The sequence below is a fragment of the Saprospira sp. CCB-QB6 genome (assembly GCF_028464065.1).
GTDB lineage: Bacteria > Bacteroidota > Bacteroidia > Chitinophagales > Saprospiraceae > Saprospira.
This window is the reverse complement of record NZ_CP116808.1, coordinates 1152942-1210612: the sequence shown is the minus strand read 5'-3', so window position 1 is coordinate 1210612 and position 57671 is coordinate 1152942. Positions and strand designations below refer to the sequence as shown.

At 45.7% G+C, this 57671-nt stretch carries 46 protein-coding genes and 3 tRNA genes (1 of these 49 only partly in view); 22 read left to right on the top strand and 27 right to left on the bottom strand.

Translation table 11 applies throughout. The features are described 5' to 3' along the window. From PPO43_RS04650 to PPO43_RS04625, 6 genes are all read left to right on the top strand, one after another. On the top strand, nt 1-941 hold the 3' portion of the coding sequence (locus tag PPO43_RS04650) for a DUF6976 family protein (RefSeq protein WP_272620645.1). It extends 43 nt beyond the left edge of the window; the window shows 941 of its 984 coding nt (coding positions 44-984); the start codon falls outside the window, past its left edge; it ends in the stop codon at nt 939-941. Between the two features lie 110 nt (nt 942-1051). After that, the gene (locus PPO43_RS04645) at nt 1052-2035 is read left to right on the top strand and encodes a DUF6976 family protein (RefSeq protein WP_272620644.1); all 984 of its coding nucleotides are present in this window, start codon (nt 1052-1054) and stop codon (nt 2033-2035) included. Between the two features lie 6 nt (nt 2036-2041). Continuing rightward, a complete protein-coding gene (locus PPO43_RS04640) occupies nt 2042-2914 on the top strand; it encodes a protoglobin domain-containing protein (RefSeq protein WP_272620643.1) in 873 nt (290 codons plus the stop codon). A gap of 207 nt (nt 2915-3121) precedes the next feature. Further along, nucleotides 3122-3595 carry a hypothetical protein gene (locus PPO43_RS04635; protein WP_272620642.1) on the top strand — a complete coding sequence of 158 codons (474 nt, stop codon included), beginning with the start codon at nt 3122-3124 and terminating at the stop codon, nt 3593-3595. Between the two features lie 575 nt (nt 3596-4170). Continuing rightward, on the top strand, nt 4171-5769 hold the full coding sequence (locus PPO43_RS04630) for a SulP family inorganic anion transporter (RefSeq protein ID WP_272620641.1): 1599 nt from the start codon (nt 4171-4173) through the stop codon (nt 5767-5769). Nucleotides 5770-5887: 118 nt separating this feature from the next. After that, nucleotides 5888-6574 (top strand): TetR/AcrR family transcriptional regulator, encoded by a 687-nt coding sequence (locus PPO43_RS04625; protein ID WP_272620640.1) that lies wholly within the window; start codon nt 5888-5890, stop codon nt 6572-6574. Nucleotides 6575-7112: 538 nt separating this feature from the next. On the opposite strand, the gene PPO43_RS04620 is transcribed toward PPO43_RS04625, so the two are convergent. After that, nucleotides 7113-7955 carry a hypothetical protein gene (locus PPO43_RS04620; RefSeq protein ID WP_272620639.1) on the bottom strand — a complete coding sequence of 281 codons (843 nt, stop codon included), beginning with the start codon at nt 7953-7955 and terminating at the stop codon, nt 7113-7115. A gap of 1 nt (nt 7956) precedes the next feature. On the opposite strand from PPO43_RS04620, the gene tsaE reads away from it, so the two are divergent. From tsaE to PPO43_RS04595, 5 genes are all read left to right on the top strand, one after another. Continuing rightward, nucleotides 7957-8388, top strand: a complete 432-nt coding sequence (gene tsaE / locus PPO43_RS04615; RefSeq protein ID WP_272620638.1) for a tRNA (adenosine(37)-N6)-threonylcarbamoyltransferase complex ATPase subunit type 1 TsaE — start codon at nt 7957-7959, stop codon at nt 8386-8388. A 50-nt stretch (nt 8389-8438) separates the two neighbouring features. After that, nucleotides 8439-8510 (top strand) — tRNA-Gln (locus PPO43_RS04610). 47 nt (nt 8511-8557) lie between these two features. Then, a tRNA-Gln gene (locus PPO43_RS04605) sits at nt 8558-8629 on the top strand. Nucleotides 8630-9068: 439 nt separating this feature from the next. Then, nucleotides 9069-9392: an HU family DNA-binding protein gene (locus tag PPO43_RS04600; protein ID WP_272620637.1), complete on the top strand. Its 324-nt coding sequence runs from the start codon at nt 9069-9071 to the stop codon at nt 9390-9392. Between the two features lie 83 nt (nt 9393-9475). After that, nucleotides 9476-11311: a putative porin gene (locus tag PPO43_RS04595; protein ID WP_272620636.1), complete on the top strand. Its 1836-nt coding sequence runs from the start codon at nt 9476-9478 to the stop codon at nt 11309-11311. Between the two features lie 241 nt (nt 11312-11552). Here PPO43_RS04595 and PPO43_RS04590 read toward each other — a convergent pair whose 3' ends face one another. After that, entirely contained in the window at nt 11553-11867 is a 315-nt protein-coding gene (locus PPO43_RS04590; RefSeq protein ID WP_272620635.1) for a DUF3467 domain-containing protein, read from the bottom strand. Between the two features lie 122 nt (nt 11868-11989). On the opposite strand from PPO43_RS04590, the gene PPO43_RS04585 reads away from it, so the two are divergent. The 6 genes from PPO43_RS04585 to PPO43_RS04560 all read left to right on the top strand — a co-directional run bounded on the left by PPO43_RS04585 (nt 11990) and on the right by PPO43_RS04560 (nt 18141). Beyond that, the gene (locus PPO43_RS04585; RefSeq protein WP_272620634.1) at nt 11990-12532 is read left to right on the top strand and encodes a hypothetical protein; all 543 of its coding nucleotides are present in this window, start codon (nt 11990-11992) and stop codon (nt 12530-12532) included. A 210-nt stretch (nt 12533-12742) separates the two neighbouring features. Continuing rightward, nucleotides 12743-13285, top strand: a complete 543-nt coding sequence (locus PPO43_RS04580) for a hypothetical protein (RefSeq protein ID WP_272620633.1) — start codon at nt 12743-12745, stop codon at nt 13283-13285. A 166-nt stretch (nt 13286-13451) separates the two neighbouring features. Further along, complete coding sequence (locus tag PPO43_RS04575; RefSeq protein WP_272620632.1) at nt 13452-13994, top strand: hypothetical protein; 543 nt, start codon at nt 13452-13454, stop codon at nt 13992-13994. A 120-nt stretch (nt 13995-14114) separates the two neighbouring features. Beyond that, complete coding sequence (locus PPO43_RS04570) at nt 14115-14729, top strand: hypothetical protein (protein ID WP_272620631.1); 615 nt, start codon at nt 14115-14117, stop codon at nt 14727-14729. A 430-nt stretch (nt 14730-15159) separates the two neighbouring features. After that, entirely contained in the window at nt 15160-17292 is a 2133-nt protein-coding gene (locus tag PPO43_RS04565; RefSeq protein WP_272620630.1) for a carboxy terminal-processing peptidase, read from the top strand. A 402-nt stretch (nt 17293-17694) separates the two neighbouring features. Next, a complete protein-coding gene (locus PPO43_RS04560; RefSeq protein WP_272620629.1) occupies nt 17695-18141 on the top strand; it encodes an Hsp20/alpha crystallin family protein in 447 nt (148 codons plus the stop codon). A 260-nt stretch (nt 18142-18401) separates the two neighbouring features. Here the strand turns inward: PPO43_RS04560 and PPO43_RS04555 are convergent, their stop codons facing one another. Next, nucleotides 18402-19868, bottom strand: a complete 1467-nt coding sequence (locus tag PPO43_RS04555; RefSeq protein WP_272620628.1) for an OmpA family protein — start codon at nt 19866-19868, stop codon at nt 18402-18404. A 25-nt stretch (nt 19869-19893) separates the two neighbouring features. Between PPO43_RS04555 and PPO43_RS04550 the strand changes: the two genes are divergently transcribed. Further along, nucleotides 19894-20424 carry a CAP domain-containing protein gene (locus tag PPO43_RS04550; RefSeq protein ID WP_272620627.1) on the top strand — a complete coding sequence of 177 codons (531 nt, stop codon included), beginning with the start codon at nt 19894-19896 and terminating at the stop codon, nt 20422-20424. A 58-nt stretch (nt 20425-20482) separates the two neighbouring features. Here PPO43_RS04550 and PPO43_RS04545 read toward each other — a convergent pair whose 3' ends face one another. Next, nucleotides 20483-21196 carry a hypothetical protein gene (locus tag PPO43_RS04545; RefSeq protein ID WP_272620626.1) on the bottom strand — a complete coding sequence of 238 codons (714 nt, stop codon included), beginning with the start codon at nt 21194-21196 and terminating at the stop codon, nt 20483-20485. Nucleotides 21197-21233: 37 nt separating this feature from the next. Then, the gene (locus PPO43_RS04540) at nt 21234-21752 is read right to left on the bottom strand and encodes a DUF1573 domain-containing protein (protein ID WP_272620625.1); all 519 of its coding nucleotides are present in this window, start codon (nt 21750-21752) and stop codon (nt 21234-21236) included. Between the two features lie 238 nt (nt 21753-21990). Between PPO43_RS04540 and PPO43_RS04535 the strand changes: the two genes are divergently transcribed. Beyond that, the gene (locus tag PPO43_RS04535) at nt 21991-23769 is read left to right on the top strand and encodes a DNA polymerase III subunit gamma/tau (RefSeq protein ID WP_272620624.1); all 1779 of its coding nucleotides are present in this window, start codon (nt 21991-21993) and stop codon (nt 23767-23769) included. 186 nt (nt 23770-23955) lie between these two features. Here PPO43_RS04535 and PPO43_RS04530 read toward each other — a convergent pair whose 3' ends face one another. From PPO43_RS04530 to PPO43_RS04515, 4 genes are all read right to left on the bottom strand, one after another. Then, the gene (locus PPO43_RS04530; protein WP_272620623.1) at nt 23956-26004 is read right to left on the bottom strand and encodes an ATP-binding protein; all 2049 of its coding nucleotides are present in this window, start codon (nt 26002-26004) and stop codon (nt 23956-23958) included. A gap of 149 nt (nt 26005-26153) precedes the next feature. After that, entirely contained in the window at nt 26154-27329 is a 1176-nt protein-coding gene (locus PPO43_RS04525; RefSeq protein WP_272620622.1) for a THUMP-like domain-containing protein, read from the bottom strand. Nucleotides 27330-28141: 812 nt separating this feature from the next. Further along, nucleotides 28142-28798 carry a fructose-6-phosphate aldolase gene (gene fsa, locus PPO43_RS04520; protein ID WP_272620621.1) on the bottom strand — a complete coding sequence of 219 codons (657 nt, stop codon included), beginning with the start codon at nt 28796-28798 and terminating at the stop codon, nt 28142-28144. Between the two features lie 95 nt (nt 28799-28893). Next, nucleotides 28894-30090 carry a M20 metallopeptidase family protein gene (locus PPO43_RS04515; RefSeq protein WP_272620620.1) on the bottom strand — a complete coding sequence of 399 codons (1197 nt, stop codon included), beginning with the start codon at nt 30088-30090 and terminating at the stop codon, nt 28894-28896. Between the two features lie 33 nt (nt 30091-30123). Here PPO43_RS04515 and PPO43_RS04510 point away from each other — a divergent pair, with 33 nt between their 5' ends. Together PPO43_RS04510 and PPO43_RS04505 are read left to right on the top strand one after the other, a co-directional pair. Further along, on the top strand, nt 30124-30663 hold the full coding sequence (locus PPO43_RS04510) for a GNAT family N-acetyltransferase (RefSeq protein WP_272620619.1): 540 nt from the start codon (nt 30124-30126) through the stop codon (nt 30661-30663). A gap of 119 nt (nt 30664-30782) precedes the next feature. Further along, nucleotides 30783-31835, top strand: a complete 1053-nt coding sequence (locus tag PPO43_RS04505) for an NAD(P)-dependent alcohol dehydrogenase (protein WP_272620617.1) — start codon at nt 30783-30785, stop codon at nt 31833-31835. 113 nt (nt 31836-31948) lie between these two features. On the opposite strand, the gene PPO43_RS04500 is transcribed toward PPO43_RS04505, so the two are convergent. The 5 genes from PPO43_RS04500 to PPO43_RS04480 all read right to left on the bottom strand — a co-directional run bounded on the left by PPO43_RS04500 (nt 31949) and on the right by PPO43_RS04480 (nt 38962). Further along, nucleotides 31949-32034, bottom strand: a tRNA-Leu gene (locus PPO43_RS04500). 97 nt (nt 32035-32131) lie between these two features. Further along, nucleotides 32132-32845 (bottom strand): YebC/PmpR family DNA-binding transcriptional regulator, encoded by a 714-nt coding sequence (locus PPO43_RS04495; protein WP_272620616.1) that lies wholly within the window; start codon nt 32843-32845, stop codon nt 32132-32134. Between the two features lie 327 nt (nt 32846-33172). After that, complete coding sequence (locus PPO43_RS04490) at nt 33173-33682, bottom strand: hypothetical protein (RefSeq protein ID WP_272620615.1); 510 nt, start codon at nt 33680-33682, stop codon at nt 33173-33175. 761 nt (nt 33683-34443) lie between these two features. Further along, a complete protein-coding gene (locus tag PPO43_RS04485) occupies nt 34444-35385 on the bottom strand; it encodes a prolyl oligopeptidase family serine peptidase (RefSeq protein ID WP_272620613.1) in 942 nt (313 codons plus the stop codon). 148 nt (nt 35386-35533) lie between these two features. Further along, complete coding sequence (locus tag PPO43_RS04480; RefSeq protein WP_272620612.1) at nt 35534-38962, bottom strand: caspase family protein; 3429 nt, start codon at nt 38960-38962, stop codon at nt 35534-35536. Nucleotides 38963-39313: 351 nt separating this feature from the next. Between PPO43_RS04480 and PPO43_RS04475 the strand changes: the two genes are divergently transcribed. Further along, nucleotides 39314-41215 (top strand): S9 family peptidase, encoded by a 1902-nt coding sequence (locus PPO43_RS04475; protein ID WP_272620611.1) that lies wholly within the window; start codon nt 39314-39316, stop codon nt 41213-41215. 246 nt (nt 41216-41461) lie between these two features. Here PPO43_RS04475 and PPO43_RS04470 read toward each other — a convergent pair whose 3' ends face one another. The 13 genes from PPO43_RS04470 to PPO43_RS04410 form a co-directional block, all read right to left on the bottom strand. Further along, nucleotides 41462-43993, bottom strand: coding sequence for a hypothetical protein (locus tag PPO43_RS04470; protein ID WP_272620610.1), 2532 nt, complete (start codon nt 43991-43993; stop codon nt 41462-41464). 162 nt (nt 43994-44155) lie between these two features. Further along, the gene (gene bshB1 / locus PPO43_RS04465) at nt 44156-44872 is read right to left on the bottom strand and encodes a bacillithiol biosynthesis deacetylase BshB1 (protein ID WP_272620609.1); all 717 of its coding nucleotides are present in this window, start codon (nt 44870-44872) and stop codon (nt 44156-44158) included. A 202-nt stretch (nt 44873-45074) separates the two neighbouring features. After that, nucleotides 45075-46976 (bottom strand): T9SS type A sorting domain-containing protein, encoded by a 1902-nt coding sequence (locus tag PPO43_RS04460; protein WP_272620608.1) that lies wholly within the window; start codon nt 46974-46976, stop codon nt 45075-45077. A gap of 124 nt (nt 46977-47100) precedes the next feature. After that, entirely contained in the window at nt 47101-47829 is a 729-nt protein-coding gene (locus tag PPO43_RS04455) for a DUF4197 domain-containing protein (protein WP_272620607.1), read from the bottom strand. 187 nt (nt 47830-48016) lie between these two features. Beyond that, on the bottom strand, nt 48017-48781 hold the full coding sequence (locus PPO43_RS04450; protein ID WP_272620606.1) for an aerotolerance regulator BatD: 765 nt from the start codon (nt 48779-48781) through the stop codon (nt 48017-48019). Further along, nucleotides 48781-50532, bottom strand: a complete 1752-nt coding sequence (locus tag PPO43_RS04445) for a BatD family protein (RefSeq protein ID WP_272620605.1) — start codon at nt 50530-50532, stop codon at nt 48781-48783. The genes PPO43_RS04450 and PPO43_RS04445 overlap by 1 nt, the downstream gene beginning before the upstream one ends. A gap of 188 nt (nt 50533-50720) precedes the next feature. Beyond that, nucleotides 50721-51485 carry a BatD family protein gene (locus PPO43_RS04440; RefSeq protein WP_272620604.1) on the bottom strand — a complete coding sequence of 255 codons (765 nt, stop codon included), beginning with the start codon at nt 51483-51485 and terminating at the stop codon, nt 50721-50723. An 81-nt stretch (nt 51486-51566) separates the two neighbouring features. After that, nucleotides 51567-52184 (bottom strand): tetratricopeptide repeat protein, encoded by a 618-nt coding sequence (locus PPO43_RS04435; protein WP_272620603.1) that lies wholly within the window; start codon nt 52182-52184, stop codon nt 51567-51569. Between the two features lie 3 nt (nt 52185-52187). Then, a complete protein-coding gene (locus PPO43_RS04430) occupies nt 52188-53198 on the bottom strand; it encodes a vWA domain-containing protein (protein WP_272620602.1) in 1011 nt (336 codons plus the stop codon). A 7-nt stretch (nt 53199-53205) separates the two neighbouring features. Beyond that, nucleotides 53206-54207: a vWA domain-containing protein gene (locus tag PPO43_RS04425; protein ID WP_272620601.1), complete on the bottom strand. Its 1002-nt coding sequence runs from the start codon at nt 54205-54207 to the stop codon at nt 53206-53208. 8 nt (nt 54208-54215) lie between these two features. Further along, nucleotides 54216-55136 carry a hypothetical protein gene (locus PPO43_RS04420; protein ID WP_272620600.1) on the bottom strand — a complete coding sequence of 307 codons (921 nt, stop codon included), beginning with the start codon at nt 55134-55136 and terminating at the stop codon, nt 54216-54218. Between the two features lie 418 nt (nt 55137-55554). Then, a complete protein-coding gene (locus PPO43_RS04415) occupies nt 55555-56433 on the bottom strand; it encodes a DUF58 domain-containing protein (RefSeq protein WP_272620599.1) in 879 nt (292 codons plus the stop codon). 2 nt (nt 56434-56435) lie between these two features. Continuing rightward, nucleotides 56436-57431, bottom strand: coding sequence for an AAA family ATPase (locus PPO43_RS04410; protein WP_272620598.1), 996 nt, complete (start codon nt 57429-57431; stop codon nt 56436-56438). Nucleotides 57432-57671: the final 240 nt, after the last annotated feature.

Sequence of the window (57671 nt, the reverse complement as noted above, 5' to 3'; positions counted from 1 at the left end):
TGATTGAGCAAGGGGATTTACTTTTAATTGCTGGCAACCAAGATTTATTGGACCAATTACCCGCAGGCCAATGGTTGGGCGGAACCATTCCCTACTTTATGAGTGGAGAAGGGGCCAAAAAAGATCTTAACCGCCTTTTTGTTAGTAACCTCACTCAAGTGGCAGCCTCTGCCAGCATTAAAAGTTATTCCACTCAAGAGTTTGAAGAACTCTTAGCCGACCGCCCCAAAAATGGCTTTAGCTATATCGCACTACCCGTTTTTTCTGAGGTTCATAAAGCCTATGCCGTAGAAATAAATCAATACGAAACCCTCTACGATTCACCTATCCTCGGATGGATAACTGGAAAAGATTTGGACGCTAGTGAACAGGATGACCAGTTCCCCGCAGTCTATCATGGACCAACAGCAACTTGCCTCGCTAATAAGGCAGTACTCATGCATATCGAATTGCCCGAAACCCAATATGCCGAAATCGAAATCTATAATCCCTACGAACAAGCCAATGGCGATAGCATCCAGTTTCTAGAAGATGATTTCTCCGCCGGCGAGGTCCTAATCAATAACGAAAAACAAAACTTTGCCCACTACTGCCGAGCAAAGAAGATTAAAGGCCAACTACCCGTTGTCGCCAATTACTCTGGTGCCCTAATTAATATTGATATTGAACGCATTGACGAAGATAGAGTCCATTTCTATGGCCCAGTATCTCGCGACCAAGTTTATCATTGGGCCAAAGATATTCACTACAGCCCCCAAGCTTTTCTAAAGGCTATGCCCAAAGAAGAAGCAATTACGGCCTTTAACTGTATTTCTATTTATTCTAATTTTCAATTAGAAGGAGAACAAATCGGAAACTACGGCGGCCCCTTTACCTTCGGAGAAATTGCTTATATTTTACTCAACCAAACCCTCGTCCTCTTGCACATTCAGAATAAGTAAATGAGTTTTAAACTAACCTCCTGATTTTGAAGAATTTTAGCGTTTTGTAAAACTCATTTTAGACCTCCTTTTTTGTGAGTTCATTTTATAACCCTATAATTTCTAACGATATGGCTAAGCTTCAAAACGAATTACTTACTCTAGAAGAGACGCAAGCGCTAATTAAAGCTGGCGAACTACTGCTAATCGCCGCTAGCCAAAAATTACTCGACCAACTGCCCGCAGGCCAATGGCTGGGCGGGAGTACCCCCTACTTTATGAGTAAAGAAGGGGCCAAAAAAGAACTGAATCGACTATTTGTTACTAAACTAACACAGCTAGCCGTTTCTGCCCAAATTAAAAGCTATTCGGCCCAAGAACTCGAACAGTTACTAGCCGACCGCCCCCAAAATGGCTTTAGCTATATCGCATTGCCCGCTTTCTCTGAAGTCCATAAAGCTTATGCCCTAGAAATTGGCCAATATGAAACACTCTATGATCAACCCATTCTAGGCTGGATCACAGGCCGACAACTAGAGGCTCCTGAAACTCATTTGCCAGCAACTTATTATGGCCCAACAGCCCAAAAGTTAACGAATAAAGCAGTCTTAATGCATGTCGAACTGGCCGATACCCAATATGCCGAAATCGAAATTTATAACCCCTACGAAGAAGGCCAAGGCGATAAAATCCAGTTTCTAAAAACTGACTTTTCCGCCTCCGAAGCCCTGATCAATGGCGAAAAACAAGATTTTCCTAGCTACTGCAAAGCCAATGGCATAGATGGTAGCCTTCCCCTAATCGCCGATTACTCTGGCGCACTAATCAATACCACTATCCAACGCATAGAGGAGGAGGCTGTCTATTTTTATGCCCCCGTTTCGGCCGATCAACTGTATTATCTAGCCAAAAAAGTTGATTATAGCCCAGAAGCCTTTCTTAACGAAATGCCTATTACTAATGCCGTTACTGCCTGTAACTGTATCGTAAATTACCTAAACTTTAAGCTAGATGGCCAGAAAGTAGGCGATTATGAAGGCCCCTTTACCTTTGGCGAAGTGGGCTACATGCTACTCAACCAAACCCTCGTCCTCCTGCATATCCAAAACTATTAAGTACAGATGATTGATCCTAACACTAAAAATTGGCCCTATTACCAAGCCCTCTTTTTTCTCACCGATGAAGACCTAGCAGAACTTGCCCAAGCCGGCCAAAAAATTTATGATCAAAAAGATGAACTCTACTCGCGCTTCTACAGCTGGCTAGAAAATCACCCCTTCTTCCAACAGTATTATACAGAGGATGTCCTGCAAGCCATCCGAGATAGCGAAGATATTTTCTGGGACGATCTGCTCGCTGGCCAAGCCGATGACGAATATATCGAACGCCAACGGTTTTTTGGCCAAGTCTTCGCCAGTGTAGGCATCCCCTTCGATGCCTATTTAGCTTTCCAAAATTATTACCACCAAGAGGTCCAAGACCTATTCGAAAGAGAAGGCCTGCTTACGCTTAGTCTGCTCAAAACTTATCGAAAACTGACCGGAATCGCTATCTCCACCCTGACCGATGGCTACAGTAAAGCCCAAGAAGAACTCCTCCAAGAAAAAGAGGAAACCCTCTCGGCTATGTCTACCCCCATTACCCCCCTCTGGGAAGGTATCCTGCTCCTGCCTCTGGTCGGTTTCCTCGATAGCGAACGAGCCCGACAAGTCCTTAACGCTATGCTGGAAGCTATCGCCGAGAAAAATGCTAAGGTCTTTATTCTCGATATCCGAGGCATCGCCGTGATGGATAGCGAGGTGGCCAATGCCCTGATCAAAATGAGCAAAGCCGCCAAACTCATGGGCTGCCAAGCTATGCTCTCTGGCATTTCCGGAAATGTAGCCCAAACTATTGTCGATATTGGTCTCGATATCCAAGAAATTCAAACTCACGGAAATATGCTCAATGCCCTCCGTGCTGCTCTCCGCCTAACTAATCAAAGTATTTTTTAGGAGCCCGCGGCCGCCCTTTTATGAGGGGCGGCCGCCGCTATGCTGCGGGGCTCACAGGGCTGTTCGGCCCTGCAGCCGCCTGCGGCGGCTTTGGTCTGGCCCTTCGGGCCACCCCTCCGCAGCGCTGGGCCAACTGGCCTGCGGCCAAGGCGGCTGCGCCGCCTCCAATCCTCCCAAAAAAAGCTTATTTTTGGCCCAAAATCAATTATGCGAATTCTTAGCCTCCTCTGCCTGCTCCTTAGCCTCTACGCCTGCCAACAAAAAACAATGGCCCATTCCGAATTTGGCCAGTATAGCCTCCAATTTCCCGCCCCCTTCGATAGCCTAGAACAAAATGGAGTAGAAGCCTATTTCTACAAAAGTCCAGACTCTATCTGGGAGTATCAAGCCGCCTGCATGAAGTTAGGCGAAACTCAACTCGCCCTAGCCCCCGATAGCCTTTTCGAAATTCTCTTGCTGGGCGCCGCTATGCGCCTCCAACCCATGAGTGTCCAAAGAGAAGAAGGCCCCTGGGGCAAAAATTCTAAACGATATACCCTTATGGGCTTCGATGCCGCCGCTGTCTATGACCTCTACCGCAAAGAAAATAAGGTCTATCAGCTCCTTATCGTTAACCGCCAACCTCAAGCCGTTAAAGCTGAAGAAATCCAAGATTTTATGGGCAGCTTTAACCTCAAATAAAATATGCCCCGCAAAAGGCCCAAAACCTAGGTTTTGGGCCTTTTTTTATGTCTATATATTATCGATCTGTTAAAAATGGAAATAATGTAACAAAATCAAAAAGGGCAAAAGTTATGTCTGGGAGCTAACTAGCTATGTAAAAAACATAACTGGCTATGTAAAAAGCAGGATTCAGCCAATAATCGCCTAGGGGCTTGTCCCTAGGCACAGAAAAGGGCACAAAAAATTTCAAACAGTCTCAAAATGGCCGAAGGCCAAACGGCTGAGGGATGGAAAAGGGTGGCCCAAAGGGCCAGACCCAGCAAAAATGCAAAGCATTTTTTGCGCAGGGCCGAGCGAGCAGCGAGCCCTGACACAGCCCGACCCGACCAATAACTCATGAGGGTTTCCACCCTCATTTTGTATCGCTTCGCAAAGCGATACCGCTTTGCGATCGGTTTCAACTCGGCGGGAGGGGCAGCCCCAAAAAAGAAGAGAAAAAGATAAAATAAAGTGAAACTAACTAGAATAAGTTAATTACCTTTGTACTTGATAGCTTTACTATCATCTAATTGTCTAAACATACAATTATAGCTATGAAGTCTCCTCTGTCATTTAAGTATTTAAGCAACGATTTGCCTGCGGCTATCGTCGTTTTTTTGGTTGCGGTACCGCTTTGTTTGGGTATTGCTTTAGCTTCGGGCACCTCTCTTTTGTCGGGCATTATTGCGGGCATAGTGGGGGGCACGGTGGTCACGCTTTTTTCAAATTCCTCTTTGGGGGTCAGTGGTCCAGCGGCTGGATTGGTGGCCATTGTCATTGCGGCTATTGAGCAATTGGGTAGTTTTGAAACCTTTTTGTTGGCGGTAGTGATTTCGGGTATCTTTCAGCTTTTGCTCGGTTTTTTGAAGGCGGGAAGCATTGGGTATTTTTTTCCATCTTCGGTCATTAAGGGGATGTTGTCGGGCATTGGTTTGATTATCATCCTCAAGCAGATTCCGCATGCTTTGGGCGATGACAAGGACCCAGAGGGGGAGATGGCCTATCAGCAGCCAGATGGGGAGACGACTTTTAGTGAAATTTTTAAGGCATTTACAGATGTTTTTGAGGGCTTGAATGTCAATTGGGGGCCAGCGGTAGCGGCTTTGGTGGCTTTTACCATTCTTATTATTTGGCAGCAGGACCTGATTAAAAAGCAGCCTTGGGCCTTGTGGATTCAGGGGCCTTTGGTGGCGGTTATTTCTGGCATTTTGCTGAATTTGGGCTTTAAGGGGATTCCACAACTGGAAATTGCCCCAGAGCATTTGGTGAGTTTGCCTATTTTTGATTCTTGGGCAGCCTTTTCTAATGAAATGAAGTTTCCAAACTTTGCAGAGCTCTTTAATCCAGCCGTTTATAGTACGGCCATAACGTTGGCGATTGTGGGGAGTATGGAGTCTCTGCTTTGTGCAGAAGCTACCGATAAATTGGATCCGCATAAACGGACCACCAACCTCAACCAAGAGCTCAAGGCCCAGGGAATGGGAAATATTGCAGCGGGTTTGTTGGGTGGTTTGCCTGTTACTCAGGTGATTGTGCGCTCTTCGGCCAATATTCAGTCAGGGGGACGTTCTAAGACAGCGGCTTTTTTGCATGGGGTCTTTTTGCTTTTGGCCGTTTTGACAATTCCTTTTTTGCTCAACCTCATCCCCTTGGCCAGTTTAGCGGCCATTTTGGTTATGGTGGGCTACAAATTGGCTAATCCAACCGTCTTTAAACAGATGTGGAGGCAGGGGTATAAGCAATTTATTCCTTTTGTGGTTACGATTGTCGCCATTTTGCTTAGCGATTTGTTAGTCGGGATTACGATCGGGATGGCTGTGGCTATTTTCTATATTTTACGCAATAATTATCGTTTGCCTTTTACGGAAATTAAGGAGGGCGATAGGATTCATCTTCAGCTATCAGAAGATCTTTCTTTTTTGAATAAAAGTGCATTAAAGGAATACCTATCAAAGGTTCCTGCTCAAAGTCATTTGCTTATTGACGCTAGCCGAACCGCTCATATTGATCCCGATATTCTTGATATTTTTGAGGATTTTAAGGCCTATGCCAAATTCAAAGAAATTCGTTGGGAATGGTTTGGCCTCGATAGGGAAGGGGAGAGCTTGGCAGAGCTCAAGCAGATACAACCGCTAGAGCTAGAAGCCGACTAATTTTCCCTTAGCGATTTGGATAAGGCCCTTTTGCGTAGTTGCAAAAGGGTTTTTTCTTTTTTAAAGTCTATCTTTGCGCTGCCAACAGCTCATCAACCACCGCTTAACAATCACTTTCATGGTTGCTATTCATATTCAACTCAACGAGAACCTTTACCTACGAGACCCCCAGCAAACCAAATTGGGCCGAAAAATCATTGAGTACGCCATTATCCTGATTGAGGAACTCGGTTTTGAGAAGTTTACCTTCAAAAAACTGGCAAGCAAAATTCAATCAACGGAGGCTTCTGTTTATCGCTATTTTGAAAATAAGCACAAATTGCTGCTCTATTTGGTCTGTTGGTATTGGGAGTGGACCATGTTCCAAATTGATTATAATAGCATGAATATCGATTGTCCCGCCAAGCGATTAAAAATAATCTTGACCACTTTGGTCACTTCTTCACAAACCAACCCTGCTGTAGAATATGTAGACGAAAACCGCCTACATCGCATTGTCGTGGCCGAGGGCATCAAGGCCTACCACACCAAAGAGGTCGATCATGAAAATAAGGAGGGGCTTTTTCTCAACTACAAAACCCTTTCTAAGGTCATTGCCGATGCCATTCAGGCTGTAAAACCCGATTTTCCCTACCCCAATACGCTAGCTTCTACCCTAATTGAAATGGCTAGCGATCATATCTATTTTGCCGAGCATTTCCCCTCTATTACCGATGTTTCTGTAGAAAAAGGCCAGCTGGATGCAGTCGTTAAAATGCTCGAATTCTTTACTTTCAAGATGCTAGATCATCCTATTCCAGAATAGGATATTTTGGGGCTGCCCCGCCCTTTGGTCGGGTCGGGCTGTGTCAGGGCTCGCTACTCGCTCGGCCCTGCGCAAAAAATGCTTCGCATTTTTGCTGGGTCTGGCCCTTCGGGCCACCCTTTTCCATCCCTCAGCCTGCGGCGGCTTCGCCGCCTGTCCACCGCAAAATGGACCAAACAAAAGCATCAAACTCCCCCAAGTTTGATGCTTATAAAAATCCCCATTATTTACCCCAAATAGTTTTCTGCTTTAGCAGTAACTATTTGTTGTGTTACAAATATGGGGTATTATGATTGTTTTAACTTCGGGAAAAGGCCTATAATTCCTTTTTTAGGTGTTTTACCTATAGGTTTGGCTTGTAGTTATTTTATATGTTTATTGCTGATTTGCAGTGATTTTTGTGGGGGGTGGCTTTTTTTAGCCCCTGTAAAAGTGTTAAGGAAATAGAAAAATAGAAGCGACTCTATTTTTCGACTAAAGTAGTTGGATGAAATCTTTTGTCACTAAAATTGAATAAACATTTAAATAAGCTTTTGCTTTAGGGCTGTTGGCCTAGGCGAATCCAAACTTTGGGCAAATTATTTTTTGTAGGCATAGACATGCCTTGGCTGCCCATTTGTTGGCTGCTGCCGCCTAGCATGGGGTTACTGCTGGTTACTCCATTTTGGGGGTCTTGTTCATCAAAGAGGCTGCCTCCGGCCTGTTCTGCTTGATCGAAGGGGGAACTTGGCGTTTCACGGACAAAAAAGCCAAAAGAAAAGGCAGTACTACTTTTCTTTTTCAGGCCAAAGCGATTTTTAGGGAGTTGAAATTCTAGGCAAAGGCGTTTGCCTTCATCAAAATGGGCGGCTGTTTTAAAATCTTTAGAGGCCAAATTGCTCACGCGAATATTTTCTGAGACAAAATTGAGCAGTTCAAACTCTTGTAATTCCTGAGTATAGAGGGTTAAAAATTTAGCTTCATCTGCTCCAGCCTTTTGGGCCAATTCTTCTAGGCGGTTAGTGGCCAGGGGGAGGGGATAATTAAGGCCGAGGCTCTTTTTGTCTTTGCCCAGGCTATCGATCCAGATTTGGGCACCATTGGCCAAAATATAGTTTTGGTAGCTGGCCTCATCTATACGTATATATAGGTAGAGAAACTGCTCATCTTCTTTGGCTGCATATTGAATATTGATTCTTTCGCTTAGGCGTTGTAGTCCTTTGGGCCAATCCTCACTTTGTCCATCAATTTGCATTTGCTTTGTTGGGGCTGCTTGTAAGTAGGCGAGGGGGCTGCTACTTTTGCAGGCGCCTAAAAAAAGAAGACTAAAGAAGGAGAGGGGAAGCGCAATTTTTTTGGCTTCAAGGCTAAGTTGGACTAACTTTGCAGAAATTAGATTCATTATGCAAACAGATTATACGGTAAATAATTTGGCCGAATTGGCGGCGCTGGCCCAAGAGCTAGTTGCTGGACCGCTGCAAACTTACCGCAAAGTTTTTTTAGATGCGCCTATGGGGGCGGGAAAAACCACTTTGGTCCATTATTTAGTGAGGGCCCTAGGCGGCCAAGAAGAAAGCAGTAGCCCTAGCTATAGCCTCATCAATGAGTATGGCTTAAGGGATAGCCCTTTGTTGGTCCGGCATGCGGACCTCTACCGCCTAGAAAACCTAGAAGAAGCCCTTGAAATTGGCATTGAGGACTATCTAGAAGATGAGCATTATTTCTTTGTGGAGTGGCCAGAAATTTTGTTACCTTTGTTGCCCGAAAATGCGCTGCATTTGCGGATCTTGGTCCAAGAAGAAGGAAAACGACAAATTTTACTAGAAAAAATGTAAAAAGTTTTGGAGGTTTAATTTTCCTTCTTATATTTGTGCCGCTACGGAATTGGCCCATGGTGTAATTGGTAACACAGCAGATTTTGGTTCTGTCATTCTAGGTTCGAGTCCTAGTGGGCCAACAACTTTCAAACGAGAGTTTGGCTCCTTTACGTAGCAAAGATTTTATTGGCCTATGGTGTAATTGGTAACACAGCAGATTTTGGTTCTGTCATTCTAGGTTCGAGTCCTAGTAGGCCAACAACAGCCAGTCAGATTTCTGACTGGCTGTTGCTATTTTAGACGGGTCCTTTTGGCGGCGCAGCCGCCTTGGCCGAAGGCCAACTGGCCTAGCGATGTGAAAGGGTGGCCGCTAGGCCAGACCGAGCCAGCTTGCTGGCGAAGGGCCGAGCAGACCTGCGAGCCCTGAAACGCAGCGCCGCAGCTTTGCTGCGGAGGCCCCGAAACAGTACTAAAATGGCCTTTTTTAGGGCCTTTGTCTGCTTTTTTTTGGGAAATGTTTGGAAATGCTGCAAAAGGACATAAATTTGTAAGCGCCAAAAGCTAGACCTTCGACCATTGGTTTGAAGAACAGTAAGAAGCCTTAGACAGAGAGCCCCCCTGCTCTATTCAAACTACCCCAAGCTAGCTTTTCAGGGCGCAAGAATTACTGTATCATTTGGATAATCTAGAATTTAACTATGAACAAAGGAGATTTGATCGACAAAATTGCAGAAGCTGCTGGTTTGAAAAAAGCTGATGCTGCTGCAGCCTTGAACGCTACCCTAGAAACTATTGCAGACACTTTGAAAGCAGGCCAAAAAATCACTTTGGTTGGTTTTGGTACTTTTGATGTGAACTATCGTGCTGCTCGCAAAGGAATCAACCCTTCTACACAGAAGGAAATCCAAATTAGCGATAAGGTAACTGTAAAATTTAAGGCAGGTAAAGAGCTTGCTGGTACTGTAGATAACAAGGATCTACGCACTAGCCTTAAAGCTGCTGCTGACAAGAAGAAAAAGTAAGTTGCTTTTTCTTTCGAAGTTTTAATAAAAAGCCATGGACCCCAAGTGTCTATGGCTTTTTTTTGCGCAAAAAATAAAGCTCTATGCGAATTGTTCTTTTGGCTGTTTTCCTCTTTTTAGCAAACAGCAGTTGGGCCCAAACCCCTTTAGATAGCCTGCAACAGGATAGTATGCCCAAGGCTACAGAAGCCGAGCGCTTTCAGAAATTAGGCGATAGCTTAAAAATAGAATGGCGTTATGCGCTTTCAGAAAATGACTGGCTAGTGTTAGACACTAGCTTAGGCTATATGCATGATTTTGCTTGGGGCTGGGGGGGCGAAAGTTGGACCGAAAACTATGGGAATTTGGGCCATTGGGGAACGCCCGTTTTTGCCAAAACTTGGCAATATGAAGAAAAAGAATTGGGGCCGCGCTTGGGCGCTGGAGAGCATCTGGAAGCTTACCGGCTTCGGCCCGAACAGCTCCGGATTTATCAAGTGGAAGATAAGAAGGCCCTAACCAATCTCTATTATAGTCAAATTAACCTAAGAAATATTGCCCTCAAAGCCGAGTTGAGTCAGCAATATAATGATCAGTTGTATTATGGACTACAGTATAGTGTGCTGAGCCAAAGAGGCTATTTTAATAGCTTGGCCAGCCAACACCGAGATTTTGGCGCTCAAATTCACTATAAAAAAGGAGCTTATAAAGGCAGTCTGTTTTTTGTCTCCTCTAGTCAGAATCAAAGTGAAAATGGAGGCCTTCAGGATACGACTTTGCAAGGCTTGAGCAATGACTTTTTAGAAACAGCAGAGATAGGACTGAATGAAGGAGATAATGACTCTCCCAGACAGGAAAATCGCTTTTTAGAATTGCTTTATCGCCAAAATTGGAAAAATTGGGAACATCAAATACGCTATCAACAAGAGCGCTATAAGTTTTTTGATAATAATCTGGCTACAGATAGTAGCTTTTATGGCCCACTTCAAGTGAATAATCGCGGCTTGCGAATGGCCATGCAACAGCAAAAGATCCAAAATCAGCTGACTTATCGAATGAATAATCTGCAGCTTTATTTTGGACACAGATACCAAGCGGTAAAACAAGAACCACTAGCCTTAGAACATATCCATAGCCTTTTTGCTGGAGCCAATTACCAACTTAAAGGCCTATCTGCTTCTGCCAAGATTTTAGGAGGCAATAAAGCCCTAGACTATCAGTTTCAACTGCAGTATGAACGTCCTTTGTTTAAAGGACTAGCTGCAGCGGCTTGGGGACAAATGCAGCAGTTCCGCCCCAGCTTTTTAGAACAGAACGCCTATTTGTCAGGCCAACAAATTTGGGACAATGATTTTAGCCAAAGTCAAGAAATAAATTTAGGCCTAGGCCTAAGTTGGAAAGGGCAGGAGGGAAGCCTCAAAGCACAATATTTTCTCCGCCAAAATCCCATTATCTACAATCTTTCGGGCCAGCCTGAACAGTTGCAAGTGGGCCTAGGACTACTTCAATTAGAACTCAAACAAAGTCTACACTATCGAGGCTTTTATGCGGAAACTCGTTTAGTGGGCCAATTGGTCAATGGAAACGAAAAATATTGGCCCTTACCCCAAGGCCAAATTCAACAAAAGCTCTACTTCAAAGGCAAATATTTCCGAAATGCAAGCTGGGAATTTGGCTTCCGCCTCCGCTATCAAACAGCCTTCTATGCACAAGCTTATGCCCCTACTTGGAACCAATTTTACTTACAAGATCAGCAGCAACTCAGCTTTTATCCTCAGTTAGATGCCTTTTTTGTCCTCAAGGTCTATCGCTTCCGAATTGGCCTCAACTATCAGAATTTGAGCTATTTCTGGGAGAACCAAAATTACTTTAGCACTTATCGCTATGCCGAAGCTAATAATTGGCTGCGCCTTTCTATTGCTTGGCGCTTATTCAATTAATAATCATTTTTTGGGGCTGCCCCGCCCTTTGGGCGGGTCGGGCTGTGTCGTGGCTCGCTGATCGCTCGGCCCTTCGCCAGCAAGCTGGCTCGGTCTGCGGCTTCGCCGCCCCACTTTCCATCCCTCAGCCAGTCGAGTCGCTGCGCTCCTCTGCGGCGGCCAAGCCGCCTGCCAAGGCTAATTTAGCTCATAAAAAAAAGCCCTTAAAAAGGGCTTTTGGCTTGATTTTGGGCGCATTAATTTAAGCTTGGCCTTTAGGGCCAGAAAAAGATAAACTACTATTTCGACTAGGATTTCTTGGATCCTGAATGGGACCAAATTCTTGCTCATAACGCTGTAGATTATCAGACAAAGCGGCCAACAAACGCTTGGCATGATGAGGGCTCATTAATATACGAGATTTCACTCGTGCATGATCAATATTCGGTACCAAACGAATGAAGTCTAAAACTACCTCATCAGGAGAGTGGCTGATAATAGCTAGGTTAGAATAGATGCCATCAGCTACTTCTTCAGAAATTTGAATATTAAGTTCTTGTTTATCTTGGTTTTGCATTATTTTTGATATTAGGACGAGAAAATGTTAGAATATTAGACGGTTTGGCAGTAGCCCAACCGATATAATATAGTAAAATCAATAGAAAATTTTAAAAAAGCAACTCTTAAATCACACCAACCATGAAGAAACTCAATTTACTATTCCTCTTCAGCGCAATTGTTCTTTTTACAATGAGTAGTTGTGGCGATGACTTGGCCAAGAAGGCTGGGAGCAGTATGGCCGCAAGCATCAATCTAGAAGAAACTCGTGGTGCTCAAAAATTTAGCATTGCTGGCGATGCGGTAAGTATTGCAGCTGAGGATATGATTATCCTTAAAGCTAAAGATAAGCAAAATGAAGAGGCAGTAACGGGAATCATGCGTTCCTTAGCTAAAGCTGAAAATGAGGCCCAAAAACTAGATGTTAAAATGACTATGGCCGAAGGTCCTATCAATGACATTTTTGCCTTTTCTCTAGAATCAAATGCTGATGAAAACCTCACTTTTGAGATGTATGATGAAGAGGGCTTTGAACTAGCGGCCAACAATAGCATCGAAGTAACAGAAGGCAAAAACTACAAAGCGATCAAAGTCAGTAGCCTAAAAGAAGGAACGTACTACTTTAAGCTTAAAAATCAAGCTGGAGCCGAATTGAATGAAATGTTCTCTATTGAAAGAGAGTAGTTTATTATCCAGATAAGCCAATGATGAGCCTAAAGGACAGCCTACTAAAAAGCTGTCCTTTTTGTGCTAAAATACCTTAAAGGCTCGTTAAATATGCTTATATTTAAGTCTCCTAGAAGTGCTATTAAGTGACAGTCTAAAAAGAGAGGGATCTCTAGCTTGTTAAACTACACTTCTAACATAGACAACTGGTCTACAAAACCACTCCCAATGTTTCTAAAGTATCGTATTATTTATTTTGTCCTGCTCTTTTTGGTCACTGCTTGTGGACCAGGGGGCACGCCTAACCCAGAAGTTAATATTGAAGGCTTGCAGGCAGATAGTAGTGTACGAGGACATCAACTCCATTTTTCAGACTTTCCCCAATTAGCTCAACTAGATGAGGTAGATACCAAATTAAAAGAGGTAAAACTCTTTTTAAGAGGGAAGGGAAGCTTATCCAGTAAAAGTCAAGCACAACTAAGAGAATTATTGACTAAAGCCAATGAACTAGCTGAAAACCCTATCCAATTGGCGTACAAGAAAGAAGGGCAAGATCGTCTTTATTTGCAATTAGAAACAGAAGAAGAAATCGATATAGAGCTACAGTTCTTTGATCAAGATGGCTTTAACCGCTTAGCCAAAGAAACTATTCCCATTAAAAATGGAAAAACAAACCTAGTTATTTCTACCTCTAGCCTAGAAGAAGGACCTTATATTCTAACTGTGGCTAATTCTTTGGAAATAATCTATTTAGGTTTAGTGAAGGTCTGAGCTTTTTTTTGAAAAAAAATGGCTTTAAAGGTAACAAAGTCAGTATTATTGTCATAAAGGTATATAGCGCTAATTGAACCCCTTGTTTCAATAGCAATTATACCCCAAAACAATTGGCTTCAACAGCCAATGCCTATTATTTACTATCACATTAAAACCACTTCTTATGAAAAAGTTGTCAAGCTTCCTCCTTGCTGCCGCTGTTTTATTTACTATGGGCTCTTGTGGCTCTGACAGCCAGCAGGCCGCTACTGCTGTAAATATCCAAAATGTAAACAGTACACGTGGTGTGCAAACTGTCCAGTTTCAAGGTGCAGATGTTGCTATTACTGCTGAAGACGTTTTTGTTGTAGAAGCTAAAAAAGCTAGTGCAAAACAAAACGAGGATGCTGTAAATGATATTCACAGCTCTTTGATGTCTGCTGAAAAAGAAGATCAGCTTGCAGGTATCGAACTTACTATGGAAGATAAAGCTGTAGATGATATGTTCGTTTTTGGCCTTAAAGCAGAAGAAGCTAAAGATGTTATGTTCGAAATGTACGATGAAGAAGGTTTCGAGCTAGCCGCTAACAACAAATTTAGCCTCAACCAAGGTCATAACTACAAAGCACTAAAAGTATCTAGCCTAGAAGAAGGTAAATATTTCTTCAAGCTTAAAGATGAAGCTGGTAAAGAAATGACTAATACAGTCGTTATCAAGCGTGACTAATATTCAGACGCTGTTTTTGTCTGAACAATTTTTAAAAAGAGCGGCTGTGGAACAGTACGCTCTTTTTTTCCTTAAAATGAATTTATTTTAAATAGTTCGTTAGCCCTAAAATTAAGAAGGATGTTTAAAAAAGCAATTTACCTACCTATTGCCATCGCTTTTCTAGCCTATGGCTGTCAATGTGACTGTGATAATGCTGCTGGCAGTGCAACTACAGCAGTTAAAACCGAAAAAATCATTACAGAGTCTGCTCAACGAGGCAAACTAGATGTAAAGACTTTGGTGGTAGAAAAATTTGATCGTTTGCCTTTGGCCCAAGCAGAAGGACAAATTCCCGCAGAGGTATTTAAAGAACCAGTAGAGGCTTTGGCAGAAGCTGACCGAAAAGCAGGTGATGCCGCTTTTAGCCAACGTTTATTGGCTAGCTTGATGGGAGCCGATAATAAACAAAAGGAGTTGCCAGTAACTTTGAGTATGTCTCCAGAACCTGTTCAAGAAGGTTATTTTCTTTTTGGAGTGAATGCTAAAGATGCTCAAGAACTAGAATTTGAAATCTATGAGGCGCAAAGCCTCGAATTGGTGGCTCAAAATAAGATGAGCCTAACCCCAGGTAATAATTATAAGGCTGTTAACCTTAAAACCTTTGAAGATGGATATTATATTTTCCGTCTTTATAATGAGGCTGGCCAAGAAGTTTCTCAGCGCCTACAAGTACTAAACGAAACGGTACAATAGGTCTTGTTTGATCTGATTTGCCCCAATTTGCTTAAGCAAATTGGGGCTTTTTGCGTTTTATAGGCCCAAAGGGCCGCAGGCTGAGGGATGGACAGCAGTGGCCGTAGGCCAGACCCAGCGGGCGAAGCCCGCGCAGGGCCGAGCGAATAGCGAGCTGCGATACAGCCCGACCCGAGCGAAGCGAGGGGCAGCCCCAAAATAGGCGCCCTTTCCTCAAAATTGTTGCGCTTTATCTACTTCAGCATAGATTTGGCCCAAATTTTTCTAAAAAATCAACTAAAAATATCGTTCTAACGTATTAAAATTTGTTAAAGCAAAATGAATGGCCCTATTTTATAGCCCAATAGAAGAAGTAGCCTGCAAATTTTAACAAAAATACGCTATCTTCTTTTTTGCCCCTGGCTTAATAAATTATACCGAACTATAAGTTATGATCCGTAAACTCCTCTTAATTACTGCCGCTTGCAGCCTGCTGATTGCCTTCCGTTGGCAGCAAGGGCAAAATAACCAACCCCAAATTAGTGGGGATCTCTCGAATAGAGAAGAACTGCTGCTTGAAGTGGTGCTGCAAAGCATGCGCTACAATCATTATGCGCCTGAAGCCATCAATGATGAGTTTTCGGAAAAAGTTTATGCGCTTTATTTGAAGCGAATGGACCTGAATAAGCGTTTTTTCTTGGCCGATGATGTCAAAAAGTTTGAAGATTTTAAATTCAAATTAGATGATGCAGCTCAAGCTGGCGATTTTAGCTTTTTTAATCTGGTCAATAATACCTTTGATCAACGAATTAAGCAAGTAGAAGGCTATTATGAAGAAATTCTGGCGAAGCCTTTTAGCTTTGCTGAAAAAGGAGAGTTTCAGATGGATGGCGAAAAATTAGAGTTTTTAGATAGTCCTGAAGCCCTTAAAGCTCGTTGGCACGATTACCTTAAATTGCAAGTGCTTGGTCGGGTACACGATCGCTTAGAGCGCCAAGAAAAGGCTCAAGAAAAGGGGGAAGAGCTAGATAGTATTAAAAGCTTTGAAGTGATTGAAAAAGAAGAGCGGGAAAAGTTGCTCAAAAGCTATCGGGAATGGTCCGAAAATATCAAAAAAGATGGCCGAGATGACCGCATTGCCAATTATGTAAATGCTTTTGCGAATGCACATGAACCCCATTCTGGCTATTTTCCCCCACTCGAAAAGGAGAATTTTAATATCCGTATGTCGGGTAAATTGGAGGGAATAGGGGCCCAACTGCGCCAAGAAGATGGCTATATTAAGGTAGTGAATATTGTTCCAGGTTCTGCTTCTTGGAAACAAGGTGAACTAGAAGTCAATGACAAAATTATTAAGGTAGCCCAGGGCAACGAAGAGGCGGTCAATGTAGTTGATATGCGCATTGATGATGTACTTCCTATGATTCGCGGAAAAAAAGGAACCGAGGTGCGCCTGACGGTGAAGAAAACAAGCGGCGAAACCAAAATTATTCCTATCATCCGAGATGTAGTCGTCCTTGAAGAGAGTTATGCTAAGTCTGCAATTATCGAACATAAAGCAGCCGATGTAAAAATGGGTTTGATCGATTTGCGTAGCTTTTATGCCGATTTCCAAGATCCAAAAGGTCGCCGCTGCGCTGTTGATGTAGAGGAAGAGGTCCGAAAATTACTTAAAGAAGATATTGATGGGATTGTAATCGACCTTCGTTTTAATGGTGGAGGATCACTCTCCGATGTAGTTAAAATGACGGGGCTTTTTATTGATCGAGGGCCTGTGGTTCAAGTTAAAAGCCGAGATAATCGACCGTACGTATTAGAAGATCAGAATGCTGGAGCGCTCTACACAGGGCCATTGATTATCCTCGTTAATGCGTACTCGGCTTCTGCTTCCGAAATTATGGCCGCCGCTTTGCAAGATTATGGCCGCGCCATTATCGTAGGCACAAGCCCCTCTACTTTTGGTAAGGGAACGGTGCAACGCTTTATGGACCTCGATGCCGTGGTTCCGCCCCGCTACAAAGATTTGGGCGCACTAGGTAGCCTCAAAATTACTATTCAAAAGTTTTATCGCATCAATGGCGGCTCTACACAGCTCAAAGGCGTTGAACCCGATATCGTGTTGCCTGGTAGCTATAGCTACCTCAAAGTGGGCGAAAAAGATGAGGATTATCCTATGGCTTGGTCCGAAATTGACCCCGCCAACTATCACAAAAAGAAGATAAAGACTTTGCCCAAAATCTTGAGCAAAAGCGAGAAACGCCAAGAAAAAAGCAAAACTTTTCAGCTGCTAGAAGAACACGGAAAATGGCTGGAAAAACAACAAGAAGAAACTGTTTATCCTCTTCAACTTGAAGATTATGAGGCACATCAGGCCCAAACGGATAAAGAGGCCGAACATTACAAAGATATGATGCCCAAAATTGAGGACTTTAATATTTATAACCTCAATGCCGATAAGGACCAAATTGCTAGCGATAGCACAAAGGCCAATAGCTTTAAGAAATGGCACGAAAACTTAGCAAAAGATGCCTATCTAGAAGAAGTCGCCTTTATCCTAAAGGATTATATCAAGCTGAATAAATAAAATCAAGATCCCCTTTCATTTTGAGAGGGGATTTTTTTTGGGGCTGCCCCTCGCTTCGCTCGGGTCGGGCTGTGTCGTGGCTCGCTATTCGCTCGGCCCTTCGCGGGCAAAGCCCGCTCGGTCTGCGGCTGCGCCGCCCCACTTTCCATCCCTCAGCCGCGTCGCTGCGCTCCTTTGCGGCGGCTTCGCGCCCTGCAAAACCGCAATTGGACCAAAATGACAGCCATTTAAAACCGTTTTTGCCATTTTGGCAGTGTTTTTTAAAGTGAGCTGCCAAAATGGCACTTATTTTCTTCTTTTTGGCCCTTGGTCTCAAACTTGTCTAATAGAGGTTGAAGCTTCGATAGACATACTGGCCCAAGGCCAGCTTAAATATTAAAAGAGTAAGAAAATAATACAGCTATGAAAAACGCAAAAGCAAATCACTTCTTCGGTTTTCCCTTTAATGAATTAGGCAAAGAGCTAGAACAGCTGCTCAAGCAAGAACCTCTACAACAATTTTTTGGTCAAGACCAAGCGCATCAACAACCTATGCTCAATGTCTTTGAAACGGAAACTGGCCTTTTGCTAGAATTGGCCGCACCTGGCTTCCAAAAAGAAGATTTTAAATTGGAGCTAGATAAGGACCTCCTCCATATCTCTGCGCAAAAAAATGTTAAGGAACTGCCTGAAAATGTTAAAGTTAGACAAAGAGAGTTCGCTTTCACAACCTTTGAGCGCAAGCTCCGTTTATCCAATAAATACGACTTAGAAAATATCACTGCTAGCTATGAAAATGGTATTCTCCAATTAGAGGTTCCTAAAAAAGTGGAGCCCAAAAAGGAGAAGATCAGCATTCGAGTTAAGTAAGCGTTTTTTGGTTTTCCAGAGGCTTAAGTGAATTAAGCCAAAGGTTAAGGTTTTAGGGTTATTAAGTGAAGTCGAGTCTGCTTTGAGCAGGCTCGGCTTTTTTTGGTCCAATTGGGTCTAGCAGGCCCAAAGGGCCGCAGGCTGAGGGATGGAAAAGGGGGGCCGCAGGCCAGACCAAGGCGGCAAAGCCGCCGCAGGGCCGAGCGAATAGCGAGCCCTGACACAGCCCGACCTGAGCGAAGCGAGGGGCAGCCCCAAAACTATTGACGAACGCCCATTTTATAATAAACTGCCCTTGCTTTAGAAAAGCGTGAACGAAATTTGTCTAAGGCCTTATTTACCTCTGCTTGAGAGGGATAATCGCCGACCATGAAGCTAATAACTCCTTGATCGTCAATGTCAAGGAAAACCTCTGAAAAGGCCATGAAAATAGGGTGGTCGAGGGCGGGACTCTCTTGGCTGCGGCTCAATTCAATTTTGTAGCCGCTATAATTGGCTGGAATTGGTTCTGGAATCGTGGGCGTTTGTTGTGCTTTTTGTTGGCTAGGGTCCTTCTCTTTAAAGTAGGAGCTATTGTTGGCCGCTAAAATCTCGGATTCCAGTTCTTCTTGCATAATAGAGGCCAGCGGGCGGTTGATATAATCCTCATCATCTAGAACATCAAGGACCAAGAGTTCGGTTCGGCGGTTTTGCTGGTGGAGTTCCTCGCTACAATTGATGCCATCTATGCAAGAATTGAGGGGCTTGGATTCTCCATAACCTTGAGCCTTGACCCGATCGGCTCCATTGGGTAGGCGTTGTTTGATGTATTGGACCACATTATTGGCCCGAGTTTGCGAAAGTTCTAAATTAAAGGCCTTACTCCCTCGAGCATCGGTATGGGCCGAAAGCTCCATATAAACATTGGGGTTGTCGCGCATCATTTCGGCCAATTGGTCTAGGGTAGCATAGCTTTCGGGCCGAATTTGAGAGCTGCCGTAATCATAGTAAATATTGTCCAATTTCATTTTTTCGCCTACTGCCAAGGGGCGCAAATTCACATTGCTGACCAAGGTTCCCATGCTATTATCCTGCGTAAGGGATTCGGCGACGCCGGGGGTTAGTTCTCCAAAACCTTCCATGCACAAAATGCAGTCATTGACATTCACATTGGCCCGCATTCGCTTGCTATAATAGCCTTGTTTGCGGAGCATGAAAATATACTCATTGCCCTGCTCCATCAAAAAGGAAATCTCGTGATGAGGGTGTTCAACCAAGCGAAGTTCTTGTTTATATTGGGTTTTGTTATAAATCTCGATGGTCACTCCTGCCAGGCTATACTCTCCAGAGCTTAGGCTATCTTTGCTATTCAAAAACTCGGTAATACTCAATTCCAGTAAATAGCCTGGAAGGCGGTCTAGGCCTACTTTTTTATAGATTGTACTATCGCTACCATCGAGTTGGAGCGAAAAATTTTGAGTAGAGAAAATTTTGTGTTGGATTTGGACCTGATACTTCTTTTGGGCCAAGGGTAAACAGGCTCTGCAGCGGCCCAAAGAATCTGTTTTCAGCCGATAGCTCAGGCTGTCGGCTGCTCGCCAAAAGCGAATATTTGCATCTGCAATAAAGCCGCTGTTATCTTTGGCATAAAGATAGAGTTCTACGGTTTGACAAGGGTTCGATTGGGCCCAACTTTCAGCAAAAAGGCTGGCTCCAAAAAAAACGAGCAGACAAAATAGCTGTTTCATTATTTCAATTTTAACTTTTAGCGCAATGCAATTTCAGATTTTCTTTATCATTTTGACTTTGCTTTCTGTGGCCGCCCTTCGCCTAGAGGCGCAAAGTTTTAAGGGCCTGCCGCAAGGCAATGAACGCATCGCTTCTTCTAATGAGCTTGAGGAGCAAAAGTTGCTAGAACTCGTTAATGAACTTCGACAAAGTAGGGGATTAGCAGCCCTTAGTTGGTCCAAAGAACTCAGTTGGGCAGCAAGATATCATGCCAAAGATATGATAATAGACGGATATTTTGAACATGGGCTCTATGACCGCAAAGGCCGAAAACTAAAAAAAGTGGCCGATACCTTTGAGAAGATTAAACCCTTTTGTCAAGAGGAGCTGTTCCCGCTAGCCGAAAATATTGCCGTTGGAACGGCCACTGCAACAGCCGTTTTTGACCTCTGGTATAATAGTCCGGGGCATCTCCAAAATATGCTAGATCCCGATGCCCGCTTTATGGGCGCCGGCCTAGTCGCCGAAGAAGATAGCGAATGGGGCTATTATTGGGCACAGATTTTTGGCCAATAAATGACAAAGCCGCAAAGGAATTTTCCTTTGCGGCTTTTTTTATCCCTATTTATAGGGCTTATTTATTTTGCTCTAAGGGAGCGGTACAAGAGCTACATTTTAAGCTGCCTGGCTTGTTCATGTTTCCACAATGCGCACATTTGATGGGAGAAGCCTTTTTCTCTTCTGCTTCTTCCTTGGCCGTTTCTGCTGCTTTTTCATCGGCTTGGGCCTGCTTGTCGGCTTCCGCTTTTTCTTTAGCGACTTTAACCACCTCTTGCAGACGTTTTTGGGCCGAAGCAAGCTGACGCTCTGCATCGCTAACAATGCCATCTGCTACTGCAGCCGAGCTAACTTTTGCGCTGCGAATAAGCTCGCGAGCTTCTCGGATTGCCCGATCGCCACTACTTTTGGCCGCCCAAGCTGCATCGCGATCGCTATGGTCTTTAGACTGTTGTGCAGCCTTGGCCATCAGATCCTCTAAAGTGGAGATTTTACGATCCATGCCTTCTAATCCACGCACAAACTTGGGGCGAATGATGCTGTTGGCTTCTGACATGGCCGAAATCTTGGCCTTCTCATCGCTCAAGCCTTGGGCTTCACTCATTTTGGCCTCGGCCTTTTTGAGGATTTCTTCAAAAGCTGGCTTGAAATTGCTGTACTTGGCCGATAGTTTTTGAATGTTGCCTTTGTTGGCCTCCCAACTCTGTGTCTCGCCTTCTACACTGCGCTTACAGGCCGTTTGGCCCAAAAGTAAGGCCCCTAAAAAGGCCAAAAAGATAAAGTTTTTCATTGCAAATAGTTTTTTGGTTATACTCTCGAATATACCACTATTTTTTATCTTTTAACAAGACTTTTGCGCGGACCTCTAGCTTCAATGGCTCCTCATTTCCCTTCCAATTTACAAGCAGATATTTGTACTCGGCCCCCTGCCGCCCACGGCTGTCAAAACGAACATCTATATAACTTTTTTCTCCCGGCCCAATAGGCAAAAACGGCTGGCTGCCCTGTATACAACCACAACTGCCCTGCACCGACTCTATCTCTAAAGGGCGACCACCCGTATTCTCAAAATGAAAGCGGTACTGGACCACCGAATCTTGCAAAATAGCCCCAAAATCATGAGCCAAACTATCAAATTGAGGAAAAGCGGGCTGCAAATTGGGCTTTTTGCCCCGCTTGGGCGCACTGCTATCTACTTCTACTACAGGCGATGGCGGCGGCGGAATAGGAGCCGCAGGCACCACTTTTTCTACAACTACAGGGGCTGGCTGCTCTTCTACTGCTTCTGGAGGAGCTGAACAACGCACTAAAAAAAAGAATAAAATAATAACTGTAAGTATACGCATATTTAAGGGGATTTGTTTTATTTTTTGGGGCCTCCGCTGCGGCTTTGCCTTGCGGCGCTACGTTTCGCAGCTCGCTATTCGCTCGGCCCTGCGGCGCTTGCAGCGCCTTGGTCTGGCCTGACGGCCACTGCTGCACATCGCTAGGCCAAGGGACCGCAGAAGTTTTTGCAGTCTTCTATTCAGAACGGCTTCTAAGTTCATTTAGAAAGCCTATCTTTGCCCTACAAGTTAAATTATTATGAGTAATTTCGTCGTTTCCGCCCGCAAATATCGTCCCATCCGCTTTGATTCGGTTGTGGGCCAACAGCATGTTTCTAATACCCTCAAAAATGCCATCCGCTCGGACCATTTGGCCCAAGCGTTTTTGTTTTGTGGACCAAGAGGGGTGGGCAAAACGACCTGTGCTCGTATTTTGGCCAAATTACTCAATTGTGAAAATCCAACTTCGGATACCGAGCCTTGCGATGAATGCCCCTCTTGTGCAGCTTTTAGAGAAAATGCCTCGCTCAATATTCATGAGTTGGATGCGGCCTCCAATAACTCCGTAGAACATATTCGCTCTTTGATTGAGCAGGTGCGCTTTGCTCCTCAAAAAGGACGCTATAAAATCTATATTATTGATGAGGTGCACATGCTTTCTCAAGCGGCCTTTAATGCTTTTCTGAAAACCTTAGAGGAGCCGCCTTCTTATGCCATTTTCATTTTGGCAACTACCGAGAAGCATAAAATTATTCCTACTATTTTGTCTCGCTGTCAAATCTTTGATTTTAATCGGATTCAGGTGGCGGATATGCGTGCTCATTTGGCCAAGATTTGCCAAGAGGAGGGGATTGAGGCCGAAGAAGAGGCACTCAACATGATTGCCCAAAAAGCAGATGGTGCTTTGCGGGATGCCCTTTCTATTTTTGACCGCATGGTCAGTTTTTCAGGTAGTCATATCCGCTATGAGGATGTGATTGAAAACCTGAATATCTTAGATTATGATTACTACTTTAAGATTATAGATGCCATTTTGAGCGAAGATATGCAGCAATTGCTGCTCATCTTTGACCAAATTCAGCGAAAGGGATTTGATGGAGACATTTTCTTAGATGGCCTTTCTCTGCATTTGCGCAATTTATTGATGGCCCAAGAAGCCAGTACTTTAGGTTTATTGGACCTAAGTGAAAAGTTGCGCCAGCGTTATCAGCAGCAGGCCCAATTGGCGCCTAAAGATATTTTGGTTTCGGCTTTGAGTTTAAGTGCTGCCTGCGATGTAAATTATAAGATGGCGAGAAACAAACGCCTACATGTAGAAATGGCCCTGATTAAAATGGCCCATATTCGCAGAGCAATACAACCACAAACTTTGGCCCCTCAGCAGTTGGTCCAATATGTACAAGTGCCAACAGAAACAAAAACCGAAGAACGTCAAGAGCTTGAGCACCCCATAGCCAAAAAGGAAGTGCCCCAAGAAAAGCAGGCCCCTAAAGTTGTAGAGCAGGCTGAAGTTCCCAAAGAAGAAATGCCCAAGGGCGAAAAAACGCCTAAAAAGAGTTTAAAAGAGCGTTTGAAAAAGAAGGCTACGGCAATAGATGAACTCAAAGCGGAAATTCAGGCAGAAGAAGAGCGCAAAAAGCAATTGGTCCATAAAACATGGGAAGAAAAGGCGGTTTTGGCCCTTTGGGAGGCTTATGCACAACAAATGGAATCGCCTTCTATGCAGGCGCTTTTGCGCTCGGCAAAATTGACGGTTTTTCCGAAGGAGGAGCAGGCTTTGGGCTTAGTGGTGAGTAGCCAAAGAGTAAAAGATGCGATAGGTGATGAGCAAGCTTTGCTCAATCAGTTGCGGGAAGAATTTGGGTTGCCTCAATTGCAATATCGTTTTGAGATAGAAGAGCCCAAAGAAGAGGATATTCCCAAACCTAAGTTTCGTCCGACGACAGATCGGGAGAAATATGTTCACTTTTTGAAGCAGAATGCTTTGTTGAAGGATTTTCAGAAGCGTTTTGAGCTTTTTCCGCCCAAAAAGCGCTAGGATTTTCTGGTCCAATTGCGTAGAGCAGGCCCGAAGGGCCGCAGGCTGAGGGATGGGCAGCAGTGGCCGTCAGGCCAGACCAAGGCGCTTTGCGCGCGCAGGGCCGAGCGAATAGCGAGCTGCGAGACAGCCCGACCCGCCCGTAGGGCGGGGCAGCCCCAAAAAAGCTTATTAACTAGTTACTATTTATACATCTTGGGGAGAAAAAAACAAGCTTAAGCAAGCTTGCAGTTTTTCTAATGCAATGGGCTTTTGTAGAAAGCCATTTATTCCTTCTATCTCTGCTTCCTCTTCTCCACTAAGCGCAATAATAGGCGTATTAATTTGTGCCGCCCGTATTTGTTTGCTGGCCGCCCGACCATCTAAAACAGGCATTTGTAGGTCCATAAAAATGAGATCCACTTCTTCTTGGGCTAAAAAATCTAGGGCCTCTTGACCATTTTGGACCAGCTGTACCTCTAGTCCTAAACGCACTAAAACCTGCTGCATGAGCCGCTGATTGATTCGATTATCTTCTGCTAAAAGTACTTTTTTATTGCTCCACGGCATGGCTGTAAGCTCTTCTTTGTTATTTTGAATTACCGACATCTGATTGATCAACAGCTTTTTAATTCGCAAGGGGCGCAAAGGGGCTGCAACTTCAGCCTGAAAGTTGCGACTGAGCTTGCGTTCTTCCCCTAATGCTAAAATCAAAAACTGTGGACAAGGCCAACTCAATACTTCCTCAGGGTCTTGCAATTGACTATCAAAAAAGACAAAATCAGGTGAGGGAATGACGCCAAGCTCCACAGCTTCGTAACTTGCGTCGGGTTCCCAAAACTGGAAGTATTCCATCTCCCAGCGCTGACAAATAGCTTCGAAAAAGCAAGCAACATCTTTATTCTTGCTCAATAAAAAGAGCCGTTTGCCCTTAAATAAACTGGCCGATTTTTGTGCGGCTAAGAGTAAGGGGAGGCGGAAGTAAAAGCTGGCTCCTTGTCCCTCTTCACTTTCTACGCCTACATTTCCCCCCATTTGTTCGGCCAATTGCCGCACAATAGCCAAGCCCAAACCTGTTCCCAAATTACTATCGGATTGCTGATTAGAGAGCTGCGAAAATTCCTTAAATAAATCGGCCTGTTTGGCCTTGGGGATTCCTATACCCTGATCTGTTAAGCGAAACTCTACCCAAACTCGATCTTCTTCTTCCCGTAATTTGGACATATATATGGAGATACAGCCCTGATTGCTATACTTAATGGCATTATCCAAGAGATTTAATAGCATCTGCCGAATCTTAGTGGCATCCCCGATCAGTTGTTCAGGTAAATGCGCATCTGGAAAATAACGAAGACTTAGCCCTTTGGCCACCGCCCTAGAAACGGCAATGTTGATGGCCTCTTCTAAACAACGCTCCAACTCAAATTCTTGCTCCTGCAAATGCCAGCCCCCAGCCTCTAGCTTAGAATAATCCAAAATCTCATTGACGATCTGTAAGAGTTGCTCGCCACTCTGCTTTAAGGTCTGTGCATACTCTTGTTGCTCCTCACTCAATGGACTATTCACTAGGAGCTCGGCCATGCCCAACATTCCATTCATGGGCGTGCGAATTTCATGACTCATCTGCGCCAAAAACTGCGATTTGGCCTCACTCGCATCCAATAGGGCCAGATTCCTATTCTCCAATTGCTCCTGACTCAACTGATAACGCTCTTTTAAGATGCCCATCAAAACCCAAATAGAGATTAAGGAAATCCCTAAACTTGTAAAACTAGTGAAGGCCACCTCCGCCGCAGAAGGATGATGGTTGATGCTCTCTGGATAATAAAAATGCAGCAAGAGCAAAAATGCAAAATTGGAGAAATTTAATAACATGGCCACCCACAACCAGCCTTTGTTCGATATCATCAAGGAGATGAAAAAGGCCAATAAGAGCAAAATAGGCAAATCACTATAAATGCCCCCCACCATGACCCACAAGCCATCCAAAAGACAAAGCGCAAGTAAAATGTAGAGAAAGGATAACCAAGGCGAAAATGCCTTGAACTTGACCCAAGAAAATAAACCCAAAAAACCTAGCCCCCCTAAAAATGCCCCTAAAGGGGTAGCCGACTGATAATCATAGAAAAAACTAAGCAGCCAGAACGTAAAACAAACGATCATACTCCAAAAGCTACCCAAACACAAAAGCGTTTCTTCTAATTTCGCTTGACGTTTGGCCTCTGGAAAAAAAAACAGAAAACGGGGAGCACGCATAATTAAGTTCTAGGTCTGTTGCCCGAAGGCTGTAGTAGGGATTGGGGGACAAAAAAAGGATATTAAGGGAGCATCCTCCCCAAAAATCCTTCTGCTTGGGTTTAAAGTATCTACAATTTAATAAAAATTTTAGGGAGGAAGAATTCTATTTAAAACAAAGGCGCCAATTCATACAAGCAGGTCTTGCCCTCCTGATCTCGACTAGCCAATAAATACGGCCCGCCACTCTGCTTGATCTTGAGCTTTTTTCGCAATTGCTCTACCGTTAAACCAAAGTTTTTACTAATGATCTGCGCCTTGGCCAAGCCCAACTTTTTACTCGCCTTGCTGGGGTAGGGGATGCTGCGCAAAAGCCGAAAACTCCGACCCGGAAAGTCCTTGACCTCCTCCTCACTACTATAAACATGACTGTTGGGCGCCAATTTTTGCAAACCATAACGCTCCGCCAAAAGCTTGAAGGCCCCCGCCTTGAGCAAGGCCGTATGCGGCAAATATACATAGCTGCCCAATGGCCCATAATTCACTTGAGCCCGCTCTTCTTCTATCAACTCAAAATGAAAGGAAAAAGCCCGCTGAGGATAAATTTCTTCAATCTGTAGCTGAGGAGAAGCTTGCAACTCCCGCCCAATTTCAAACAGCAACTCTTTGCACTCATTGCGCCAAGCCAAAATATAAACTTGCCGAACTCGCCCCCCCAATTGCTGCAAAGCCTGCTGTATATCCAACATACTGGCCGCCTTGAGCCAAACCCGAGGCGCAAGCTCCAATAAACGAGGCAATATTTCCAATAACTGCGGCTGACAATCATCTAAACGAAAGACTTTTTGCCCTTCCGATCTTCGACTAGGATCTATGTAAAAGCAATCTATCGCTGGCAAATCAGCCTGCGCCAAAAATTCCTCTGCCTTGCCCAAAAAAAACTCCGCCCGATCAAATCCCAAAAGCGCAAAGTTGGCCCGCACAATCTCTTGCAACTCTTTTTGCGGCTCCACATGATAAACCCGCTCAAATTGCTGCCCCAAATAATAACTATCTACCCCAAAACCTCCCGTCAAATCAACTAGAGTGCCCCCCGCTAAATACTCGGCCTTTTTTTGGGCGGTCATCTGGCTAGAAGACTGCTGCATCGACAAACGAGAAGGAAAAACTAAACCTTCCCGCGCTACCCAATCTGGCAGCTTTTCTTTGGCCTTTTGCCGCCCATTGATCTGCTCCAAAATAAAGGAACGATCTAAGTCCGGCCGCTTGGCCAATTGCAAAGCCAATTGCACCAAATCCCCCGCCTGATGCTCCGCAATAAATGCCCAATCTTCTGTTCTTCCCATTTTAGTTTGCTGTTTTTTATGCTCTTGCTGCTGTTGTTTTGGGGCCTCCTGCAGCAAAGCTGCAGGCGCTACGCTTCAGGGCTCGCAGGTCTGCTCGGCCCTGCGGCCTGACGGCCTTGGTCTGCGGCTTCGCCGCCCCCTTTCGCATCGCTAGGCCAGTCGCTTCGCTCCTTCTAGATGCAATCCATATTTAATATAATGAACAGGAGCTCCCCCCCTCAAGCCTCTTCAGGCAAAATACAACTAATTTTAAAATCGCTGAGCTAAGCAAGCCTAGCTAATTTGTAGTAGGGTCGGTCCAGAAAAAAAAGATAGGGCCTTAGAGACCCTCCCCAAGCTAATTGTAATTTGCAGATTAGGCTGGGCGCCACGCCCACGTCAATTGTAATTTGCAGATTAGGCTGGGCGCCACGCCCACGTCAATTGTAATTTGCAGATTAGGCTGGGCGCCACGCCCACGTCAATTGTAATCTGCAGATTAGGCTGGGCGTCACGCCCACGCCAATTGTAATTTGCAGATTAGGTTGGGCGCCGCGCCCACGTCAATTGTAATCTGCAGATTAGCTGGGGGAAATTCCCCCAGAGTATTAGAGCGGAGGAGAAGCAATTGGCCTAGCGATGTGCAGCAGTGGCCGTTAGGCCAGACCAAGCCGCCTTAGGCGGCGCAGGGCCGAGCGACCCGACCAACGGGAGCCGACGCAGCGAAGCAAGTAATAGCGAGCTGCGGAACGTAGCGCCGCAAGGCGAAGCCGCAGCGGAGGCCCCAAAAAAAAAGGCTACTGAAAAGTAGCCTTTATCTTCATGGACTTTAACTAGCCATTATTTTTAGCGTGATCGGCCAAAAACTTTTGCAAACCGATATCTGTAAGGGGGTGCTTGAGCATACCTTTCATGGCAGAAAGGGGGCAAGTGACCACATCTGCGCCGAGCTCTGCACATTGTACAATATGCAAGGGGTTGCGGATAGAAGCGGCCAAAACCTGAGTGCGGAAAGCAAAGTTTTGGTAGATATGGACAATCTGTTCGATCAATTCCACGCCATTCCAGTTAATGTCATCAATGCGGCCAATAAAGGGAGAAACGTAGGTAGCGCCTGCTTTGGCGGCCAAAATTGCTTGTCCAGCCGAAAAGACGAGCGTACAGTTAGTTTTGATGCCTTTATCGCTAAAGTAGCGAAGGGCTTTCACGCCATCCTCAATCATAGGGACCTTCACGACGATATTGGGATGTAGGGCGGCTAGGGCTTCGCCTTCTTTGATCATGCCCTCAAAGTCAGTGGCAATCACTTCGGCACTTACGGGACCGTCCACAATATTGCAGATGTCTAGGTAGTGTTGGCGCACGGCTTCCTCGCCTTTGATGCCTTCTTTGGCCATTAGAGAGGGGTTGGTCGTTACACCATCCAAAACGCCAAGGTCGGCGGCTTCTTGAATTTGGGCCAGATTGGCCGTATCCACAAAAAATTTCATAGAAAAAAAAGCTTTGAAGAGGTCGAGCCTCTATGTTTTCAAATGAGTTCAACGCGAATTGGCTGCAAGTTAAGCAAAAGCTAGGAGGCAAACAACTAGGCCTTTTTGATCTGTTGATTTAGCTGAAAAAGGGCCAGATGGGCCATGAGTCCAGCCCCTAAGGGGAGGGCGGTTGCTTCATCGGGAGAAAATTTGGGGTGGTGCAGCCCTGGGCCAATGCCCGTGCCCAAGCGATAGAAGCAGGCGGGCAGTTGTTGGGCATAAAAGCCAAAATCTTCGGCCCCCATGCGTTGGGGCAAGAGGACCAAATTATCGGTTCCGACATAGTCGCGGGCGGCTTGTATGAGGCTATGCGTGAGGGCTTCATCATTGTGCAAATAGGGGTAGCCCTTTCTGATTTCCAGCTCGGCACGGCCGCCCATACTTTTGGCCATTTGCTGACAGAGTTGTTGCATTTTTTGGTGGGCTTCGGCTCGCCATTCCTCATTGAAGGCTCTGAATGTGCCTTCAAGGTCAATGCGTTCGGGCAGGACATTAGTGGCGCCGCCTGCGGTATTCATCTTGCCAAAACTAAGGACCGAGGGTTGGAGGGGGTCTCTAAATCGGCTAATCAACTGTTGGAGGGCGACCACTAGATGAGAGGCAATCAGGACCACATCATTACAGTCTTGGGGGCGGGCGGCATGTCCGCCCTTACCATAAACAGAGAGATAGAGCTCATCGGCGGAGGCCATGAAAGGGCCGGGATGAAAGCCAACCTGTCCAGCGGGTAGGCTAGGTTCTACATGTTGGCCCAGAATCGGGAAAGCTAGGCTTTGGTCCAGCCAGCCTTCGGCCAGAACTTGGCTAGCGCCGCCGGGTAGCAGTTCTTCGCCGGGTTGGAAAATCAGTTGAACGCGGCCCTCAAACTCCTCCTTAAGTTCATTAAGGATAAAGGCGGTAGCGAGTAGGGAAGTCGTATGCACATCATGACCGCAGGCGTGCATACAGCCCTCATTTTTAGAGCTAAAGGGCAGGCCTGTTTGTTCTTGGATAGGGAGCGCGTCTATATCGGCACGGAGCGTAATGCAGGCCGCATCGGGATTTTTGCCTTCAATTTGGGCAAAAATCCCTGTTTTGACCATTCCTCTTTGGTAGCTAATGCCCCAGCGATCTAGGCAAGAGGCGATATAATTAGCGGTTTCCCATTCTTCAAAAGAGAGTTCGGGATATTGGTGGAGATGTCGGCGAATGCTGATCCATTGGTCCAGTTGTTCTTGGGCCAGTTGTTTTATTTTATCTATCTTGATCATGTTAATTATTCTGAGTGAACTCAAAGATAAAAAATGAAAGAGATAGAATTTGAACTAAATGGCGAGGCCTATTCCCTGCGCCTTTTTCAGCCAGCGGATGCGGAGGCCTTACAGCAGGCGGCGGATTATCCAGAAGTAGCCAAAGGCATGAGTGATCGTTTTGCTTCGCCTTACACTTTTGCGGATGCGGAAGGATTTGTAAATAATGTGGCCATTCCATCCCAAGGGGGGATTTTAGCCATCTTTGCCCAAGAGCAATTGATAGGGGGGATTGGTTTGCATGGGCATCAGGATGTTTGGCGCTACAATATGGAAATAGGCTATTGGTTAACGCCAGCCTTTTGGGGGCGGGGGCTAATGAAAAAGATCTTGCCCTTATTTTTGGAGCGAGCTTGGGGTCTTTATCCCGATTTGCATCGGGTAGAGGGCAAAGTATTCAGCTTTAATATGGGTTCGGCCAAGGTATTGGAGGCTACAGGCTTTCGTTTAGAGGGCAAGGCCTTGGAAGCCGTCTATAAGTCAGGCCAATTTTGGGATGAATATCATTACGCCTTATTGAGAACAGAAGGATAGAGGATGTAGCCGCCAACTTATCTCCATAAGTTGGCGGCTTTGCTTTATTCCCTCCACAAACAAAACAAGTCTCTGTCTGTTTCTCCACAAACAATCAGAACCATTAAAAAAATTAGTAAATGAACACGACTAGCGTAAAAGCTTATGGCACAGAGGCCGCTACTCAGCCTTTAGAAAGTATGCAAATCAAAAGAAGAACTCTTTTGGCCACAGATATAGAGATGGAAGTTCTGTTTTGTGGTATTTGCCATTCAGATCTACACTCGGTTCGCAACGACTGGGGCGGAACAACTTTCCCTATTGTCCCCGGCCACGAAATCTTAGGCCGAGTGACCCAAGTTGGGCCCGAAGTAAAAAACTTTAAAGTAGGCGATCTAGCTGCTGTTGGCTGTATTGTCGATTCTTGTCAGCATTGCCAACATTGTGAGTCTGGGGAAGAACAGTTTTGCGAAGAAGGGGTGACCTTCTCCTTCAACTCTCTTGATAAGGTTTCTGGTGGACGAACCTATGGTGGCTTCTCCAAATTCTATGTCTGTGATGAGGCCTATGTCTTGAAAATGCCCAACTTTGAGGACCTAGCCGCTGCGGCTCCCTTACTTTGTGCAGGCATCACGGTTTATTCTCCCCTTAAACATTGGAAGGCTGGGCCAGGTAAAAAAGTAGGTGTTATTGGTATTGGTGGACTGGGCCATTTGGCCGTTCGTATCGCTAACGCCATGGGGGCAGAAGTAGCCGTATTCACTCGCTCGGTAGCTAAGGCCGAAGATGCTAAACGCTTAGGGGCTGATCAAGCGATCTTATCTACTGATCCCAAAGCCATGGCTCAAGCCAAAGGCTTTGATCTCATCATTGATACAGTTTCTGCCAAACATGATGTGAACAGTTATTTGAATGCCTTAGCCGTAGATGGTAGCCTCGTTATTGTGGGCCTACCTGCTCAACCTCTAGAAGTAGGCGCCTTCCAATTGGTAAAAGGACGCAAAAGCTTTTCAGGCTCTAATATCGGTGGTATTGCAGAAACCCAAGAAATGCTAGACTTCTGTGCCGAGCACCAAATTGTTGCCGACGTAGAACGGATCAATATCCAAGAGGTCAATGAAGCCTTTGACCGACTCGAAAAAGGCGATGTGAGATACCGCTTCGTTATTGATATGGCTTCTTTGGAGGCTTAGATTGTAGCACTAGAGAAAACTAAAGCCGCAAGTTGTATGACTTGTGGCTTTTTTATTTCCTAGTCTTAGGTCAAAAAAAAATCCCGACATCTTCCGATATCGAGATTTTTGTGTGCCCAGGACAAGAGTCGAACTTGCACGCCTGTAATTAGGCACTACCCCCTCAAAGTAGCGTGTCTACCAATTCCACCACCTGGGCAAGAGTAGTAATGCACTATCGTTTCCTCAAGTGCGATGCAAATATAGGCGCTCCAATTGATTTGTCCAAATAAAGCGCCTATTTTTTTGCTTATTTTTTATATTTCCATAGAGTGGAAAACCTTCTGCACATCGTCATCATCCTCAAACTTATCAATAAGGTTCTCTATCTCAGCAATTTGATCGGGATCATCCAATTGCTTGCTCGCATTGGCAAAACGCTGCAAACTAGCCTCTTTTACCTCTATCCCCAACTCTTCCAACTTGGCTTGCATATTCCCAAAGTCCTCAAAGGCCGTGTAGATATAAATCTGATCCTCATTCACCTCAATTTCTTCCGCTCCTCCATCAATCAATTCCAACTCCAACTCTTCCATATCCAAACCTTCAGCATCCACAATGAACTCGCCCTGACGGTCAAACATAAAAGAGACAGAACCTGAGGTACCCAATGAGCCATTAGAACGACTAAAATAAAAACGAATATTGGCCACCGTACGCGTGGGATTATCCGTCAAGGTCTCAATAATAAAGGCTATACCATGGGGACCATACCCCTCATAGATCACCTCCTGCAAATCTTCGGCATCCTTAGAGGTCGCTCGCTGAATAGCCGCCTCTACGTTCTTTTTGGGCATATTGGCCACCTTGGCATTCTGTATCGCCATCCGCAACTTAGGGTTGTTCTCCGGATCAGGGCCCCCCTCTTTTACCGCCAATGCGATCTCTCTACCAATTTTTGTAAATACCTTGGCCATCTGGCCCCAGCGCTTCATCTTGCGCTCTTTGCGATATTCAAATGCTCTTCCCATGATATATTATTCGTAATACGGTTTGTTAATATCTGCTCAGGACCCTAAGCCCCAAAAACAAGCCCCAAATTTAACAAAGCTTCAGCAAGATAACAAGAATTTACTTCAGCCTTTTTATTTGGGGCCTCCTGCCTGCGGCAGGCGCTACGCTTTGGGGCTCGCAGGTCTGCTCGGCCCTGCGGCGGCGAAGCCGCCTTGGTCTGGCCTGACGGCCACCCCGTCGCATCGCTAGGCCATCCACGCCCACAAAAAAAACAAGCCCCACAAAAGTAGAGCTTGGCTGTAATTACACTTTAGTAACCCCCCAAGTTAAACACCTAAAAGTAATTACTCAACAATAGGAGGCTCCGCCTCATCATTGCTCTGCTCCTCCAAACCATTGTTAGTGCTACGCTTGAAAAACTGAGACATCTCCTCTAGCCAAAAATCAATGCCTGGAATGTCTTCCTGGCTCATGTTCTTCAGATGCCGATATAGACTGTAAGAATACTGAAGGGTATCATAATCCAAAAGCGTCCGAGTGTCGCGAACCTTTTCATATAGCTCGCTAATTCTGCTTTCCATCTGCTCAAAGGCTTTACGCCCCTCAAAGTCTTTTTCATACTCCACAGCATCAAAGTAGCTCGGAAGCAACTGCCCCTTGGCCCGATAAAAATCATGCGCCTTAAACACAAATAGTTTGGCCTGCTCATTTACACTCCCATAACGCTGACGGTCCTCCGGGCTGATGTTGGTCAATTTGCCCTGCAGTAATTGCTCAATGCTCTCAAAGGCAGACATAATTTGCTGCAAATCACTAGCAAGCAAATCAATGCTAATTACATTTCTTCTAGACATAGGTCAAAATGTTTAATTGATTGAAAATTTATTAGTCAAGAACTTGTTCGACAACTACAAAGTTATAGTCCTTTTCGTTGTCTACGTTATAAACGTAGGGTAAACAATTTAATAATGCAAGTTATAACCAATAAAAAATACGTTTTAGCTACTATTTTTTAGTATTTTTCAGGTTTTTAGGCTAAATTGTTCGCATTAGACGATAAAATTTAGCCATTTTGCTAGCTGTTGAACCTTGGGTAAAGGCTAATTTCCCTTTAGGGGGGCACTACCTCCTCAAGAGGACCTCTATACCTCATCAAGATGATTTAAGGAGGTCCTCCTGAGGAGCTTGTAAAATGGTCAAGAGGATTTATTGACGTCCTCCCGAGGAGCTTGCAAGATGCTCAAGAGGATCTATTAACGTCCTCCCGAGGATCTTGTAAAATGGTCAAGAGGATTTATTGACATCCTCCCGAGGATTTCATGAGGTCCTCCTGATGATTTCTATAGGTCCTCGCTTGGAGGTAAAAGAATCCCCCTGAGGGGTAGAGTACCCCCTGCAGAGGGGTCGGGGACCCCCTCTAGAGGACTAGCATGCCCCCTCTTTATTTGCTATAATAATTGGAGCAGAGAGCTGGCCAATAGGCTAAGAGTACTCTCGCTAAATAGCGGCTGAATGAGTTAGCGTAAACTGCTGGGGATTAGCCCAAACAACAAAGCCCCCTAGCTGCTACAAGCAACTAGGGGGCAAAGCGCAAAGCAGGACAAAAAACAGCCCGCTAAGGCAATGACTGAAAAAAGGCCAGTATGTTTTTGGCCTCAGCACCCCAATAAGCATAGTTGTGCTCGGCCTTTGGGGGAGCAGAGTAATAGAGTAGCTCCTGATTTAAACGGCTTTGCAAGCTGTCAAAAAGTTGTTGAGACTGGGCGGGAGGGACCACCTTATCGGCTCCGCCATGCCCAATAAAAATAGGGGTTTGCCAATCGTCTATGCGGACGATTACATTATCTACGGTTTTCCAGCGCTGACTGAACTGAGCATAAGGGCCATAAAAATTGCGCATCAGTCCATCATTAGGCATCTGGCTTTGGTCAAAATCACCCGAAAGGCTGGCCACTGCGGTCCAAAGCTGAGGCTGAGCCAAGGCCAAAAGGGCTGCTCCTCTACCCCCAGTAGAAATCCCTACAATAAAATTGCGCTGTTCTTCAAGGGCGAGGTCATACTCCAATTGCAGATGAGGAATTAGGCTATCAATAAACCAGTTTTGATCGGGATATTGTTTGTAGCGTGCCTGCGTTTGGGGAAAATACTGACTACTGTATAAGGAGCGGCCCATTTCGGGCATGATGAGTAGATAGCCTGCTGCTAAAAACGTTTGGCAGAGTTGGGGCGCCTTTTGGCAGGCATCCTCTTTAGGGAAATTGTAGCCAGGCAAAATAAATAGGCTGCCTTTAAAAGGGGCTTGGGGGAGTCGAATATCTACTTCATGGCCCGCTACTTTAATTGTGCTTAGGCTATCCTTTAGTTTATGGAGCTTGGGGAGAAGCGGGCTGGGTGGCATTTCTGTGGGGGCTTTAGCGGGAACACTATCTACAACAATAATTGCGGGAGCATTGCTTTGGTTGTCTTCTGCAGATTGGGCAGGCTGGCAGGCCGTTAAGCTCCCTACAAAGGAAGAGAGCAACAGAAAACTGCAGCCAAAGGAGGATAATTTGGCCAAGCCTTGGGGGCGGCCTAGCGATGTGTAGGGGTGGCCCGTAGGGCCAGACCCAGCCGCTTTAGCGGCGCAGGGCCGAGCAGACTTGCGAGCCCCGAAACGTAGCGCCGCAAGGCCTTTGGCCGCAGCGGAGGCCCCAAAAGAAAAAAAACTAATCATAACGGTAAAGGATAAAGTTATTAAAGACATTGGATTGGCGGGCGGTAGGTTGTTGTTGGCCTTGGCTGAGTTCTAAAACCCTTTGGCTGAGGAAATCTCGCAGCTCGAGGATGGGGATTTCGCCATTGCCATTGAGGTCGGCCTGCTTGCTCTTGAGGCCTTCTAAGAGGGCGTAGGTAAAGAGGCCATTGCCCCATTCATCGGACTCGTAGGCCAGCTCAAAGCCGCCTGCGGCCGAGATGACAGTTACGCCCGTCTGCTGTTCTAGGTCCGAAAAGAGGGCCTTCATATAGGCAAAAGAATTGTTGAGTCCCGTTTTGGGGCGTATTTGTGTGCTACCTGACTTGCTTCGTTTGAGGATATTTTGGGCAAAGCTACTGACCGATTTCTTTTCGGTTTCCACCTCCTTATCGACTTCTCCAGAGTGGCAGGCATCGAGTAGCAACAGGCGATTGCGGCAGGGGAGACCATCCAGTAGTTGCTCCACATCTTCATAGGCCCAGCTACCGTTTTGGGGTTGGTCAAATTGGCTTTGGGGCAGGGCTAGGTAATAGTTTAGGCTATCGTCTAGCAGGCCATGAGAGGAGATATAAAAGACAATTTGGTCATTGATCTTGGCCTTTTGCAGAAAGGTCTTGGCGGTTTTTAGGAGGTCGGCCATATCCGTATTGGGGTCGAGTAAAAGTTGGTGGAAGTTGTTTGGGGTACGCGATTTGGCCAAGGCTTGGGCTAGGTCCTGTGCATCCTTTTGGGGATATTGAAGATTGCGGCTACTATCTTTAAACTGGCTAACCCCTAGGCCTAGAAAATAGAGTTGGCTAGTTTGTTTGACCTTGGGTTGATAGGCGAGTTGGAAGCTTTGTCGGGCACTTTCTAGCCCCGCGGCATTGAGGACCGAAATCTGGATTTTATTGGGGCCTTGACCTAGTGGAATGCTTAGCTGTTGTTGGAGGCTATCGCCTGCGGCCGTCTTCAGTTTTAGGCCTTCGGCATTGGGGTAGGGCACGCCATTGACAAAGATGCGGAGTTTTTTTAGGGGGTGTTGGGCATCGAAGGCTGTAATTTGTAGTTGGATGAGGCTATCTTCAATATAAATAGGCAGCTTTAGTTGATCGACAATTTGGAGTTGGGGGAGGTCTAGCTCTTGTTCCAGTTGTTCTTCTGTAAAGCCAAGGCGGCGGACTCGTTTCTTCCAGGCCTTATTATAGATATTGAGTTTGCGTTGGGCATCGGTAAAGGCGGCAAGGACCTTATCTGGGCGGTTAAAGCGCAGATCAAATTGGTCATAGGTGTAGAGGTCTCCATCATATCTAAAGCCGAGACCAGCGGTATTACTTTGGCTAGTTTTATAATAATTTTCGGGAGAGATGATTAGATAATCGAGCTCATTGTAGCCAATAAAAGAGGCGGCTAGAGCGCATTTTTCAATATCCCAAGCCTTAATAAGTCCATCTTCGGAGCAGCTATAGGCCTTTTTGCCTAGAGGGTCAAAGGCTACATCATGAATACCGCCATTGTGGCCAGGGAATCGGCAGAGGAGTTGTTTGCTGGACCAATCCCAGAGCAGCACATCAAAATTGATTACAGATTGATAGGCGGTTTGTCCAGTGAGTAGATATTTACCATCGGGGCTAAAGTCGGCCGTTTTAAAGATGCCTTCCTCTTTGGTGGGGATATCGGCCAAGAGTTCTCCTGTTTTGTAATTATAGACAAGTATGTGGCAGAGGACCTCAGGCTGTTTTGTTTGGCTATTATATTTGACATCAGAAATGGCAAAAAGGACTTGAGGTAAATGGGGGTGTAGGCAAAGCATTTCCCAATAAGTTGTCTCTTCAGGGAGAACAAAGGGAATGCGTTTTTGGCTTTTCAGCTCGATGCTATAGGCTTGATTTTGGGCGGCAGCAATGAGGTAATCGCCTGCAGAATCGAGTAGCATACTTTCAAACATGGGGATAGCGGACTCCTTACTACTGATCTCGATTTCTTGCTCCAATTTATACTTAGGTAGGCTCCAAATCGAGTAATAAAAGCGGTTGTTGAGCGGATTTTTGAGGTTGGGGTCTACCCTAAGAGCGGCGATTTTTTTGCCATCGCCACTAAGGGCAAAGGCACTGCAATTATCCAGCTCCTTTTGGGCCACTTTTCTAAAGTTGGGCAGTTGGTAAACTGTGAGTTCAGGATTGGCTTTTTCGGGATATTCTAGCAGGGCCAAATGCTCTTTATCTTGACTTTGACTAAAGCTTTGGGAGCTATGGATATAGCGCTCGATTTCTCCTTTGTTGAGGGCCCAAGAGCGTAGCCCTCTAGTTTTGCCCAGATTGATAGAAAGCAATTTTTTGCCCTTAGGAGAAAGTCCCAGTTGTGTAATCCACTTAAAATGTCCTTTAAACAGGCCACGTTCTTGGCCTGTTTGGGCATCAATCAGCTGTACTCCACGAAGATCATTCATCTTATTGGTCTTTCGATTGACCTCTGTTCGGGTAAGGGCTAGGCCCATAAATTGGCCATTAGGGCTAGGGCGAATCTGATGGCCTATGTTAATTTGGATAAAGTTGGCCTTGCTCATCGTTTGAGGGTCCCAACTCTTTTTATTGACCGTCATTTCTTCTTCTAAGCTGGGGCAGCTATAAACCTTGCATTCGGCATGCATATCCATGACCCAAAGTTGTTTTCCATTAACATCAAAGCAGAGGCTTTGAATCATGGGCTGATTCTTTACACTGCCCAGCAATTTACCAGTTGGGTAGTCCCATAAATCAAGCGATGAATTACTGGCAGAATAGGCAGCAATATAGTGTTCATTGGGCGAGAGGACCATCTTATAATAGCTTCCTTTTCCCACAAAGGCCTGCTTTCTTTGGCCCGTCCAATCATAGGACCAAATGCTATCTAGCTGTTCAGGTAAAATAATACGGGCGCTTTTTTGTCCCAATATCCAGTTGCTCCAGTTGTGCATAAACTTTAGGGAAGCGAGATCAATCTGCCCGCTTTCGAGTTCGATCCAGGCTGGGCCATCAGGTAATTCTACCATGACAGATCCTGTCTTGGCCGCCGAAAATTGCAAGCGTTTAGCAGCTGCATCTACACCAATTTGATGCAACAATTTCCCTTCAGGGACAGACCAAATGCAGAGGAAACGACTGCCCACAGAAACCAAAAATTGCCCATCTATAGAAAAACCAACATCCATAATGGCCGTTTTATGCCCCCAAAGGACCTTGTACTCTTGTTGTAGTCGCATGGACCAAATTCGTAGACTACGATCATCTCCAGCTGTAGCCAAAAAACGCCCATCAGGCGAAAAGGCAAGGCAGCGGACCAGACTGTGGTGGCCTTGACTGACCACCAATTCAATTTCTTCCTGGGCCCAAAGCCCCCTACTACTCCAAAGTAAAAGCAACAATAGTAAATAGCGCATCATGATAGTTGTTGTTATGAAAAGGTCCGCTCTAATATGTAGGGGCTGCCCCTCCGCTGCGCTTCGGGTCCTGCCTTTTCGGGGCTCGCAAGTCTGCTCGGCCCTGCGGGGCGTCCCGCCCCTTGGTCTGGCCCTTCGGGCCACCCCTACAAGCCAGTCAGCCTGCGGCCCCTTCGGGGCCTGTACACTGCAGAAAAGGAGCGGCCTAAGTCTAGAGAAATCTTTTTTTAGTCTAAAGAACTGCAATATACCAATACTAAAGTCTACATTAGAATAGCTAAGCCTAGCAAAACTAACTGGTTCACTCAATGAAGATTAATGAATAGCTATTTCCTAAAAATACTTAGCCTGCTAATGTTGCTCATTAGTAGTAGTTGTCTATTTAAAAATCCAGCACCCGAAACGGAAGTTGATATGCAAACAAAAGAGAACCTCATTCCCCTAGAAGACTTTTTCCGCAACCCGGCTAGTAATGCCTATAAATTATCGCCTAACGGAAAATGGATGGCCTATTTGGCGCCTTACCAAAAGCGCAAAAATATCTTTGTTCAAGATGTTGAACAAAAGCAAGCCCCTAGACGCCTAACCAATGTTACTGATCGGGATCTCTCTGGTTTCTTTTGGGCCAATGATGAACGTTTGGTTTATGTGCGCGATCAAGGCGGAGATGAAAACTTTCATCTCTTTTCTATAGATCGAGCGGGCCAAAAGGAAGTTGACCTCACTCCCTACGAAAATGTTCGGGTAGAAATTATTGACGACCTCCGCAGCGATGAACAACATCTCATTATTGGGATGAATAAGCGCAACCCCCAAGTATTTGATCCCTATCGCCTCAATATCCAAACTGCTGCACTAGAACTCTTGGCCGAAAACCCAGGAAATATTACGAGTTGGAAAACGGACCATCAAGGGCGGCTCCGCCTAGCCATTGCTACCGATGGCGTAAATAGTAGCCTCTTGTATCGTAAAGAGGAAAAAGATAGCTTCCGTTTGGTCCTCAATACTTCTTTTAAGGAGACGCTTTACCCGCTCTACTTTGACTTTGATGATAAGGAAGAGATTTACGCCCTTTCTGATTTGGGCCGAGACAAAATGGCTGTGGTTAAGTTTGACCTCAATACGGCTAAGGAAACTCAACTCATTTTTGAGCATCCAGAGGTCAATGTCTCTTATATGTCCTACTCCCGTAAGCGCAAGGCGCTTAGTACCATTTCTTACATTAGTTGGAAAAGGGAATATCATTTTCTAGACCCTCAGGTTGCAGCCATTTATAAGCATTTAGAAAGTCTTTTGCCCAATTTGGAGATTGTCTTGAGCAGTACCAATGAAGAAGAAAACAAGTTTATCGTTCGCACTTATAGTGATCGTTCTTTGGGGGCTTATTACTTCTATGATTTGGACCAAAAAGAGCTGCGCAAAATAGCAGAGGTTAGTCCCTGGCTCCCCGCCGAGCAATTGGCAGAAATGCAGCCGATCAGTTACCGTAGCCGAGATGGCTGGCAAATTCATGGTTATCTTACTTTACCTAAGGGCAAGGAGGCCAAAAACTTACCTGTGGTGGTTAATCCACATGGAGGCCCTTGGGCCAGAGATGTCTGGACCTTTAACCCAGAAGTACAGTTTTTGGCCAATAGAGGTTATGCGGTTTTGCAAGTCAACTTTAGAGGAAGTACGGGCTATGGCCGCAAATTTTGGGAAGCCTCCTTTAAGGAGTGGGGCCTCAAAATGCAAGACGATGTAAGTGATGGAGTAGATTGGTTGATTCGGGAAGGCATAGCTGACCCTGAACGAGTGGCCATTTATGGTGGAAGCTATGGGGGCTATTGTAGTTTGGCTGGAGTCACTTTTAGTCCAGACAAATATGCTTGCGCCATTGATTATGTGGGGGTATCCAATCTCTTTACTTTTATGGAAACCATTCCCCCTTATTGGGAGCCCTACCGCAAAATGCTACATGAAATGGTGGGCGACCCTAGCAATGAGGTGGATAGTATTCGGATGCGGGCGACCTCTCCCGTTTTCCATGTCGATAAAATTAAGGTACCTTTATTGATTGCGCAGGGAGCCAAAGATCCACGGGTCAATCAGGCCGAATCGGACCAGATGGTAGCGGCTTTGCAGGCTCGTTCGGTAGAAGTAGAGTACATTCTTAAAGAAAATGAGGGGCATGGCTTCAGAAATGAAGAAAACCGCTTTGAGTTTTATGGCCGAATGCAGAGCTTTTTGGCCAAGCACCTACAAGCCAAAGACTAAGCCCTTTCATTTGGGCCAAAAAGAGCGCCCCGCTGCCATTGGCAGCGGGGCGCTTTGCTTATTATAGGGCCAATAAAAGGGTTTTGCTTAGGGGGATCGGCCCAACTGCGGCTTTGGGCCGCAGAACTGGCCTAGCGATGTGAAGGGGTGGCCGAAGGCCAGACCAAAGCCGCCAAAGGCGGCTGCAGGGCCGAGCGAATAGCGAGCCCCGCAGCATAGCGCCCCGAAGGCGGGAGGCCCCAAAAATTACTCTTCTAAACCAGGATCTTTAGTTTCTCCTTTTTTATCTAGTAGATAGGAGAGGGGACTGCCGGCCAGCAGATTGCCAAAGACCTCGACAATACTTTTGCCGCCGATAATAGAGAGTGGAGCCATGCTTTCGGCCATTTTTTCGGCCAGGGCTTTGTCGCCAAAAGCTTGTAGGGCAGCAATCAGATCGGGGCTGACAGCTTCTGCTTTTTGGACCACAGCCAGTACTTCTCCCTCCAATTCTTTGAGGCGTTGTTCGAGGGCACCTTTTTTGAGCTCGAGTTGGAGTAGGCCAGCTTCTTCCTCATCTTGGCGTTGTAGGCGAGCAACGGCTAGGGCTTTTTCTTGCATTTCCATTTGGGCCGTGAGTTCTAGGCGTTCTAGGTCAATGCGGGCGGCTTGGCTAGCCAGTTTGAGCATTTGGGCCTGTTTTTCTTCGGCTTCTTGGAGTTCTAGGGCGAACTGTTTGGTTTTGGAGCGGCTAGCGGCGATTTTCTGGGCCATTTCTTCCGTCTCTTGGCTATAGAGTAGTTCTTTTCGCTTATTGTCTAGCTCTAGTTGGCTGCGAATATCTTGGTGTTTACTGGCAAAGAGCAACTCTTGGATTTCCTCGTCTAGAATCTCTATATCAAGGACCTCCAATTCATAGATATGCATACCATTTTCGGTAAATAGTCGGCCAGGGCGGCGGCTGTCATGTTCCTCGCCTTCGGCTCGGGGACCGAGGACGATATTGCGCAATTCGGCAATTCCCTCGGCATAAAAATCGGCCAATTTATATTGCTTAATGGCATTGCGGAGGACTGAGCGGAGGTGGTCGGTCAGGAACTTGACATAATTCTCTACATTAAACCATTTTTCGGGATCGCCAGTAAAATTGACCCGATAAGAAAGGTGGATATCCAGCTCGCAGAAGTCGGCAGTTTCCACTCTCACCAAATCAGAAACCTTATTATTGAGGATGCGGAGATAGACGGTGCGCATCAGTTGATTATCAGATTTTGGGGTGCCTGTAGAGAGCTCAATGCCTTGTAGAACCTCGTCATAATCGAGCAGGTAAGTGCTTGGGCCCACCACCACTTTGCGGTCGCCTAATTTGCTAGTGACCAAAACAGCATAGCCGGTCCAGGCATCGATGGTAACTGCACCTTCATATTTGCTATCGAGGACCAGACTATTATTGTTTTGGGGTTGTCGGCTTCGAGAAAAGGAATTGCTGACGATGCCTTCATAGACGCTTTCGCCTTCTTCTTCATTCTCCTCCGAGAAATCCATATCAATAAGGGCCTGTTGTTGTTGGGCCATAGGCGGCAAATTGAGTTTATTCCGCTTCTTTGAGGCTTTTCGCAGGCGGACCTGCTGTTGTTTAGAGAGTTCTTGGAGTTGGAGGTTGTATTGCAAGGCTTCTTGATTGCCTGGGAACCAAAGCTCTACCTGTTTGGGGCTAAGGATGCGGCGCAAAATCATTTCCTCTCTGGGGTCGGCCAAAAACATGGCAGGCCCTTTTTGCAGGCTGATTTTTCCGCTCTTTCTATTCAAGACATAGCGGCCCTCGCCGGGGGGAATAGCGACCGCTTGATAGATCTCTTGTTCGCCATATTTGATTAGGGCTTGCTCTGGGCGGGGAAAATAAATCATTTGTTCTCGGCCCGTAATAAAGAGCTCATCGCCTACCTTATAGCTTTGGCCATTTTCGGTATAGGGGGCAATGATTTTGACATAAATCCCGCTATTTTCATCTAGTTCAATCGCCTTAAATTTTCGGCTGCCACTTTTCTCAATAAAGCGTTCGGTGGGGCGAGGAAAGACCACATCGGGTCCTTGTATATAGCGTTTATTGCCATCTTCATCGAGCAAAATGCAATACTCTAGGCGCTCTAAAGTCACTGCAGAGCGGACATAATTCCCTTTTTTGTCTCGAACCACTTCAACCCCTGTGGGCGGAATATAAAAGGAAACATTGGTTCCTTTTATCACATGCAATTGGCCCATACTTAGGCGGTTGGCATCAATGCTATCTTTGGGTTGCTGCTCGTCTTCTAGCCCTTCGGGTTGAGTATGTTGGGGCGTAATTACGGCATTATCCCAATTGGCTCGTGCTTGTTCCTCTTCATACACACGGACCAATAAATACTCATTGGAGCGCAAATGATGGCCCTCTAAAACTTCTGCCATCTGGCCCGGCCAAAGCGCAAAAAAGTTGGGACCAGGTAAATTGACCTTGCGCCCAATCTGCAAAGAAGAAAGCTGGTTGGAGGTCCCAATTTGGGGCGGTTTATTATCAATCGCAGGATTTTTCAGGATAATATACCAGCCTTCTGGGGCCGTGCAAAAGGTCTGAATAGAGCCATCCAAATCGCAAATGTCAAAGGCTTTCGTCTTTTTATTGAAAAAAACGGGCTTGTCCGTATTAGCCATACTGGTTTTATAAGGCCCTACATAAGTAATGACATTTCCCTTGGTTTGGTCAGAAATAAAGGCGTACTCGTTGGGGGCGAGGACTAAATCACGTTCGCGGCTGTCTCCCATAATAGGATGATTTTGAGGTTAAATATGGACTTAGTTTAGATTTTAAACTAAGTGTGAGCGCAAGCAGAACTCTGCCTCCTCTGGATAAGTTCCAAAGCAGATAAAAAAGGGCAAAAAAAAGCCGCAAGCGGATTAGGCTGGCGGCTTTTGCTAGATTAAAATTTATTTAATCGAAAATAGATTATCTACTCCAATGCTGCGGTTCACATTAAAGGCTTCTGCATAATGGAAGCCAGCGGGCCGGCCATAAGTAGCATTTTTTGCCCGAACGAACTCCAAAAACTCTGCGGAAGAAATGGGCGTTTTAGGCTCGGTAGAATTGGGATCGTAGAACTGCGACTTAAAGGCTTGAATGAGCTCCATTTTTTTGTCCATATAGAGGCTAATATCAAAAACAAAATCAGGGACCAGATTATGATCTTGAATATAGTGATAGACCACTTCTGGTCGCCAAGCTTCTTGGGCTTGGCCCTCCCATTGGGTTTCAATTCGGCGCAAACCCGCATAAAAACAGGCATCGGCAATGAGTTTACCTGCGCGCCCATGATCGGGATGCCGATCACTGATAGAGTTGGCCAAAACGATTCGGGGTTGTACCAGTCGAATCATCTGCACAATTTCCAAGATACTAGCTTGATTGTGCTCAAAAAAGCCATCGGCCAAGCCTAGGTTAGCTCTAAAACTCGCGCCCATCAGTTGAGAGGCTGCATGTGCTTCTTGCAAGCGAATTTCGGCGCTACCTCGGCTACCCAATTCTCCAGCGGTTAGGTCCAAAAGGCCGACTTTATGCCCCAATGAAATATGGTGCAACAGCGTACCAGAACAGGAAATTTCAATATCGTCGGGATGTGCGCCAATGGCAAGAATATCAACTTTCATTTTTAGATGTTTTATTTAGCTCTTTTTGGGATATTTTGGGGCCCGCGGCCGCCCCTTAAAGGGCGGGCGGCCGCCGCTATGCTGCGGGGCTCGCTATTCGCTCGGCCCTGCAGCCGCCTTTGGCGGCTTTGGTCTGGCCTTCGGCCACCCCTACACATCGCTAGGCCAAATGGCCGTTCTTTGCTAAAACAAAAGAGCAGGCTTAGGGTTTTAACAATTTTTTGCTGCCTAGGCATTGGCCATTTTCCCAAACCGATAGATAATAGATTCCGCTGGGTAATTCGGGCAAGTTCCAAGTAGTTTGGGCGGGGCTATGGGCCATCAATTGGCCCAAACTGTTATAGAGTTGAAGTTGGGCTTTGGGATGCTCCTCCAAGCCCTGAATAGTTAAAGTACTTTGGATTGGGTTGGGGTAAACGGTCCAATCAATTCCTGTTTTTTGGACCAAGGGCTTTGTACTAGAAACAATTACGGGATTAGCCGATGGACTAAGCACTGGCCGAATCATTACAGCACCGCCCAAGGCTAAATCCTGCCAGGCATTTCCCCCAATTTTTACACGGGTAAAGGCTTCTGCATCGGTGTTATTACGGTCAAAACCTACAGGAACGGCTGTGCTAGAGGCTTGTTGCCAACCAATGTGAAAGCGGCTGCCCGCAGCTAGGGCAATCGGCGTCAGACTGTCTGTGAAATCGCTAAGTGGCATATAATGAAAGCCATTAAAGCCAGCTACATAGCGCAGTTTATAAATATCTTTAGAGAAAAGCTCTTGGCCGGGCACTCCTGCAGAATCTTCCCAAACTTTGACGTTGATGAAGTCAAGTTCTGCATCGCGATTACTAAAATAAGGCAGATGAAAATAAATACCTCTAAGGGTATCATCTATTTGGGCCTGAAATTCTACGGCGAGTTGAGTTCCAATTCCCTGTACAATAATACGCATTTCTGCAGAGGCATCATCATAAGCAAAATAATTGGAGAGCTCTGTTTTTAGGTAGGCCGTATCATTGGCTTGATAGCGGGGGGCAGATTGAAAATCGCTGGGATTTTCAATAATATAGCGGCTGATGAGTTGTGTTGTTTGGCTAGCTAAAAAGGGAGAAAAGGCATTTATGCTTAGGTCTCGATAATCATCGTCAATATTGGGACTTGCTGCATAAGTAGTAGCGGGCACTTGGCTATTGAGTAAGAAAAAGCTCGCTTGTGCGCTATCATATACTTGATATCGGCGGTCTAAGGTTCCAGAGTTAGCATTATGGTTAAAGCATTGCATAACTACAGAGTCGGACCAAAGCGTATTGTCAAAATGGCGCCAAGGAACAGCGGTATAAGGGGCCAAAGGAGATTTAGGTCGCATGCGAAAGCTTACGTCAGCATAATTGCTAGCTTGGCTGGTATCTCGGTTTTCATCCAAATAAATGTAGTCAATATTCCAATGATCGTTACTGCCTGTAATAGTGGCCAAGTTTCTAAATCTAAATTGAAAATTGGCGTGAAAAAAGGCCGTATCAACAACTACAAGTTCTTCTTCAAACTCAATGAGGGAAGTCGTAGAAACAGAACTAGGAACTCCAGCATGCGCACGTACTGCCTGCCAGTCGCCATTTTGGTCCAAAAACTCTAAAAGGAGAGAATCCCCCTCTTCGGGCCGATCGCCCCAACCTTGGGGCTGGTAGAAATAGCTAAATACAATTTGGTCGGCTAGGTTGCGGTTGCTTAAATCTATAGCTTGAGACGTAAGGGTATCTGCTGCTTCAGGGACAGAGACACTAGCGCTAGCATTATAAGGGAGGCCATTTTGGTCCAAACCGTCTAGCGTGGCAACGCCCAAACTAGGGGGCAAATAGCCAAATTGATCATTGATATAGGCTTGATTGTCTTGCCAGCGGCTACAATCGGGATAAATGCCATTGGGATTATTGGCAAAATCTTCAAAGAAAGGGAGGTTAAGTTGAAGGTTGGGGCAAACCTGATTATTTTTTAGTTGGGCCCGTTCTTGTAGTGCGGGATTTTGTTCTAAGGGGAGTAATTGTACGCCTTGGGCGATAAGGAAGTGGCTGCCTAGACAGCTAATTAAAAAGCATAAAATTGTGCGATGGAACATAATTATATTTTTAGGCTAGGGTCGACCATTTTGGTCCAACAGGCTCAAAAGTAACAAAAAAGAAGTCAGCTGAGGATCAACTGACTTCTCTTTTTACTAACGTAAGGAGCCGCTAAAAAGGCTACTAATCTTGTTTGGCAAAAACCTTTTTCATAAGGTCTGTAGCGCGAGCTACTGGATTGGCGCGGATGTTTGCTTCTTCTTTTTCTACCATTTTGAATAGGCCTTCCATGGCTTTATTGGTCACATGGTCATCTAAATCAGGGTTTACTTTCTGGACCAAGGGAATTTTATTGTAGCGAGTCATTACATTGGTCCAAGCATTCAATGCACCTGTTTTATTCAATGAGTTTTTAATTACAGGTTGGAAGCTTTGATACAATTGGGTAGAGGTTGTTTTTTTGAGGTAGCTGGTACAAGCATCTTTGTCGCCCATCAAGATATTAGTGGCATCTTGAATAGTCATTTGTGTAATGGCTTTAACAAAAATGTCTTTGGCTGATTTAGAAGCATCTTCGGCTGAGCGGTTGAGCTTTTCGATGGCGTCATCGACTAGGCTGCCAGCGCCTAGGGCACGGAGGCGGCTTTCTACTTGTTTGGCCTCATCTGGAAATAGAATTTTAACCGAAGGATTTTTGAAAAAGCCGTCTTTGGCGGCCAGTTGGCTAGCGCCTTTGCTAGCGCCCTGTTTTAGGGCTTGTTTGAGGCCTTCGCCAATTTGGGCCTGCGTGAGTGCCGCTGTTCCGCCATTTAGTTTTGAGGCCTCGTCTAGGGCCGATTGTAGGCTGTCGCAGCTGCTAAAGCTAAAAAGCATGACTAGAGCCAGGAGGCTCAAAGAGAAGATATTTTTCATGATGATAAGTATTTTAAGAGGTCTTGTTTCTTTTTGGTGAAAGCGCAGTTGGTCCAATTGGCCTAGCGATGTGTAGGGGTGGCCGTAGGCCAGACCGAGCAAAAACTTGTTTTTTGCGAAGGGCCGAGCGAATAGCGAGCCCCGGAACGTAGCGCCGCAGCTTTGCTGCGGAGGCCCCAAAATAAAATTAGGAAGCTACTTTTTCTAGTAATTTGGCCGAAATCCAGCCTTGTACGGCATTGGGCAAGCGAACATAATACCAATCTTCTTTTTCTTCTAAGATGAGGGCTTTATTTCCGCTGCCGAGCAGTTCTACTTCTTGGCCTTTTATGGAAGGGCTGTCTAAAATAGCGGCTTCTTCGCTTAGGACGACGGCCCATTGGCGGCCAAATTGTAGATAATTGGCGCGGCGGCTAAGGAGAAAGCTGAAAAAGGCGAGCAGCAGGCTGAAGAGAACGATCAACCAGCTTTTGCCTTGTTTTTTTTGACCAAAAAGGAAATAAGCGAGGCTGCCTGCGGCCAAAAAGAGAAAAAATAGAAAGCTATAGGCCCAAAAATGACTGCCGAGTCCAGCGGCTAGATTATCCCAGGTCCGAAAGACAAAAGCTGCTTTTTCGGCTTGTTTGGGGCGGCTTAATTTGCCTGAAATAGCGGTCAAATTAGCTTGAGCGGCGGCAAATTGGGGTTGGCAAAAAAGGGCGCGTTCAAAGGCGAGCACGGCTGGGCCATATTGGCCTAATTTCTCGTAGGTTAGGCCCAAGTTATTTTGCAATTCGGCCGAGCAATAGCCAGGTAAAACGGCCTTTTGATAGGCTGAAAGGGCTTTTTCATACTCTCCTTTTTCGTAATGGGCATAGCCAATGGCAAACTGTTTGGCCAAGCTATCGGGCAGTTGGGCCCAGCTTGGGCTGGCTACGGCAAGGAGCAAAATGAGGCTAAAAAGGCGTAGCATTAGGCAAGGCGTTTTTCGAGTTGTTTAATGAGTTTTTGGCTATGCTTGAGCTGCTCTTCCATTGTTTTATGGGGGGATTGTCCCGCAAAAAGAGCTTGCTCGCAATGTTCAAGGATTTCGCCTAGTTCACGGGCTTCTTTTTCGGGCAATAATGATTGCAAGCGTTCTTTACTGCGTTCGCCTAAGGGAACTTCTAGTTGCATCCCCAAATAGCCTTTGAGGGCTTCTTCAATGGCGCGGTAGAAATCGCCTACGGTATCTGTTTTCAACGCAGTTTTGGCCAAATCTAGCTGCTCTTGAGCATGTTGGTAAGGGGCGCGTTTGAGGGCTTGTTTTTCTTTAATTTCTTGACTTTTTTGACGGCCCAAAATGAAAACATAGGCTCCTGCAAAGGCCAAAAGGGGCAGTAAACTGAGTAAATAAAAGCTATAACTACCAAAAAACGGACGGGGATAAGCTCGCCAACTAGCCGTTTTCAAAGGGGCTTGCATACTTAAGACCTGACTGCTATCTATGGCTTTTTCGGCCACTTCCTTGTTGAGAATGCGTTTCCCTTGACTCACCTGAATATTTATGTTGGTATCTATGTGAATCAGTTTTCGGTCGCGCACATCAAAGTAAACAAAACTGGGGCGCAAGCTCAAATTGCCCACTTCCTGCGGATCAATTTTATAGGTGAAGGTTTTTTCTCCACCAAGGCCACGGCCACCTTCCCGAATATCTTCTTTTTGAGTGACCTCTAAAATATTAAATTGTCCATCTTCAAAATGGACGGGCGGAGCCGTGATGGGTTTAATATCGCCTAAACCCCGAATGCGCATGACGAGCTCTAGGGCTTCATCGGTCGTAATTTTATCCTTTTCCAGATAAAGCTCTAAATCATACTCGCCCACAGCTCCCGTATAATCTTTATCTTGGCCCGAAAGTGAGCGAACGGGGATCGTTTTGGGCAGACTGAGTAAGGGGTATTGCTTGAGCTTTCGGCTGGCAAAAGGGTTGCGAGGATCTTGGCGGCCCACACTGATTAGAATTTCTGCAGGAGGAATGCTTAGCTCGCCATTTTTGGAGGGAAAAACCCCCATCGAGTAGATGATTTTTGTGGCATATTGCTGCCCATTGATGACCTCCACTCTTGCTTCTTTATCAAAGAACCGATATTCTTTGGTGTACATAGAGGGAAATTCTGGCTCCTTGACCAACTCAATATTGGAGATGTCAATTTGAGTATACACCTTGTAGTTGAGGCGAATTTGCTCGCCTACAACAGCCGAATCATGTTCACATTCTAGCCGAAAAAGCACCTTGCCCGCTAATTCTTTAGGCAAATTGTGGTCATTGAGGCTTTGGACATTGCTACTACTTGGAGCCACACATTTAATCTTAACAGGCATGGTTTTCAACACTTTCCCATTGTAAGTGGTCACTTCCGCTGGCCCAATCGTATAATTTCCCTCCGCATTGGGGGCCAAACTAAAGGTATAAGCCTCAAAAGTATAGCGGTTGCCGTTGATATTCGTGTAGCGGCTTTCATTCACAGGCCCTTCCACAATCTGAAATCCCAAGCCTTCAAAATCGGGAAATCGAATCTTTTTAATTTCTGCATTTTCTAGCCGAAAAGAGACTCTAAAGGCATTGCCCAGCACGACCTTAGAAGCATTGCAGTCGGCTACAAAAGCGATTTTTTGGGCCAATAAGCTGCTGCTCATGGCCCAAAAACTAAGGAGGAGTAAACTGAGTTGGTAGCTTTTCAAAACGTCTGATTTAATCTGGTAGTTGTTGACTTAGATATTGATTTGGGGCCTCCGCAGCAAGCTGCGGCGCTACGTTTCAGGGCTCGCAGTTCTGCTCGGCCCTGCGCCGCCTTCGGCGGCTGGGTCTGGCCCTTCGGGCCACCCTTCCACATCGCTAGGCCAGCCTGCGCTTGGCCAAGCCCTTTTCCCTAAAGCCGATAAGTTTTCTGCTCTTTGGGTTGTTTTTGGGGTTGGCTGTCGGGCCCCAACAAACCTGGAAACTGATCCTCCATTTGGCGGAAAAGCTGCTCAAATTCTTGGTCCATATTTCTAAGTTGCGGATCGAGTTGCTTGAGCAAGGAGTCGGGATTTTGCAGATAACGCTGCATGAGCTCTTGCTGCCGCTGCATCAATTCTTGCATTTTGGCATCACTCAAGTTGCCAAAACCCTGCATATCAAAATTGTCAAAATTAAATTGATCTAGGTTGAAGTTGTCCAAATTGAAATCATCGGGCTGCATATTAAACCCCTGACCAAAAGGAGACTCTTCAGAGAAAGGCGAGAAGCCAAAGAAATTGCCTTTTTGGCCATTTCCTCTCAATGGACCCTCTACCACGAATACAGAACCATTGGGACTGCTATAGCTCTGTCCATCAATAAGGGCCGTAGCCGCAGGTAGGGCCAAATAACCCGCATAACGGGCCTTTAGGCTAAAACTATAGGTCGTTTTGCTGCTTTTCTGCCCATTGATAATAGAAGTTTGGCTACTACTAGATGTGCCAATTACCTCAAAATCAATAAAGTTGGGTTGTTGGAAATCTACTTGCCCCCCATTTTGAATATGGTAGTGCAATTGAAAAACATCTTCGGTTCCTACCGTATCATAAGGAATTTCCAAAGAAATGCTGGGCATTTGGGCCTGCAGCCCAAGGGCCAAAAATAGCCCCATCAAAGTACTAAAAAGCGTTTTCATTATGCAGTTGAATTTAAAAATGAAGAATAACATCTTGGAGCCGCCTGTCTAGGCCTCCAGCTCATTATAAATACAATTTGCTTACCAGTCTTTTTCTGGATTTTGGCGATTTTTAGGTTGCTTTTTCTTTTCCTTTTGGGTGTCTTTATCTTCTTTCTCAATCATCTCCATCATGCGTTCCACCTCATCTTTCGACATTTCATCTGGAGGGGGAGATTCTTGTTCTTCTTGTTCTTTCTTTTCGTCATCTTTGGGCTTGGGGGGAGGGGGCTGCTGCTGCTTGATGGTCCGCAGTACCTGGGCCAAGTTGTGTTTGGTCTCTACATCTTTGGGCCGAATGCGCAGCGCATTTTTATAGGATTCTACCGCTTCTTTTAGCTTTTGTTCTTTAGCGTAAACATTGCCTAAATTGTGGTAGGCCCTAGCTTCAATCTCAGGGTTTTCTGCCTGCTGAATGGCTTGTTTATAATGCTCTACGGCTTCTTCATAATTTTGAGCATTATATAATACATTGCCCAGATTATACCAAGCCTTACTATTGTTTTGGTCCGTTTGCAGCGCCTTCTGATAACTTTGTCCCGCCTTTTCTTGCTCTCCAGAGCGATAGTATTTATTCCCCTCAATTAGATTCTTACGAGAAGATTCTTGGGCCAATAGCCCAAAGGGCAGCGCTAGCAGAAAAAAAATAATTATTCTCATCGCTTATGATTTTTTACGGTAGGCCAGAAAAAACTCAAAGAAGAGGAAGAGTAGGGCAGGAGCCAACAAATATTGATAATAGCTATCAAAATCATCATATTGTAGTTCATCAAATTCCTGCTGCTCCAGCTTTTTAAAATCTTGGAGCAAGGCGGGCAAAATATTTTTCCCTTGGTCAATATCAAAGGCTCTGCCGCCGCCCACTTGGGCCAATTCGGCCAACATCTTTTTATTGGTGGCGGTTACCACTTCCTCTCCTCGCTTATCTTGGTGAAAACCTAACTCATTTTCTCTTTGCAAAGGAATTTTGGCCCCTTGACTAGAGCCTACACTAATCGTATAAGTAAAAATGCCATTTTGGCGGGCCTGTTTGGCCGCTTCCAAGGCTTTGGGGTTATGCTCTTCTCCATCAGTAACAAAAACAACTGCTTTCTGATGCTGTTTGCCATCTGGTTGAATTTCCGATTTCTGGACCAATTCTAATACTTTTTCAGGCGTACTTCCCTGTACCAATTCAACCTCTTCCAAACCATTATAAAGGAAAACCTGAGCCGAACTATGATCTAAGGTCAAAGGCATTTGCAAAAAGGCTTCTCCTGCAAAGAAGATGAGTCCCACTCGATTATTGGCTAACCCTTGCAAGAGCTCTAAGCTAAACAAACGAGCCTTTTCTAAACGGTCCAATCCCTTAGGTTGTACATCCTTGGCCCACATACTCCGAGAAAGGTCCAGCGCCAAATAAACATCTACGCCAGCCCGCTCTACTTTACGGCTCCGACTTCCCATTCTTGGGTTGGCCCAAGCCAAAATCATAAGACTGAGGGCCAAGCTAGCCAAAGCAAACTTGAGCCTGTTTCGCCCAGGAGCAAAAGCAGGGATCATCCGCTGAAAAGCAGCCCAACTGCCAAAACGCGCCCGAATTTGGGCATTGACCCGCTGCGCCCTAATAAAAAGAATGATAATTAGGGGAATGCAGACTAGTAGGGCCAGCAAACTGGGAGATTCAAACTGCATAATAAAACTATTGGACGATGCTACGCAATACGGTTTGTTGAAGAATAAGATGAAGCAGCAGCATAAGAACCGCTAAAAATAGAAAATAATGATAAAGCTCTTTATGACGAGTAAAGGTCTCTTTCTCAATTTTTGAACGCTCCAATTTGTCAATCTGAGCGTAAATTTTCTCTAAGCTTTTTTCATCTGTGGCCCGAAAGTAAAGGCCGTTGGTGCTCTGCGCAATCTGCTGCAAGAGCTGTTCGTCAATTTCTACTTCTGTTGGACTAAAGACAAAGCTGCCATTGGCTTTGCGGTAAATGGGCGCCAAGGCCCGCCCTCTGGTCCCTACGCCAATCGTATAGACTTTAATGCCCAGCTTTTTGGCGGCTTCTACCGCTTGTAAAGGCGGAATCCGTCCCGCATTATTAACGCCATCTGTCAATAAGATAATGACTTTACTTTTAACTTGGCTTTTTTGTAAACGACGCACCGCATTGGCCAAGCCCATCCCAATGGCCGTGCCCTCTTCAATTAAGCCGCATTCTACCCGACTAATCAACTGCTTGAGCATGCCATGATCTGTGGTTAATGGACATTGTGTATAACTGCGACCCGCAAAAAGAACAAGCCCCAAACGATCATAAGGCCGCTGATCAACAAAACTTTGAACAACCCGCTTTGAAGCATCCAAACGATCTTCCTTGAAGTCACGAGCCAACATACTACTCGATACATCTAAGGCGACAACAATATCTATCCCATCAGCCTTGATGCTCTCTTTGACCAATACTTTTTGGGGACGAGCTAGGGCCAAAACTAACAGGGCTAAGACCAAAATTTGTAACCAAGGCAATAACGGACGCAAACGACTGCGCCAGCTCTGGGTTTGGCCCAAACCTGCCGTAGAAGATAACTCTAGATCTGCATAATAATGGGTCCGTTTTCGCCAATACCAAAGGAAAGGCAATAAGGGCAAAAGAAGCAAGACCCAAGCTTGTGCAAAAATAATAGATGAAAGATCGGACATGCTCTAGCTTAATTTGAACTATTGCGGAGCGCTTCCTGCTGCTCTACATATTCCAACATTTTATGAATAAATTTTAAGGCAAAATCATTAGCTGCGGCCAAGGGAGAGGCTTTGGCATATTTGACCAAATCCGCCGTCTCCAAAACTTCTCGAAGGTCCAAAATTAAGGTTTGCTCCAACTGATCGTAACTCACCTGAGCCAAAAGCTGATTGGTCGTCGCCTCTAATGCCTTAATTTTAAATCGACGATGCAAATAAGTGCGAATAATCCAACTTATGCCCGTGTGATAGTCCGCCCACTCGTTTCGCTCCAAATGCTCCTTGGCCAAAAGCCGCTCTAATTCCATACGAGCCAGTTGCTCTGGGGATTTTCGTCCCTTGCGCTCCTGCGCCTTTTTGTACAGCAGATAAGCCAAAAAGCCCAAACCACCCAAAAAGAAGATCAGCAGAATCACCGCAATAATGGGCAAATAAGTAAAGAACCATTCGAGCAGTTTTTCCATAAAACTCTGAGGTTCCTCCATAATATCCTTAATGGGGGCCATATAAGTAGAATCGCCCCGAATACCTGCCGGAAATTTCACCAGAATCATCGGAACCTGTACCCAAATGCTGTCTACTTTTCCATCTTTTTGATAGACAAAAGGTAAATCAGGCAACTGATAATGGCCCGTATCCCAAAAAGTCAGCGTAATTTTTTTCTCAAAACTATTGAGGCCCTCAGGGCTAGTTTCCTCCAATTGCTCCGAAAGCCGAATGATTTCCACCGATTTATTATCCCAATATTCCGTGGGATTGGGCAAGCGCACCAGCAATTCTTCTCGACTCTCCAAGCGCATTTTGGCCGTCAATTGGTCTCCAATCAAAAGCTCGGTGCTATCGGCAGAAAAGGTGACGACGGGCTGGGCATAGCCCAATACAGGCAGCAATAAGGCAATAATAAAGGCGATAATTTGGGGCCTCCGCTGCGGGCCTTTGGCCCTTGCGGCGGGCTGGTTGTCGCAGCTCGCTATTCGCTCGGCCCTTCGGCGCAAAGCGCCTCGGTCTGGCCTGCGGCCACTGCTTTCCATCCCTCAGCCAATGAAGTTCTTCGCTTTGGCTATCCTTGGTTTTTGCGGTTTGTAGCTCGCTAATAGGCCAAGGGCTGGCCTGGCCTAGCGATCGTAGGCAGTGCGGCGCAGCCGCAGACCAAGGCCCTTGGGCCGCAGGGCCGAGCAGACCTGCGAGCTGCCGAAGGTAGCGCCTGCCGCAGGCAGGAGGCCCCAAATCCTACTCATCATAGGATAAAAACAATAATATATATAGCGTATCCACAAAGGGCGGTGCATCATGGTATTTTCTGGTCATTTATAAGGCGGGGCGTTCTTGGAAAAACTGCCGTAGCGCCCCCACAAAGGGTTGGTCGGTGCACAAACTGAGCGAATCGATGCCCAATTTGCCAAACTGCTCTTTAAAAGTTTGCGTTTGTTGCTCAAAGCGCTCTTTATAAGCTTGGCGAACGTTGGGTGAGGCGCTATCTATCCAGCGCCAATTGCCTGTTTCGGCATCTCGAATGGGCAAAAGGCCCAAATTGGGAAGTTCTACTTCTCGGGGATCATAGACCTGCAGGCCCACCAAATCGTGTCGGCTAGCGGCCACCTTGAGGTAGCGCCCATAATTGGGGTCCAAAAAATCGGACAAGAGGAAGGCCGTGCAGCGCTTGCGCACTAGGCCCGTCAGGTAGCGGAGGGCTTGGTCAATATCGGTATGTGGACTTTCTGATTGGCATTGCAACAGCTCGCGGATAATGCGCAGGCCGTGATTTTGCCCTTTTTTGGGGGGCAAATATTGCTCAATCTTATCGGAAAAAAAGATGACGCCCACCTTATCGTTATTTCGGATAGCGGCTAGGGCCAAAGTGGCGCCCAGCTCAGCCATAAACTCCCGTTTATTGATATCGTGGCTACCAAAATTGGTCGAGGCACTGACATCGACCAAAAGCATAAAATTTTGCTCTCTCTCTTCCTCAAAAACCTTGATATAGGGCGTGCCCGTGCGGGCCGTCACATTCCAATCAATGTTTCGGATATCATCTCCATATTGGTAGCTGCGCAGCTCGCTAAAGGACATCCCTCGACCCTTGAAATGGGTTTTGTAGCTGCCCGAAAAGGCCATAGCAGAAAGGCCTCTGGTCCTTAACTCAATTTTGCGCACTTTCTTGATTAAATCTCGAACTTGCTGGCTCATGTTTAAGGGACCTTTACCGTGTTGAGGAGTTGTTCAATAATATCTTCTTGGCTAATATTTTCGGCTTGGGCTTCATAGCTTAGACCGATACGGTGGCGGAGCACATCGGGTGCGATGGCTTGTACATCTTCTGGAATCACATAGCCTCTGCGGCGCATATAGGCTTGTGCTTTGGCCGCTAGGGCCAGGTTGATACTTGCTCGAGGCGAACCGCCATAAGTAATGAGATCTTCTAGATGGGCGAGGCCGTGTTCTTTGGGGAATCGGCTAGCAAAAACGAGGTCCAGAATATATTGCTCGATGCGTTCGTCCATATAGACTTCTCGGACGGTTTTGCGGGCGCGCAAAATATCTTCAATGCTGGCTACTTTTTGGACCTGGCTAAATTCTCCGCTCATATTCAGGCGGATAATTTGGCGTTCCTCGCTCTTTTTGGGATAGCCAATTTTGGCCTTGAGCATAAAGCGGTCGGTTTGGGCTTCGGGCAAGGGATAAGTTCCTTCTTGCTCGATGGGGTTTTGGGTAGCGAGGACCAAAAAGGGCTCTTGCAGTTTATAGGTTTTTTCGCCAATTGTGACTTGTCGCTCTTGCATGGCTTCTAGCAGGGCGGATTGGACCTTAGCGGGGGCACGGTTAATCTCATCGGCGAGGATGAAATTGGCGAAAATGGGGCCTTTACGGACAGAAAAGCTGTTGTTGGCGGGATTGTAAATCATGGTCCCCAAAATATCTGCAGGCAGCAAATCGGGGGTAAATTGAATCCGTTTAAACTCTGCATCAATGGCCTTAGATAGGGTGTTGATCGCTAGGGTTTTAGCCAAGCCGGGGAGTCCTTCCAAAAGAACGTGTCCTTTGGTGAGTAGGCCCATAAGGAGGCGCTCAATCATGTATTCTTGGCCAATAATCACCTTAGAGGTTTCGGCCAAAAGGCGTTCGATCACATGGCTTTCTGCATAAATGCGTTCGTTCAGGGCTTGAATATCTGCCGAAGATTGCATCTGTATTATTTTTTTAGCCTTTTAAGGGCTTGGATGTTAATTATATAAGGGAGTTGGGCTTTCCCTTTATTTTTTAGTGTTTAAGGGCCCTAAAATAGGCATTTTTTTAGGCTCTACTAACTTGGGCCAAAATTAAATCATTTTAGAAAGGCTTTAGGCCTCTTTTTTTACTTTTAAATCTCTCTTAATGTTTTAGGGCATTGTTGTGCTTGCTTAATGTTGCGTATAGAAAGGCGCGCA

Coding starts and splice junctions, on each gene's coding strand:
- PPO43_RS04560 (WP_272620629.1), top strand. CDS start 17,695: ATGAAAAACGCAAAAGCAAATCACTTCTTCGGTTTTCCCTTTAATGAA.
- PPO43_RS04580 (WP_272620633.1), top strand. CDS start 12,743: ATGTTTCTAAAGTATCGTATTATTTATTTTGTCCTGCTCTTTTTGGTC.
- PPO43_RS04620 (WP_272620639.1), bottom strand. CDS start 7,955: ATGAATCTAATTTCTGCAAAGTTAGTCCAACTTAGCCTTGAAGCCAAA.
- fsa (WP_272620621.1), bottom strand. CDS start 28,798: ATGAAATTTTTTGTGGATACGGCCAATCTGGCCCAAATTCAAGAAGCC.
- tsaE (WP_272620638.1), top strand. CDS start 7,957: ATGCAAACAGATTATACGGTAAATAATTTGGCCGAATTGGCGGCGCTG.
- PPO43_RS04475 (WP_272620611.1), top strand. CDS start 39,314: ATGTTGCTCATTAGTAGTAGTTGTCTATTTAAAAATCCAGCACCCGAA.
- PPO43_RS04590 (WP_272620635.1), bottom strand. CDS start 11,867: ATGCAAAACCAAGATAAACAAGAACTTAATATTCAAATTTCTGAAGAA.
- PPO43_RS04530 (WP_272620623.1), bottom strand. CDS start 26,004: ATGCGTGCTCCCCGTTTTCTGTTTTTTTTTCCAGAGGCCAAACGTCAA.
- PPO43_RS04510 (WP_272620619.1), top strand. CDS start 30,124: ATGAAAGAGATAGAATTTGAACTAAATGGCGAGGCCTATTCCCTGCGC.
- PPO43_RS04555 (WP_272620628.1), bottom strand. CDS start 19,868: ATGAAACAGCTATTTTGTCTGCTCGTTTTTTTTGGAGCCAGCCTTTTT.
- PPO43_RS04545 (WP_272620626.1), bottom strand. CDS start 21,196: ATGAAAAACTTTATCTTTTTGGCCTTTTTAGGGGCCTTACTTTTGGGC.
- PPO43_RS04595 (WP_272620636.1), top strand. CDS start 9,476: ATGCGAATTGTTCTTTTGGCTGTTTTCCTCTTTTTAGCAAACAGCAGT.
- bshB1 (WP_272620609.1), bottom strand. CDS start 44,872: ATGAAAGTTGATATTCTTGCCATTGGCGCACATCCCGACGATATTGAA.
- PPO43_RS04565 (WP_272620630.1), top strand. CDS start 15,160: ATGATCCGTAAACTCCTCTTAATTACTGCCGCTTGCAGCCTGCTGATT.
- PPO43_RS04640 (WP_272620643.1), top strand. CDS start 2,042: ATGATTGATCCTAACACTAAAAATTGGCCCTATTACCAAGCCCTCTTT.
- PPO43_RS04535 (WP_272620624.1), top strand. CDS start 21,991: ATGAGTAATTTCGTCGTTTCCGCCCGCAAATATCGTCCCATCCGCTTT.
- PPO43_RS04410 (WP_272620598.1), bottom strand. CDS start 57,431: ATGCAATCTTCGGCAGATATTCAAGCCCTGAACGAACGCATTTATGCA.
- PPO43_RS04440 (WP_272620604.1), bottom strand. CDS start 51,485: ATGAAAACGCTTTTTAGTACTTTGATGGGGCTATTTTTGGCCCTTGGG.
- PPO43_RS04515 (WP_272620620.1), bottom strand. CDS start 30,090: ATGATCAAGATAGATAAAATAAAACAACTGGCCCAAGAACAACTGGAC.
- PPO43_RS04450 (WP_272620606.1), bottom strand. CDS start 48,781: ATGCTACGCCTTTTTAGCCTCATTTTGCTCCTTGCCGTAGCCAGCCCA.
- PPO43_RS04490 (WP_272620615.1), bottom strand. CDS start 33,682: ATGTCTAGAAGAAATGTAATTAGCATTGATTTGCTTGCTAGTGATTTG.
- PPO43_RS04455 (WP_272620607.1), bottom strand. CDS start 47,829: ATGAAAAATATCTTCTCTTTGAGCCTCCTGGCTCTAGTCATGCTTTTT.
- PPO43_RS04415 (WP_272620599.1), bottom strand. CDS start 56,433: ATGAGCCAGCAAGTTCGAGATTTAATCAAGAAAGTGCGCAAAATTGAG.
- PPO43_RS04550 (WP_272620627.1), top strand. CDS start 19,894: ATGCAATTTCAGATTTTCTTTATCATTTTGACTTTGCTTTCTGTGGCC.
- PPO43_RS04525 (WP_272620622.1), bottom strand. CDS start 27,329: ATGGGAAGAACAGAAGATTGGGCATTTATTGCGGAGCATCAGGCGGGG.
- PPO43_RS04645 (WP_272620644.1), top strand. CDS start 1,052: ATGGCTAAGCTTCAAAACGAATTACTTACTCTAGAAGAGACGCAAGCG.
- PPO43_RS04575 (WP_272620632.1), top strand. CDS start 13,452: ATGAAAAAGTTGTCAAGCTTCCTCCTTGCTGCCGCTGTTTTATTTACT.
- PPO43_RS04505 (WP_272620617.1), top strand. CDS start 30,783: ATGAACACGACTAGCGTAAAAGCTTATGGCACAGAGGCCGCTACTCAG.
- PPO43_RS04435 (WP_272620603.1), bottom strand. CDS start 52,184: ATGAGAATAATTATTTTTTTTCTGCTAGCGCTGCCCTTTGGGCTATTG.
- PPO43_RS04430 (WP_272620602.1), bottom strand. CDS start 53,198: ATGCAGTTTGAATCTCCCAGTTTGCTGGCCCTACTAGTCTGCATTCCC.
- PPO43_RS04570 (WP_272620631.1), top strand. CDS start 14,115: ATGTTTAAAAAAGCAATTTACCTACCTATTGCCATCGCTTTTCTAGCC.
- PPO43_RS04480 (WP_272620612.1), bottom strand. CDS start 38,962: ATGATGCGCTATTTACTATTGTTGCTTTTACTTTGGAGTAGTAGGGGG.
- PPO43_RS04425 (WP_272620601.1), bottom strand. CDS start 54,207: ATGTCCGATCTTTCATCTATTATTTTTGCACAAGCTTGGGTCTTGCTT.
- PPO43_RS04635 (WP_272620642.1), top strand. CDS start 3,122: ATGCGAATTCTTAGCCTCCTCTGCCTGCTCCTTAGCCTCTACGCCTGC.
- PPO43_RS04540 (WP_272620625.1), bottom strand. CDS start 21,752: ATGCGTATACTTACAGTTATTATTTTATTCTTTTTTTTAGTGCGTTGT.
- PPO43_RS04600 (WP_272620637.1), top strand. CDS start 9,069: ATGAACAAAGGAGATTTGATCGACAAAATTGCAGAAGCTGCTGGTTTG.
- PPO43_RS04495 (WP_272620616.1), bottom strand. CDS start 32,845: ATGGGAAGAGCATTTGAATATCGCAAAGAGCGCAAGATGAAGCGCTGG.
- PPO43_RS04470 (WP_272620610.1), bottom strand. CDS start 43,993: ATGGGAGACAGCCGCGAACGTGATTTAGTCCTCGCCCCCAACGAGTAC.
- PPO43_RS04630 (WP_272620641.1), top strand. CDS start 4,171: ATGAAGTCTCCTCTGTCATTTAAGTATTTAAGCAACGATTTGCCTGCG.
- PPO43_RS04625 (WP_272620640.1), top strand. CDS start 5,888: ATGGTTGCTATTCATATTCAACTCAACGAGAACCTTTACCTACGAGAC.
- PPO43_RS04460 (WP_272620608.1), bottom strand. CDS start 46,976: ATGTTCCATCGCACAATTTTATGCTTTTTAATTAGCTGTCTAGGCAGC.
- PPO43_RS04585 (WP_272620634.1), top strand. CDS start 11,990: ATGAAGAAACTCAATTTACTATTCCTCTTCAGCGCAATTGTTCTTTTT.